We start from the raw sequence: 55,529 nt of genomic DNA, 5'->3' as shown, positions 1-55,529 counted from the left end.
GAATTACACCGCCACCGCATCGCCGGCCGCATCACGCCGGCGCGGTTTTCGACCGGACCGCACCGGCACCGGCCGTTTTCAGCAAGGAGGACTTCGCTGTGACACAAGTCGACCTGCTTCGTTACCTCGTGACGGGTCAGTTGGTCGCGCGCATCCAGAGCGGGCGCTGGCTGCCACCCGATCGCGTCGTCGCCACCACCCGCACCTGGCTTGCCAGCCATCGCGTCGAATGCGACTGGCTCGACCGGATCCGGATCGCGATGGCCGCGCGTGGCCTCGCCTGCGAAATCTACGACGTCGCGACCTCGGGCGACGGCTCCGGCCTCGCCGACGGCCTGCTCGCCGACGAGGGTTCGGCGCAGATGGAAGCGCTGCGCGCGCGCTGCGAACACTATCTGCAACGGCTGCAGCGCAGCCACTGACCGCTCGCGCGCGCCGCGCGCGGCCACACCGCCGTGCCGGTTGACGGCCGGTGATGGCGCCAGCCTACCGTCAGGCGGGCGCCTGGCCTGCCGCCTGCATCGAACCCCAGGGCCGGCCCCGCGCGTGAGCCGCGCATCATGCGGCCCGCCACGCGCTCGGCGCGAGCGGCTCGACCTGTCGCCATGCCGTGCGGAATGCCTGGACGCTCGCGAATCCACAGGCCTCGGCGACCCGCTCGACGCTCGCGTCGCTGTCGCGCAGCAGCTGCCGCGCACGGGCGATCCGCAACTGCTGGTGGTAGGCCTTCAGCGTGATCCCGCAGGCATCGCGAAAGCGCCGTGCGAGATGGCGGTAACTCAGCGCGAACCGCGCGGCCAGTTCCGTGTACGGCAGCGCGCAGCCCGGCTCGGCGACGAGGAAATCCTGCACCGCATGGATCACGTCCTGATCGTGATCGCGGTAGCGCAGCTGCGCGTCGAGCGCGGGGTCGCCGCTCATCCGCCGAAACGGCACCACGTTCTCGCGCGCCGCGGCGACCGCCGCGGCGGCGCCGAAGTGCCTCGCGATCAGGTGCAGCGCGAGATCGATCCCGGCCGACACGCCGGCCGAGGTGACGAGCGCGCCCTCGTCGACCAGCAGCCGGTTGGCCCGCACGCGCGCTTCCGGATGGCGCCGCTGCAGGCGTGCAAGATGGTTGTGATGGGTGGTGCAGTCGTGGCCGTCGAGCAGCCCCGCCGCGCCGAGCAGGTACGCGCCGGTGCAGACGCTCGCGATCACGATCCGCTCGCGCAGCGGCGCCACCACGCGCGCCAGCCAGCCCGCGATCGCCTCGTGCTCGGCCGACAGCGGCGCGCGAAAGTCGTAGCGTGAACCGATCACGATCACCCAGTCACCGGCCGCCACGCGCGCCGGCAACGGCGCGAGGCCGGCGAGCGCCACGCCCTGGAAGCTCGTCAGCGTGTCCGAGGCGGCCACGCAGCAGGCCGTCACCGGCGCGATGCCAAGCGGCGCGAGCGAGGCGATCACCTGCAGCGGGCCGCCCAGGTCGAGCATGTGGACGCGCGGCGGCAGCACGAGCCAGACACGTTTGGGCGGGCGCGCGGCGGGCGCGAACAGCGGGGACGGGCGAGGCATACGGGCTCCGGGCGGCGGCTTGCATCGATGGCAGGAATTTTTCCATTCCTGTCAGGAACCGGCATTGTCGCCGATCGAGGCGAAAACTACGATGGCACGAAATCGTTCATCGATGCCGATGTGACTTGCCCGGAGCCACCCATGCTGGAACTACGCCCGATCTGCGAACACTGCGCGAAGCCGCTGCCGCCCGAGGCGCCGGACGCGCGCATCTGCAGCTATGAATGCACGTTCTGCGCCGCCTGCGTCGAGCAGGTGCTGCTCGGCGTTTGCCCGAACTGCGGCGGCGGTTTCGCGCCGCGTCCGATCCGCCCCGCGTCGCGCCTGACCCGCCATCCGCCCGCCACGGAGGCCATCCATCACCCGGTGGACCCGGTCGCGCACTCGGCGTTCGCGGCCCGCTCCGCGGCGGGTACCGCCGAATGAGCGGTTTCGTACCAACAACCCGGAGCCCGTCATGCCCTGTCGAATCGCACTCCTGATGTTTCCCGGCGTCCAGGCCCTCGACCTGATCGGCCCGCACGACGTATTCGCGGCGTTGCCCGACACCACGCTCCATCGCGTCGCGAAAAGCACCGCGCCGCTCGCCGCTGCGCACGGCCTGGTGCTGACGCCCGACACCGATTTCGACGCCTGCCCCGAGGTCGACGTGCTGTGCGTGCCGGGCGGCGTCGGCATCGGCGAGCTGCTGCTCGACGAAGCCACGCTCGCGTTCGTGCGGCGCGCGGCGGCCTCGGCGCGCTACGTGACGTCGGTCTGCACCGGCGCGCTGGTGCTCGGCGCCGCGGGCCTGCTGCGCGGCCGTCGCGCGACCACTCACTGGGCCTCGCTGCCGCTGCTCGCGCCGTTCGGCGCGACGCCGGTGCGCGAACGCGTGGTGCGCGACGGACGGCTCGTCACGGGCGGCGGGGTCACGGCCGGCATCGACTTCGCGCTGACGATCGCCCACGAGCTGCACGGCGACGCCGTCGCGCAGGCCGCGCAACTGGCGATCGAATACGCGCCCGCGCCGCCGTTCGACGCGGGCCGGCCCGAGACGGCGCCAGTCGAGGTGGTCGATACCGTGCGGGCGCGCTACGCGCCGATCACCGCGGCGCGCGAGGCGCTGGTCGCGCAGGCAGCCGCGCGGCTCGCGGCCGGGCGGTGAAACCCGTGATTTATCCGGAAATCGGCGATGTACCCTGTAAATCAGCCAGTCAAGCAGATTAATTCGGTGCCCGCCGGTCTCCACGATTTACCCGTCGACAATCAATAATTTAATCCGGCACCGTATTAATTCCCGATTCACGATCCGCCCGTCCCGCCCCGCCCCACCCCACAAGGCCTCCCGCGCCGCAACAAAGCCGCTTCACAAAACTCCACACGATTTTTTTGCAATCCCGATTGACGGCGGCATTTTTCATTCTTACGCTGCTTTGCGACCCACGCGAGTCGTTTCGATAAAGCAGTTCAATAAATAAATGAGGGCAATCCGGATTCACCGCACCGGATTGTATTGCCGTTCTGATTGATTTAAATAAATCGAAAGGAAAAGGAACAACAATGAAAGCAAGCATACAGGGCCTGGGTTCCGGATCGCGCCACGCGATCCGGCAAATCGGAGGGGTCGTGCTGTCGTTGTCGGTGCTGGTGCTCAGCGCCTGCGGCGGCGACGGATCGAGCAGCGGCGTGGCGTCGATCGCCGCGTCGGCCGACCGCCCGCTCACCGACACGATCGCCTACTCGACCACCGCCAACGCGAGCCTGAGAGCCTCGCAGGCCGTCGAGTCGGCGGCCGTCATGCATCGCCAGTGGACGGGCGGCGGCACCACCGTCAACTACACGTCCACCACCGGCCACCTGATCGCGACCGATCCGAGCGGCAAGCAGGAGGCGACCATGTCCTACGTCGCCTACACCGCGCCGAGCCAGAACGGCGCGCCGCGCCCCGTGACGTTCTTCTACAACGGCGGGCCGGGTTCGTCGTCGGTCTGGCTGCGGCTCGGCTCGTTCGCGCCGACGCGCGTGGCCACGCCCGACCCGCTGCTGACGAACTGGCCGAACTTCCCGCTCGTGAGCAATGACGAGAGCCTGATCGGCACCACCGACATGGTGTTCATCGATCCGCCCGGCACCGGCCTCTCCGAGGCGATCGCGCCGAACACCAACAAGACGTTCTGGACCACCGATTCCGACGTGCGCGTGATGCGCGACTTCATCCGCCGCTACGTGGCGGCGAACGGCCGCTCGAACTCGCCGCTGTACCTCTACGGCGAATCGTATGGCACGCCGCGCACCGACATGCTGGCGCTGTCGCTCGAATCGGCCGGCGTGAACCTGACCGGGATCGTGCTGCAGTCCTCGATCCTCAACTACTTCGCGGACCCGGGCGAGACCTACGCGATCACCAACGGCAACTCGAGCAGCACCGCGCTCGAGCTGAAGTACACGACCGACGGGATGATCGGCTATTTCCTCGGCTACGCGGAGGTGGCGGCCTACTTCAACCAGGTGTCGCCCGCGCCGACCAACCTCGGCACGTTCGCGCTGCAGATCCAGAACTTCGTGACCGCGCAGTACTCGCAGCTGGCGCAGTACGCACCGACGTTCTTCTTCGCCGGCTCGTCGCTGGTGCCGAACCCGAAGTTCCCGGACAACACGACGCTCTCGAACTGGTCGACCCAGACCAACCTGTCGATCGCCTCGCTGAACGCCTACTTCGGCAACGACTACTACGGCACCTCGCTCGTGCCCGGCTCGACCATCGGCCGGTATGACGGCCGCGTGATCCTGCCGAGCAGCGATCCGCGACTCGCGCAGGATTCGGATCCGTCCGACATCCTGATCACGCAGCCGTTCACCAACACGCTGGCCACGCAGCTGCCCAACGAGCTCGGCTATTCGGCGCCGAACGCGACCTACGCGACGCTCAACGACAGCATCATCGGCGTGTGGGACTTCAGCCACGCAGGGCAGGTGGTGCCGGACACGATTCCGGACCTGCTCGCCGCGCTGCGCCTGAACCCGCAGCTGAAGGTGCTGTCGGCGAACGGCTATCACGATCTCGCCACGCCGTTCTTCCTGACCGAGAACCAGCTCGCGCGGCTGCAGACGGTGCCGGGCCTGCAGGTGAACCTGCAGATGACGTTCTACCAGGGCGGCCACATGATCTATCTGGACAACGTCGCGCGGCCGCAACTGCGCTCGGACCTCGTCTCGTTCTTCGCGAACCAGTCGATCCCGAACGCGCTGTCGCTCGCGCAGCTGCCGGCGCCGTGGCCTGACGAAACCCCGGCCGGCACGCCGACGCTGAACGCCGCGGCGATCGCCGCCCGCTGAACCCGGAACGCGCGGCGCCGCCCGCGGGCGGCCCGCGTTCGCGAACCCAACACGAGCCAAGCCATGATCCAATCGCCATCATCGATCTCGCGCCTCGCCGCGCTCCTCCTGTCGCTCGCGCTGCCGCTGCTGCCGGCCGCGCCGGCCTTCGCGGCGGCGCCGCAGGCCGTCTCCACGCCGGTGCCGCTCAAGGGCGGCGTGGACGGGCCGTTCTTCCCGCGTCAGCCGCTCGCCGCGCCGGCCGAGGCCACCACCGGCAACGACCTCTCGCAGCAGGCGCAGTCGCGCCTTGCCTCGAGCCTCGCCACCAACAGCGCGCTGGCCGACAATCAATCGATCACCAAGGCCCAGGCGCAGGCGAACGGGCTGCCGTTCATCGCGCAGCACTTCGACCAGATCGATACCGCGCACAGCGGCCGCGTGACGATGCAGGAAGTCCGGCAGTATCTGCAGCGGCAGCAGTAAGCCGTGCAGTAAGCCACGCGCGGCGGCGGCCGGCGCCGGCCCGGCTTTCGTGCGATGCGGGACGACACGGAACCGGGCGGACGCTGCGCCGCCGCCGCGTTTTCGTTATGATCGGTAAAAAAGCCGGGGCGCCCGCCACATCGCGGCTCCCGGAACCACGACATCCACCGATCATCGACGCATGAACGCCTACCTTCGCACCGCGGCCGGCCTCGCCTGCGCCGTGCTGACCGCCCTCCCGCCGGCCGCGTCCGCCTTCGCCGCCGAGCCGAAACCGCTCGACGCCGCCCTCGACTGCTCGTCGAACGGCCACGACTTCATCGCCCCGCTCGTCGAGGCGGGCGACCTGCAGCCGAAGCCGATGCGCGTCGAATCGAATTCGATGAACGCGTTCCGCACCGCCCACCCGCTGAGCGCCTACGGGTTCTCGGTGTTCGTGGTGGTCGGTTATCAGGAGAACGACCCGCTGTTCCAGCACGGCGACGGCAAGCCGATCGGCAAGTGGGGCTACGGCGTGGTGGTGCGCGGCAGCAAGAGTTCGGTGGAGGAGAAGGTGCGCGCGGCGGGCAGCGACGCGACCGTGCGCGAAGCGTTCCCGTTCCTGACCGCGATCGTCTGCACGCCCTAGCGGGCACCGCGGCACGGCCGCGCCGGGAGGGAGAGTGCCCGCACGCGATCGCGCACGCGGGCGAGGTGCCGCTCAGGCTTCGGTGTAGATGACGCGATACGGAATCCCGACCTTCTCCCACTCGGCCGCTTCCTGGCTCAGGCTGTAGTCGGTCAGCGGATTCTGCTCGACCCAGCTGCTCGGCAGCCGCACTTCGTAGCCGCCCTTCTTCACGTGCGACACCGACAGCTCGGGCAGCCCGGCATCGGTGCGCCGGCGGCACAGCAGCGCCGCGAGCCGAAGGCAGAACAGCAGCGGCCATTCCACGTCGCGCGACTGCGAGAGCTTGCCGAGCTTGCCCGCGTGGCCGAGCACGAGCGCGGCGAGCCGCGCCTGGTCGGTGCGCGAGAAGCCGGGCATGTCGGCGTTGCTGGTGATGTAGGCCGAGTGCTTGTGATAGGCGCTGTGCGAGATCGACAGACCGATCTCGTGCAGCGCGGCGGCCCAGCCCACGAACATGCGATCCTCGACGCGGCGCGCCTCGTCGGTGAATTCGAGCTGGTCGTAGAAGCTGGTGGCGAGCGAGGCGATCCGGTCGGCCTGCGGGCGGTCCACGCCGTAGCGGCGCATGAAGCCCTCCACCGTCACGGCGCGCATGTCCTCGTGCTGCGCGCGGCCGAGCAGGTCGTACAGCACGCCCAGGCGCAGCGCGCCGTCGGTGGTGTCGACGTAGTCGACGCCGAGTTCCTCGAACACCGCCAGCATGATCGACAGGCCGCCGGCCAGCACCGGGATGCGGTCGGGCTTCAGCGCCACGAGCTTGAGCCGGTTCACGTTCTCGGCCTTGATCAGCGCGCGCTTCAGGCGTTCGAGGCCGCCGCGCGAGATGCCGTGCGTGATGCCGGCGTCGTTGAAGCCGTTGCCCTCGACCAGTTCGGCCAGCGCGCGCGCCGTGCCCGACGAGCCGATCGCCTGGTCCCAGCCCGCCTTCTTGTATTCGCCCGAGATGATCTGGATCTCGCGCTTGGCCGCGAGCTCGGCCTGGCGCATCGTGTATTCGTCGACGTTGCCGGCCGGGAAGAACTGGCGGCTGTGGCTCACGCAGCCGATGTAGAGGCTCTCCATCACGATCGGCGTGTAGTGCTGGCCGATGATGAATTCGGTCGAGCCACCGCCGATGTCGACCACGAGCCGCTTGCCGGCGTTGGCGGGCACCGAGTGCGCCGCGCCCGCGTAGATCAGGCGCGCTTCCTCGCGGCCCGCGATCACCTCGATCGGAAAGCCGAGCGCGGCCTGCGCCTCGACCAGGAATTCGCCGGCGTTCTTCGCCACGCGCAGCGTGTTGGTGGCGACCGCGCGCACGTGGTCGGGATGGAAGTCGCGCAGCCGCTCGCCGAAGCGCTTCAGCGCTTCCCAGCCGCGCTCCTGCGACGCGCGATCGAGCATCTTGTCCCGCGACAGGCCCGCCGCGAGGCGCACCGGCTCGCGCAATGCATCGACCGGGTAGATCTGGCTGCCCGCGGGAGTTTCCTCGACGCGTCCGACGATCAGCCTGAAGCTGTTCGAGCCGAGGTCGACGGCGGCGAGTAGTTGCGGGGAAGTAACCATATCGGGTAAAGGCTCCGTTTCTCTTCGAGCCGGCGAGCCGGCGAGCCGCCGCCGTGCCGACTCATACCATTCAAACGCGACATTTTAAGCGCTGTTGCCGCCGCAGTGTCGGATCATCGCGCCAATCCGGCCAGGCCGATTGGCAATCATGCAAAAAGCCAATGTGGTTCAGGCATGGCGGACGTATTATTTGCAGACGAATCCTGATTGTCATCAAGAAGTCATCAAATCACGGAATGTCAGGCCGTATCATTCCGTAAGAGGTAAATATTCGTCATCAAGATGTCATCGAACCGTGAGAATTTCCGAAATTCCATTCCTGCCTGTCCCACCCGACTTCGAACCGCCATCCTCGCTGCCGATGTCCATCCGCTATCCGCTGCTCAACCGTGAACTAGGCATTCTCGGCTTCAACGAGCGCGTGCTCGCGCAGGCGGCCGACCCGCACGTGCCGCTGCTCGAACGGCTGCGCTTCATCTGCATCACCAGCAGCAATCTCGACGAATTCTTCGAGGTCCGCATGGCCGGTCTCCAGGAGCAGATGCGCGACAACCCCGGCGCGCTGTCGCCGGACGGCATGTCGCTGCAGCACGTCTACGACCTCGTGGTGGAGCGCGCGCAGCGGCTCGTCCACAAGCAGTACACGATGCTGCACGAAACCATCCTGCCCGCGCTCGAGACCGAAGGCATCTATTTCCACGGCACCGACACCTGGAGCGAGGCGCAGCTCGAATGGGCGCGCAACTATTTCCTCGACGAACTGCTGCCGGTACTCACGCCGATCGGGCTCGATCCCGCGCATCCGTTCCCGCGCGTGCTGAACAAGAGCCTGAACTTCGTGGTCGAGCTCGAAGGCCGCGACGCGTTCGGCCGTCAGGCGCTGCTCGGCATCGTGCAGGCGCCGCGCGCGCTGCCGCGCCTGGTGCGCATGCCGCAGGAGCTGTCGGGCTTCCGCCATGGCTTCGTGCTGCTCAGCTCGCTGATGCAGCGCTTCGTCGGCGAACTGTTCCCGAAGCTCGTCGTGAAGAGCTGCAACCAGTTTCGCATCACGCGCAACAGCGAGCTGTTCGTCGACGAGGACGAGATCACCAACCTGCGCGTGGCGCTGCAGGGCGAACTGCCGGCACGCCATCTCGGCAACGCGGTGCGCCTCGAGGTGTCGGCCGACACGCCCGCGCACATCGTGCGGCGCCTGCTCGACGAAAGCGCCCTCAACGACAAGGACTGCTATCGCGTCCACGGCGCCGTGAATCTGGTGCGCCTGATGCAACTGCCCGACCTGGTCGACCTGCCCGAGCTGAAGTTCGTGCCGCACACGCCGTCGACGCCGGCCGCGCTCGCCAACACCACCTCGATGTTCAGCGCGATCGATCGCGGCGACATCCTGCTGCATCACCCCTACGAGAGCTTCCAGCCCGTGCTGGAGCTGCTGCGCGAGGCCGCCAAGGATCCGCAGGTGGTCGCCATCAAGCAGACCATCTATCGCACCGGCACCGATTCGCCGCTGATGGACGCGCTGATGGAAGCCGCGCGCAACGGCAAGGAAGTGACGGTGGTGGTCGAGCTGCTGGCGCGCTTCGACGAGGAAACCAACATCAACTGGGCCTCGCGGCTCGAGGCGGTGGGCGCGCACGTGGTGTACGGCGTGGTCGGCCACAAGTGCCACGCCAAGATGATGTTGATCGTGCGCCGCGAGAAGCGCGGCGGCAGGACCGTGCTGCGCCGCTACACGCACCTCGGCACCGGCAACTACCATCCGCGTACCGCGCGCCTCTACACCGACTTCGGCTTCATGACGGCCGACCAGAAGATCTGCGAGGACGTCCACCACGTGTTCCAGCAGCTGACCGGCATCGGCGGCGAGCTGAAGCTGCACGCGCTGTGGCAGTCGCCGTTCACGCTGCATCCGCTGCTGATCGAGGGCATCCGCAACGAGGTCGCCAACGCGCGGGCCGGCAAGCGCGCGCGCATCGTCGCGAAGATGAACGCGCTGCTGGAGCCGTCGGTGATCGCCGAGCTCTACGAGGCCTCGCAGGCGGGCGTCAAGGTCGACCTGATCGTGCGCGGCGTGTGCGCGCTGCAGCCGGGCGTGCCGGGGCTCTCGGAGAACATCACGGTGCGCTCGGTGATCGGCCGCTTCCTCGAGCATCACCGGATCTTCTACTTCCACGCGAGCGGCGCCGAGCGCGTCTACCTGTCGAGCGCCGACTGGATGGACCGCAACCTGTTCCGCCGCGTCGAGGTCGCGTTCCCGATCCACGACCGCAAGCTCAAGCGCCGCGTGATCGCCGAGGGCCTCTCGGTGTTCCTCGGCGACAATCAATCGGCCTGGCTGATGCAGAGCGACGGGCACTACAAGCGCCGCCGCGCAGGCAAGACGCCGCGCAGCGCACAACTCGGGCTGCTGGAGAAGTTCGGCGGCTGAGGCGGCTGAGTTCAGCGCGCGGTCCCGATCGAAAGAAAGGCCGCCCGAGGCGAATCGGGCGGCCTTTTTCCTGTGGGCGCGCGGCCTCAGGCCACGTGCCGCCGGCGGATCGTGCGCTGCGCCGGGAAGCGCGCCGTGAACGTGCTGCCGCGCCCTTCCTCGCTCTGGATCAGCAGCTGGCCGTCGTGACGCTGCAGCACGTGCTTGACGATCGCGAGGCCCAGGCCCGTGCCGCCGGTGTCGCGCGAGCGGCTGCGGTCGACGCGGTAGAAGCGTTCGGTGAGCCGCGGCAGGTCCTCGGCCGGAATCCCGAAGCCGCTGTCCTTGACCGCGAACACGGCCTGCGAGCCGTCGCGGCGCCAGCTCACGCGGATCTTGCCGCCCTCGGGCGTGTAGCGCACCGCGTTCGTCACGAGATTGCCGAGCGCGCTGAAGATCTCGGTCTCGGCGCCCGTCACGGTCAGCGTCTCGTCGACCTCGAAGCTGATCTCGTGATGGCCGGCCGACAGCGTCTGCGCGACGTCCTCGAGGTGGCCGAGCACGTCGTCCATGTCGACCGGCTTGTCGGTCGGCGGCTTGCCCTCGCCTTCGAGCTTCGCGAGCACCAGCAGGTCGGTGACGATCTTGCGCATGCGCGAGGCCTGCTGCTCCATCATGTCGAGATATCGCGCGCGCTCGTCGTCGGACAGCGGCAGCTCGCGCAGCGTCTCCAGGAAGCCCGAGAGCACCGTGAGCGGCGTCTTCAGTTCGTGCGAGACGTTGGCCACGAAGTCGCGCCGCATCGCGTCGGTGCGCTCGACCTCGGTGATGTCCTGCGTGAGCAGCAGCTTGCGGTTGTCGCCGTAGGGGAACACCTGCACCGCGATCACGTGCTGGCGGCCCTCGCCCATGCCGCGCATCACCACCATCTCGTCGTAGTGCTGCGAGTTCAGGTAGCGCACGAAGTCGGGATGGCGGACCAGATGCGTGATGTGCTGGCGCAGGTCGCGCTTCGCGTCGAGCCCGAAGTGCAGTTCGGCGATCGCGTTGCACCACTCGATCTGGTCGTGGTCGTCGAGCATCGCCACGCCGTTCGGCGAGGCCTGGATCGCCTGGATGAAGCGTGAATGCTGCTGCTCGACCTGCCGCACCTGCGCGTGCCACTGCTTGGCGAGCTTGTGCAGCCGGTAGTAGATCTCGCCCCAGATGCCCGGCGCGCTCGGCACTTCGCCGTACACGGGCGCGTCGAGCAGGCGCCAGAGGCGCTGCGTGTGGAAGGTGGCGAAGAATGCCTGGGCGACCAGCAGCAGGACGCCGACCGCGAGGCCCGCGCGCACGCCGATCGTCACGCCGGTCAGGATCGCGACCAGCGCGAGCAGGACGAGCGACACCAGGAAGCGCACCCAGATGATGTTCATGGCTGGCGCTCGAAAGAAGACGGGAGAACGGTGAGAGACGGCGCGCGGCACGCGCGCCGTGCCAGGTTACGCGTGCTTGGCGAGGCGGTAGCCGCTGCCGCGCACGGTTTCGATCATAGCATCGCAGCCGGCGGGCTTGAGCGCCGCGCGCAGGCGCTTGATGTGGACGTCGACGGTGCGCTCCTCGACGAATACGTGGTCGCCCCACACCTGATCGAGCAGTTGCGTGCGGCTGTGGACGCGCTCCGGATGCGTCATGAAGAAATGCAGCAGGCGGAACTCGGTCGGGCCGAGATCGAGCTTGATCTCGCTGCCTTCGGCGCTGGCCGCCACGCGATGCGTGGCCGGGTCCAGCCGCAGGCCGTTGATCGACACCACGTCCTCGGTCAGCTGCGGCGCGCGGCGGCGCAGCACCGCCTTGATGCGCGCCATCAGTTCCTTCGGAGAGAACGGCTTGGTGACGTAGTCGTCCGCGCCGATCTCGAGGCCCAGCACCTTGTCCTGCTCGTCACCACGCGCCGTCAGCATGATGATCGGGATGTGCTTGGTGCGCTCGTTGTTGCGCAGTTCGCGCGCGAACGCGATCCCGGACTTGCCCGGCAGCATCCAGTCGAGCAGGACCAGATCAGGCAGCACGTCGCTGATCAGGTTCTGGGCCTGCTCCGCGTTGTACGCGCGAATCGCACAATGTCCCGCATGCTGAAGGTTCACCGAAATCAGTTCGGAAATCGCGGGCTCATCTTCGATGACGAGAATGTTGCTGGGCATCGGCACCTCTGTCCGTCCTTTCTGACGTGGGTTAGCTATTGGCTTCGCGGTCGAGCAGGTCGCGCGGCTGGTGCCGCACGTCGGTGCCCTTCACGATGTAGATGATGAATTCCGCGATGTTCTTCGCGTGGTCACCGATCCGCTCGATCGCCTTCGCGATGAACAGGAAGTCGAGGCCGACCGAGATCGTGCGCGGATCTTCCTGCATGTACGACACGAGCTTGCGCACGAACGCACGGAATTCCTGGTCGATTTCCTTGTCGTCCTTGACGATCTGCGCGGCGGCCACCGTGTCCAGGCGCGCGAACGCGTCGAGCGCGCGGCGCAGGATCGTCACGGCCATCTCGCCCGACACCTTGATCTCGGCGATGTTCACGCCGCGCGCGAGCGGCTCGTCGGCCAGACGGCGCACGCGCTTGGCGATCTTCTCGGCCTCGTCGCCGGCGCGCTCGAGGTTCGTGATCGTCTTCGAGATCGACATCAAGAGGCGCAGGTCGCGCGCGGCCGGCTGGCGGCGCGCGATGATGTTGCCGCACTCCTCGTCGATCTCGACTTCCATGTGGTTGAGCCGGTCTTCGTTGGTGATCACGCGCTCGGCCGCCTGGCGGTCGAACTCGTTCAACGCGAACATCGCCTCGGTGATCTGCGCCTCGACGAGGCCGCCCATTTCGAGAACCTTCGACGACACCGCGTTCAGATCGGCGTCGAACTGGCTCGACAGATGCTTATCGGTCATTGTGTGTACTCCGCCATCAACCGAAACGACCGGTGATGTAGTCTTCCGTTTCCTTGCGGGCCGGCTTGATGAAGATCTTCTCGGTATCGCCGAACTCGATCAGCTCGCCCAGGTACATGTAGGCGGTGTAATCGGAGCAGCGCGCCGCCTGCTGCATGTTGTGCGTGACGATCACGACCGTGTAGTCGCTCTTGAGCTCCGCGATCAGTTCCTCGATGCGGCCCGTGGAGATCGGGTCGAGCGCCGAGCACGGCTCGTCGAGCAGCAGCACTTCCGGACGGATCGCGATGCCGCGCGCGATGCACAGACGCTGCTGCTGGCCGCCCGACAGGCCGTAGCCGCTCTGGCTCAGCTTGTCCTTCACCTCGTTCCAGAGCGCGGCCTTGGTCAGCGCCCACTCGATGCGGTCGTCCATTTCCGAGCGCGTGAGCTTCTCGAACATCTTCACGCCGAACGCGATGTTGTCATAGATCGACATCGGGAACGGGGTCGGCTTCTGGAACACCATGCCGATGCGCGCGCGCAGCAGCGAGATGTCCTGCTTCGATTCGAGCAGGTTCTCGCCGTCCATCACGATCGCGCCTTCGGCGCGCTGCTCGGGATAGAGCGCGTACATCTTGTTGAAGGTGCGCAGCAGCGTCGACTTCCCGCAGCCCGACGGCCCGATGAACGCGGTCACCTTGCCTTCGGGAATGCGCATGTTGATGTTCTTCAGCGCATGGAACTTGTTGTAGAAGAAGTTCAGGTTGTTGACTTCGATCTTCGCTTCGACGGATGCGAGCGGGCGTTGCGCGGATGCGCTGCCGTTTTCGATCGGATTCAGGTGGCTTTCTGCCATGTTCATCGGATTGCTCCGCCGTTACTTTTTCGAGAAGATCGAGCGCGCGAGGATGTTCAGTCCCAGCACCCCGAGCGTGATCAGGAATACGCCTGCCCAGGCCAACGACTGCCACTGCGCGAACGGGCTCATCGCGAACTTGTAGATCGTGACCGGCAGGTTCGCGATCGGCTTGCTCATGTCGGCCGAGAAGAACTGGTTCGACAGCGCCGTGAACAGCAGCGGCGCCGTTTCGCCGGCGATCCGGGCGACCGCCAGCAGCACGCCGGTGGTGATGCCGCCGATCGACGCGCGCAGCGTGATCTTCAGGATCATGCGCCATTTCGGCGTGCCCAGCGCGAACGCGGCTTCACGCAGCGCGTTCGGCACCAGGTTCAGCATGTTCTCGGTGGTGCGGATCACGATCGGGATCTGCAGCAGCGCGAGCGAGATCACGCCGGCCCAGCCCGAGAAGCGGCCCGACGGCGCCACCACCACCGCGTAGACGAACAGGCCGATCACGATCGACGGCGCCGACAGCAGGATGTCGTTGATGAAGCGCATCAGGCTCGCGAGCCAGTTGCGCTGGCCGTACTCGGCGAGGTAGACGCCCGCCAGCACGCCCACCGGAGTGCCGACGCAGGTGCCGAGGCCGACCAGCAGCAGGCTGCCGACGATCGCGTTGGCGAGGCCGCCGCCATCGGAATCCGGCGCCGGCGTCGACTCGGTGAACAGTTGCAGCGACAGGCCGCCGATGCCGAGATGCAGCGTCGTGTAGAGGATCCAGACCAGCCAGACCAGGCCGAACAGCATCGCGGCGAGCGACAGCGTCAGCGCGACGGCATTGGTGCCCTTGCGGCGGCGCTGCAGGCGCTCGCGCATCGCCGCGAGCGCGGCGCCGGACTGACCGCCCGGCATGTTCAGGACGCGTTCGCTCATTTCTTGCCTTCTCCCTTCTGGAGGCGCAACAACATCAGTTTCGAGATCGCGAGCACGATGAACGTGATCACGAACAGGATCAGGCCGAGTTCCATCAGGGCCGACGTGTGCAGCCCCGGCGAGGCTTCCGCGAATTCGTTCGCGAGCGCCGAGGTGATGCTGTTGCCGGGCGAGAACAGCGACACGTTGTCGAGCAGGTTGGTGTTGCCGATCACGAACGTGACGGCCATCGTCTCGCCGAGCGCGCGGCCCAGGCCGAGCATCACGCCGCCGATCACGCCGCTCTTGGTGAAGGGCAGCACGATCTTCCACATCACTTCCCAGGTCGTGCAGCCGATGCCGTAGGCCGATTCCTTCAGCAGCACCGGGGTGACCTCGAACACGTCACGCATCACCGAGGCGATGTACGGGATGATCATGATCGCGAGGATCACGCCCGCGCAGAGCAGGCCGATGCCGATCGGCGGGCCCTGGAACAGCGCGCCGATCAGCGGGATCGGGCCGAGCACCTGGCCGAGCGGCTTCTGGAAGTAGCCGGCGAAGATCGGGGCGAACACGAGCAGGCCCCACATCCCGTAGACGATCGACGGGATCGCGGCGAGTAGCTCGATGGCGATGCCGAGCGGGCGTCGCAGCCAGACGGGCGACAGCTCGGTGAGGAACAGCGCGATGCCGAAGCTCACGGGCACCGCGATCACGAGCGCGATGACCGAGGTCGCGATCGTGCCGTAGATCGGCACGAGGGCGCCGTAGACATCGGCGTTGGGGTCCCATTCGGACCGCCAGAGGAAACTGAAGCCAAATTTTTCGATGGTCGGCAGCGACGCGACGATCAGCGACACGATGATGCCGCCCAGGACCAGCAGCGTCACGATGGCCGCAATGCGCGTAAGACTGCCGAAAATGACGTCGCCGAGCCGGCCGGGCGCACGCATCTGGCTTTCGGAGCGCGACGTGATAGGAAGATCGGACATGGAGGCCTGATTTTTCAGTGGCGGGGCGGCATCGATTGCCCCGCTTCATACCGCACGCGCCGCCCGGCACGATTGCCAGGCGGCGCGACCACGACTTGCTGCTACGAAGCGCTTACTGGGCGACCGGCTTGCCCGAAGCGTCCGTGACCTTCGTCTTCCACTGCTTGCGGATCTCGGCCGTGACCGACGCCGGCAGCGAGATGTAGTCCAGATCCGTTGCGGCCTTGCCGCCGTTCTTGAACGCCCAGTCGAAGAACTTCAGCGTTTCGGCGCCTTGCTCCGGCTTGTCCTGCTTGGCGTGCAGCAGCACGAACGTCGCGCCGACGACCGGCCATGCGTCCTTGCCCTGCTCGTTCGTCAGGATCTGGTAGAACGACTGCGACCAGTTCGCGCCGGCAGCGGCCGCGGCGAACGTTTCCGCCTTCGGCGACACGACCGCACCCGATGCGTTCTTCAGGTCCGTGTAGATCATTGCGTTCTTCTTCGCGTAGGCCGATTCGACGTAGCCGATCGCACCCGGCAGGCGCTGCACGAAAGCGGCGACGCCGTCGTTGCCCTTGCCGCCCGTACCCGTCGGCCAGTTGACCGTCGTGCCTTCACCGACCTTCGCCTTCCAGTCTGCGTTGACCTTCGACAGGTAGTTCGTCCAGATGAACGACGTGCCCGAGCCGTCAGCACGGCGGACCACGGCGATGTCCAGATCCGGCAGCTTGACCTTCGGGTTCAGCGCAACGATCTCCGGATCGTTCCACTTCTTGACCTTGCCGAGGTAGATGTCGCCGAGCACTTCGCCCGACAGCGTGATTTCACCAGCCTTGATGCCCGGGATGTTCACGACCGGAACGATGCCGCCAACCACCGTCGGGAACTGGAACAGGCCTTCCTTCGCGAGTTCGTCGTCCTTCAGCGGAGCGTCCGAGCCGGCGAAATCGACCGTCTTCGCGATGATCTGCTTCAGGCCGCCGGACGAACCGATGCCCTGATAGTTGACCTTCGCGCCGCCGGTTTGCTGGTATTCGGCTGCCCATTTCGTGTAGATCGGCATAGCGAACGTGCTGCCCGCGCCAGTGATGTCGGCTGCGTGAGCGGCGACAGCGAAGAGCGCGCCGGCCAGGCCAGCAAACGCGGTTTGCATCAATTTCATGAGACCTCCAGTGGGTGAGCGGATGACTACGGCACCGCGAAGATTAGGGGGTACTCATGACAGTCATGTGACAATTGATGAAGCTGGTGTGACAACAACATGACAGTCCGAAAGGTCTCGCGCGTACTCCCGCACGCCCCCAAATAGCTGTTTTCGCCACGCCGGACAAGGCTTTTCGGCCTGTCCCCGAAAATCGTCGGCGGCTCGCGGCACTTTCGGCACCGACGCTCGAACCAACGAAACCGCCATGACAGCGCCGCGTGGTCACCGTGTCCCGCCGCAGGCGGCGATGCTCATCCAGATTAGGAGAAATGTCACAAAATGGCAGGTTTTCCAGCACGCAAACGATTTCGCCCGGCGAATCGCAGGCATCGATACTTGAGCGCTCCAGTCGGAAAAGTGCGGCACGGCATGCGATCCGCTAAGGAAAATCGGGAAATCGCGATGCTCGCGGCGGCTTCGACGCGCCTGTTTGTGACAACACGGTACGCCGACATGCCGCGGAAGTGACAATGGCGGGCGCCGGCACGGAGCGCATCCCATCGCACCGGTTCACCGGCGGCGAAGCGGCTGGCGGGCGAGTCGAACGCGACCGGCGACCGGCGACCGGCGACCAGGGTAATCCTGCGCGCCGAATCGACGTAGCGAAAACGAGCGGCGAAGCGCCCCGAGACGGCAGGTTTCTGCGCGCCCTTCAGCGTCCGTTCAGCGCGGGCCGGCGATGCGCCGGCCTGAGCCGGTCCGCGACGCGCGGGCGCCAGGCGCTCCCGGCGCCTCGCCCCGAACCGGCTTGCCCTGCCCCGCCGCGGCGCCGTTCAGGCCGTCGCCAGCCGCACCGCGCCGGCGATCGCCTCGGCGTGACGCTGCGCGTCGGCCGCGTCGCGCGCCTCCACCATCACGCGCAGCACCGGCTCGGTGCCCGAGGCACGGATCAGCACGCGCCCGCTCTCACCGAGTTCGCGCTCGGCCGCGCCGATCGCGGTCTGGATCGTGGTGTCGTCCTTCCAGTTCGCGCCGGCCTTCATGCGCACGTTGATCAGCGTCTGCGGGAACAGCGCCACGCCCTCGAGCATCTGCGCGAGCGTCTTGCCGCTGCGCTTCATCGCCGCCAGCACGAGCAGCGCCGAGACGATGCCGTCGCCGGTCGAATGCCGGTCGAGCGAGAGAATGTGGCCCGAGCCCTCCGCGCCGAGCAGCCAGCCGCGCTCGCGCAGCTGTTCCAGCACGTAGCGGTCGCCGACCGCCGCGCGCACGAACGGCACGCCGAGCTTCTGCAGCGCCACTTCGACCGCGAGGTTCGTCATCAGCGTGCCGACCGCGCCGTGAACCTTGCCGCTGGTTTCGAGCCGATCCTTCACGAGCACGTAGAGCAGCTCGTCGCCGTTGTAGAGCCGCCCGTCGCCGTCGACCACGAGCAGCCGGTCCGCGTCGCCGTCGAGCGCGATGCCGAGGTCGCCGCCCTGCTCCTTGACCGCCGCGATCAGCGCCTCGGGCGCCGTCGCGCCGACCTTGTCGTTGATGTTGAAGCCGTTAGGCTTCACGCCGATCGGCACGACGTCGGCCCCGAGTTCATGGAACACGTGCGGCGCGATCTGGTAGGCCGCGCCGTGCGCGCAGTCGATCACGAGCTTGAGCCCGCGCAGGTCGAACGCGGCCGGGAACGTGCTCTTGCAGAACTCGATGTAGCGGCCGTTCGCGTCGTCGAGCCGGCGCGCCTTGCCGAGGCCGTCGGACGCCTCGCAGGCGAGCGGCTTGTCGAGCCACGCCTCGATCTCCTCCTCGGTCTCGTCGGGCAGCTTGTTGCCGTCGGCCGAGAAGAACTTGATGCCGTTGTCGTGATAGGGATTGTGCGATGCGCTGATCACCACGCCGGCCGCGAGCCGCAGCGCGCGCGTCAGGTAGGCCACGCCCGGCGTCGGCATCGGGCCAGCCAGCATCACGTCGACGCCGGCCGCCGAGAAGCCGGCCTCGAGCGCGGCCTCGAGCATGTAGCCCGAGACGCGCGTGTCCTTGCCGATCAGTACCGTCGGGCGTCCCGACGTGCCGCGCACGTTCGCGTGCGCGAGCACCTTGCCGGCCGCGTAGCCGAGCCGCAATACGAAATCGGGGGTGATCGGCGCCACGCCGACCTCGCCGCGAATCCCGTCCGTACCGAAATAACGACGTCCCATGGATCGATTCCTCCTTGTCTGTCCGTCCGTTGCTATGCGTGTTGCGCCGCGGCCCGCACGGCGCCCCAGATCTTCAGCGCGTCGACCGTCGGCGCCACGTCGTGGACGCGAATGATGGCCGCGCCGCGTTCGGCCGCGCAGACCGCCGCCGCCACGCTCGCGGCGACGCGTTCGGCCGCCGGCCGGTCGATCAGCGCGCCGAGCATCGACTTGCGCGACATGCCGGCGAGAATCGGGTAGCGCGCGCCGTCCGGGCGCGCCGGCGCGGTGTCGTGCAGCCTCGCGAGCAGCGCGTAGTTGTGTTCGACCGTGGCCTTGCCGAAACCGAAACCGGGATCGACGCTGATCCGCTGCGGCGCGATGCCGGCCGACACGAGCGCGGCCGCGCGGTCCGCGAGAAAGTCGCGCACCTCGGCCACCACGTCACGGTAAGCGGGCTCACCAAGCTGCATCGTCTGCGGCTCGCCGAGCATGTGCATCGCGCAAAGCCCGCAGTTCGCGCCGCTCACCGCTTCGATCGCGCCGGGCTGGCGAAAGCCCCGGATGTCGTTGATCAGGTCGGCGCCGGCCGCGAGCGTGGCGCGCATCACGTCGGGCTTGTAGGTGTCGATCGACAGCGGCACGTTCATCGCCTGCAGCGCCTCGACGATCGGAACCACGCGCGCGAGTTCCTCGTCGAGCGGCACGGGCGGCGCGCCGGGCCGCGTCGACTCGCCGCCGATGTCGATCAGGTCGGCGCCGTCGGCGAGCATGCGCTCGGCCTGACGCAGCGCGGCGTCGCGGGCCACGTAGCGGCCACCGTCGGAAAACGAGTCGGGAGTGACGTTGAGGATGCCCATCACGAGCGGGCGCTCGAACGTCAGCGTGAAGCGGCCGCATTGCAGCGGCGCGGGAATACAATGATCGGGGAAAATCGACACGTCAGCGAAAATCTGGGGCAAGCCGGAAACAAAACGGGCTGGTGTGATTCACACCAGCCCGTCAACTCGATCTCGTTACAAGACTACATCAAGCCGGCGCCGTCGCGTTGCCCGGCTTGACCTCGGCGCCTGCACCGCCCGACGGATCGCTCGCCGGCGGCACGTTGCCGCTGCTCTTCGGCGAACGCGGCGGCCGGCCGGCCATGATGTCGTTGATCTGGTCGGCGTCGATCGTTTCCCACTCCATCAGCGCGGCGGTCATCGCCTCGACCTTGTCGCGGTTCTCGTCGAGCAGGCGGCGAGCGAGGCGGTATTGATCGTCGATCACGCGGCGGATTTCCGCATCGACCTTCTGCTGCGTCGCTTCCGAGATCGCGCGCGTGAAGCCCTTGCCAAACGGGCCGCCGTCGTTCTCGTCGTCGGCGTAGACCATCGGCCCGAGCGCGTCGGTCATGCCAAAGCGCGTCACCATCGCGCGCGCCGTCTGCGTCGCCTTGTTGAAGTCGTCCGAGGCGCCGGTGCTCACCAGGTTCATGAACAGTTCCTCGGCCACGCGGCCACCGAACAGGATCGCGAGGCGATCGAGCAGGTAGTCCTTCGAGTACGTCTCGTTGTCATGCTCCGGCAGCTGCCAGGTCACGCCGAGCGCGCGACCGCGCGGGATGATCGTGACCTTGTGGACCGGATCGGCCTTCGGCAGCAGCTTCGCAATCACGGCGTGGCCGGCTTCGTGGTACGCCGTGGCGCGCTTCGCCTCTTCGCGGATCACGGCCGACTTGCGCTCCGGACCCATGAAGATCTTGTCCTTGGCGTCCTCGAAATCCTGCATCTCGACGATGCGCTTGCCACGGCGTGCCGCGAACAGCGCCGCCTCGTTGACGAGGTTCGCGAGATCGGCGCCCGAGAAGCCCGGCGTACCGCGGGCGAGCACCGCCGCGTCGACGTCGTTCGAGATCGGCACCTTGCGCAGGTGGACGCGCATGATCTGCTCGCGGCCACGGATGTCGGGCAGGCCGACGTAGACCTGGCGGTCGAAACGGCCCGGACGCAGCAGCGCCTTGTCGAGCACGTCGGAACGGTTCGTCGCGGCGATCACGATCACACCCGAGTTCGCCTCGAAGCCGTCCATCTCGACGAGCATCTGGTTCAGCGTCTGCTCGCGCTCGTCGTTGCCGCCGCCCATGCCGGCGCCGCGATGGCGGCCGACCGCGTCGATTTCGTCGATGAACACGATGCAGGGCGCATGCTTCTTGGCCTGTTCGAACATGTCGCGCACGCGGGCCGCGCCCACGCCGACGAACATTTCGACGAAGTCCGAACCCGAAATGCTGAAGAACGGCACCTTCGCCTCGCCGGCGATCGCGCGGGCGAGCAGCGTCTTGCCGGTCCCCGGCGGGCCGACCAGCAGCACACCGCGCGGAATGCGCCCGCCGAGCTTCTGGAATTTCTGGGGATCACGCAGGAAATCGACGAGTTCGGAGACTTCTTCCTTGGCTTCGTCGCAGCCGGCGACGTCCGCGAAGTTCACCGCGTTGTTGTTCTCGTCGATGAGCCGCGCGCGCGATTTCCCGAACGAGAACGCGCCGCCTTTGCCGCCGCCCTGCATCTGTCTCATCATGTAGAACCAGAACACGATGATGAGCAGCGTCGGCCCGAGGTAGTACAGCGCGGAGACCAGCGCGTTCGGTTCGTCGTCGGCCTTGCCGCTCACCTGGACGCCGTACTTCATCAGGTCACCGACCATCCAGATGTCGCCGGGAGACACGATCTGGTATTTCTGGCCTTCGGCGGGAGTGACGGTGAGGTTACGCCCCTGCACGATGACGTTCTTGACCTTGCCGTTCTTCGCGTCGTCCATGAACTGCGAATACGACACACCTTCCTGGACGCGGGGCTTGTCGAACTGCTTGAACACTGTAAACAGCACCAGTGCGATCACGAGCCACACTGCCGCCTTCGAGAACATATTGTTGTTCAAAGCACCACTCCTTCACTCATAGACGAGCGCCTACATTCTACTTGCAGCGCTCCTGAGGCATTCTAATCCAGTCCGAAGCCCGTCGCCATAAGGTTCGCCAAACGCTGCGATAGTCAAACCCTACGGCCGGCAAGGCTCCGGCCGGTCTGCGGCGGCCGCCGCATCCGCTTCAGCGCGGATGCTTCAGGTGCCGGCCCAAAATAAACGTCTCCGACGACTTGTCGCGCGAGGCCTTCGGCTTGCGCGGGGCGACCGTACGGAACTGATGCTTGAACTTTTCGACAATCTGGCTGTAACCGCTGCCGTGAAAGCACTTTACTAAAAGGGCGCCATCCGGTTTCAGATGGTTTTGCGAGAATTCGAGCGCCAGATCGCAAACATGCTCGATCCGCGCCGCATCCGCCGACGCCACGCCCGACAGGTTGGGTGCCATGTCGGAAATTACAAGGTCGACCACGCGGCCATCGAGCAACGCTTCGAGCTGGTGCAGCACCGCGTCCTCGCGGAAGTCGCCCTGGATGAAGTGGACGTCGGCCACCGGCTCCATCGGCAGCATGTCGAGCGCAACGATCATGCCGTCGATCCCGCCCTCGCGCTGTGCGTCGCGATTCTTGCCCAGCGCGAGCTTGTTGCGTGCGTACTGGCTCCAGCTGCCAGGCGCCGCGCCGAGGTCGACGATCACCTGGCCCGGCCGGATCAGCTTGTCCTGCTCGTCGATTTCCTTCAGCTTGTACGCCGCGCGAGCGCGGTAGCCTTCCCGCTGCGCCATTTTGACGTAGGGGTCGTTGATATGGTCGTGCAGCCACGACTGGTTGAAGCGATTCTTTGCCATGCGGAAGGAAAAATTCAGCCAAAAGGCCACAAAACGGGCCGTGAAAACGGGCGATTCCTGCGCCGGTTGCGCAATGGCTTCGTCAGCCCGGGCTTTTGGCGGATAATACGCGTCTTATTCGCGCGGCGGACGCCTCGACAGCGTGCCAGCCGCGATTTTACGTGGTTTTCGCGCGCGCCCGTCCGGCGCGCGCCGTCCTAGAGATTCCAGAGTTCCGATGCCTGCCCTTTCGCTTTCCCCCGCCGAGCGCTCTGCACTGCGTTCGCAAGCCCATGCGCTGAAGCCCGTCGTGCTCATCGGCGCCGAAGGCCTGACCGACGCCGTGCTGGCCGAGATCAAGGTCCACCTGGCCGCCCACCAGCTGATCAAGATCCGCGTGTTCGGCGACGAGCGCGACGCCCGCATCGCGATCTACGAGGAAATCTGCGAGCGCCTCGGCGCGGCGCCGATCCAGCACATCGGCAAGCTGCTCGTGATCTGGCGCCCCGAGCAGGTCGAGCCGGCCCCGAAGCGTGGCGCGCGCGGCGTGCCGAGCGCGCGCGAGGCCGCGAAGCGCCTGCCCGCCGGCGAACCGGAAACCGCCAAGGGTCGCGCGCCGCGCGTGGTCAAGGTGGTCAAGCATTCGCCCGACGCGAGCCCGGTGCGCAAGCCGCGGGCCACCAAGGTCGTCGTGCGCGGCAACGAGCGCGTGACGGCGGGCGGCACCGTGAAGCGCGCGAAAAAGCGTCAGCAGAGCGCGAAGCGCCCGTTCCAGAACGACAAATAAGGGAACCCGGCCGGCTTCGGCGCCCGATGAGCGCCCGCCGGCTCCGCCGCGGGCGCTCAGACGCGCGCGGCGCGCACCTCGCCCGCCCCGGGCAGGATCCAGACGAGCCAGAGCCCGAACAGGCTTTCGATCAGATAGAACAGGCTCGACACGCCGTGCAGCATGCCGAAGCGGCCCGCGTAGGCGGAATGGCCGACGTCGGTACCCGCCTCCTGCGCGGCCACGCGCAGTGCGTTCATGAACGGCTCGATCGCGAAATATCCCACGATCACGCACGCCAGCATCACGGCCACGATTAAGCGAAGGCGGCGATATGCCGCATCGCCGTCGCGGACGCGCGCGTTCGCCGCGACCAGCATCAACACGCCACACACCACACCGATCCAGCCCTCGATCCGGAACAGGCGCGCCGCCACTTCACCCGCGGCGGCCCGATCGAGCGCCGTGAACAGCACCGGTGCGACCGCGTAACCGATCGTCAGCAGGCTGCCGACCCAGACGGTCGCGAGAAAACGGAACAACCGGAGGGAACTGCGCATCGGCGTCACTCCCGGCTTCAGACGTAGCTGACCGAGATGATCTCGTACTCGCGCACGCCGCTCGGCGCCTGGACGGCCGCGACGTCGCCTTCCGATTTGCCGATCAGCGCGCGCGCGATCGGCGAGCTGACTGAAATCAGACCGTGGTCGATATCGGCTTCGTCGTCGCCGACGATCTGGTATTTGACGGTGTCGCCCGAGGCGAGATCCTCGAGTTCGACGGTGGCCGCGAACACGACGCGGCCTTCGGCGTCGAGTGCGGACGGGTCGATGATCTGGGCCGCCGACAGCTTCGATTCGAGCTCGGCGATCCGCCCCTCGATGAAGCCCTGCTTTTCCTTGGCGGCGTCGTACTCGGCGTTTTCGGAAAGATCGCCCTGCGCACGCGCTTCGGCGATCGCATTGATCACGGCCGGACGCTCGATCGACTTCAGGCGCTGCAACTCTTCGCGCAGCTGTTCGGCGCCGCGCTTGGTCAATGGAATGGTGCTCATAAACGGCTCAATAACAAAAATGCGGCATAAAAAAAATCACCGCGATTAAGCGCATTTCCGGCGAACCGGAAACGCCGCTTAATCGCGGCCTGTGTTGCCCGGGACTGAACCCGACGGCTTAGTTTAGGCGACCGTGAAGACCTTGTAAATCATAGACTTCGAGGTCCTTCAGGTAGCGCAGGCCCTCGACCGCCGCGCGCGCGCCCGACATGGTCGTGTAGTACGTGACCTTCTGCGCCTGCGCACTCATGCGGATCGAACGCGAGTCGGCGATCGCCGTGCGCGTCTCGTCGACCGTCGTGAACACCAGCGCGATCTCGCCGTTCTTGATCATGTCGACGATGTGCGGGCGGCCGTCCTTGACCTTGTTGACGACCTTCACCGGCACGCCGGCCGCCTCGATCGCGGCGGCCGTGCCGCGCGTGGCGACGATCGGATAACCGAGCTCGTGCAGCATGCGCGCGACCTCGACCGCCTTCGGCTTGTCGGCGTCCATCACGGTCAGCAGCACCGTGCCCGACTCCGGCAGGCGCGAGCCGGCCGCGAGCTGCGACTTGAACAGCGCCTCGCCGAACGTGCGGCCCACGCCCATCACCTCGCCCGTCGAACGCATCTCCGGTCCGAGCACCGGATCGACGGTCGGGAACTTCACGAACGGGAACACCGCTTCCTTGACGCTGTAGTACGGCGGATCGATTTCCTTCGTCACGCCCTGCCCGGCCAGCTTCTGGCCGACCATCGCGCGCGCGGCGATCTTCGCCAGCGGCAGGCTGGTGGCCTTCGACACGTAGGGCACCGTGCGCGAGGCGCGCGGGTTCACTTCGAGCACGTAGATCACGTCCTGCTTCGAACCGTCGTCCTGCGGCACCTGCTGGATCGCGAACTGCACGTTCATCAGGCCGACCACGTTCAGCGCGCGCGCCATCGCGCCGGTCTGGCGCTTGAGCTCGGCGACGGTTTCCTTCGACAGCGAGTACGGCGGCAGCGAACAGGCCGAATCGCCCGAGTGGACGCCCGCCTGCTCGATGTGCTCCATCACGCCGCCGATGAACACGGCCTCGCCGTCGCAGATGCAGTCCACGTCGCATTCGATCGCGTCGTTGAGGAAGCGGTCGAGCAGCACCGGCGAGTCGTTCGACACCTTCACGGCCTCGCGCATGTAGCGTTCGAGGTCGCGCGGCTCGTGGACGATCTCCATCGCGCGTCCGCCCAGCACGTAGGACGGACGCACCACCAGCGGATAGCCGATCTCGTCGGCCAGCGCCAGCGCCTCGCTCTCGGCGCGCGCGGTGCGGTTCGGCGGCTGGCGCAGGCCCAGCTCCTGCAGCAGCTTCTGGAAGCGCTCGCGATCCTCCGCGGCGTCGATCATGTCCGGCGAGGTGCCGACGATCGGCACGCCCGCGGCTTCCAGGTCGAGCGCGAGCTTGAGCGGCGTCTGGCCGCCGTACTGCACGATCACGCCGACCGGCTTTTCCTTGTCGACCACTTCAAGCACGTCCTCGAGCGTGAGCGGCTCGAAGTAGAGGCGGTCGGACGTGTCGTAGTCGGTCGAGACCGTTTCCGGGTTGCAGTTGACCATGATGGTTTCATAGCCGTCCTCGCGCATCGCGAGCGCGGCATGCACGCAGCAGTAGTCGAACTCGATGCCCTGGCCGATCCGGTTCGGGCCGCCGCCCAGCACCATGATCTTCTTGTTGGTGGTCGGCTGCGCCTCGCACTCTTCCTCGTAGGTCGAGTACATGTAGGCGGTCTTGGTGGCGAACTCGGCCGCGCAGGTGTCCACGCGCTTGTAGACCGGGCGCACGTTCAGTTCCAGACGGCGCGCACGCACTTCGGCCGCGCTCGCGCCGACCAGCTTCGCCAGACGCCGGTCCGAGAAGCCGCTCTGCTTCAGGAAGTAGAGCTCGTCCTTCGACAGGCTCGCCAGCGTGCGGCCGCCGAGCGCCTTCTCCTTCAGGATGATCTGCTCGATCTGCGCGAGGAACCACGGGTCGATCGAGGTTTCCTCGAAGATCTGTTCGGCGCTCAGGCCGACGCGGAACGCGTCGCCGACGTACCAGATTCGGTCCGGGCCCGGTTCGCCGATCTCGCGGACGATCTCGTCGCGGTCGGTGGTCTTCTCGTCGAGGCCGTCCACGCCGACTTCGAGGCCGCGCAGCGCCTTCTGGAACGACTCCTGGAAGGTACGGCCGATCGCCATCACCTCGCCGACCGACTTCATCTGCGTGGTCAGGCGCGAATCGGCCTCGCGGAATTTCTCGAACGCGAAGCGCGGGATCTTCGTGACGACGTAGTCGATGGTCGGCTCGAACGAGGCCGGCGTCTGGCCGCCCGTGATCTCGTTCTTCAGTTCGTCGAGCGTGTAGCCGACGGCCAGCTTCGCCGCGACCTTCGCGATCGGGAAGCCGGTGGCCTTCGAGGCCAGCGCCGACGAACGCGACACGCGCGGGTTCATCTCGATCACGACCATCCGGCCGTCCTTCGGGTTGATCGAGAACTGCACGTTCGAGCCGCCGGTGTCGACGCCGATCTCGCGCAGCACCGCGAGCGACGCGTTACGCAGGATCTGGTATTCCTTGTCGGTCAGCGTCTGGGCCGGCGCGACCGTGATCGAGTCGCCGGTGTGGACGCCCATCGGGTCGAGGTTCTCGATCGAGCAGACGATGATGCAGTTGTCCGCGCGGTCGCGAACCACTTCCATCTCGTACTCCTTCCAGCCGAGCAGCGATTCCTCGATCAGCAGCTCGCGGGTGGGCGAGAGATCGAGACCGCGCTTGCAGATTTCCTCGAACTCCTCGCGGTTGTAGGCGATGCCGCCGCCCGAACCGCCCAGCGTGAACGACGGGCGGATCACCGTCGGGTAGCCGCTGCCGCCCGTGGCCGCCGCGATCTCGGCCTGCACCTTGAGCGCCTCTTCCATCGAGTGCGCGATGCCGGACTTGGCCGAGCCGAGACCGATCTTGGTCATCGCTTCCTTGAACTTCTGGCGGTCCTCGGCCTTGTCGATCGCCTCGGGCGAAGCGCCGATCAGCTCGACCTGATACTTCTCCAGCACGCCATGGTGGTGCAGGTCGAGCGCGCAGTTCAGCGCGGTCTGGCCGCCCATCGTCGGCAGGATCGCGTCCGGGCGCTCCTTGGCGATGATGCGCTCGACGACTTCCCAGGTGATCGGCTCGATGTAGGTGACGTCGGCCGTGTTCGGATCGGTCATGATCGTCGCCGGATTGCTGTTGACGAGGATGACCTTGTAACCCTCCTCACGCAGCGCCTTGCATGCCTGCGCGCCCGAGTAGTCGAACTCGCACGCCTGGCCGATGATGATCGGGCCGGCGCCGATGATGAGGATGCTGTTGATGTCTGTGCGTTTTGGCATGGCTCTGTCAATCAATAAATAAACGTTAATGCTGCATGTCGCGTACCGGCTCGCCGGCCGCCGACTTGACAGCGACAGGCGTGTACGCCTGCCGCTGCTCTGCCTGCTGCAAATCTTCCTGCAAGAGCTGGAGCGTCACCTCGAGTCCCGCCAGGTCACTCTCCACCGTCTGGTTATGCACCTTCTCGAATTGCGTGAACAATCCCTGAAGGCTCGTTTCGATCTCGAGCATGCGCGGCGCCCGGGTCGGATCCGATTCGGTCAATTTACCGAGCGTGACGAAGTACCCGCCGAGCTTGATCGCGTTCGGCAGTTGCGACGCGAGAAAGTGGTTCAGCGAGCTGTACTTGTCCGGCTCGTTACCCGCCATCTCGTAAATGCGCTCGCTGACCTCGATCAGCCTGCTCCATTCGTCCTCCACCATCGTGCCGGCGAGCCGCGGCAGCATCGCGCGCATCTCGGACAGGTAGCCGTCGAAGAGGCTCGACGCGAGTGCCGGCTTGCCCGCCGGCGCGGCTGCCCGCTTCGACGCGGGCTGTCGCGACGGCTGCGGCCCGGCCGCCGACACCCACGTGGCCACGATGGCATTGCCGATCCAGTCCTGCAGCACCGGAAAGCCGTGGTAATACTTGTACAACAGCCACTCGATCCGGACTGGATCGGGGCGCGCCAACGCGCGCCGCATCCACCAGGCCAGCAGCGCGCCCGGCAATACGATCCATCCCACGTTCAGCCGCACCGTCGGCAGAAAATACGCAAACGCAGTCAACACCCCGACCGAAACGTGCAGGCGCGGCAACAGGTACAACTGGCGCAACGCCAATCCCGTCACCGCCAGCACCAGAAAGAGCGAGATCCCCATTCCGGCCGTCACGAGCAGGATGACCCACGGACCGAAGTCCGCGAATCGCGCGTGGCTGTCAAACTCCTGCAACCTGCCGACCAGGCCCGTGTGAGCGAGCAGCGACGCCACGCCCATCCCGAGCGCCGTTCCTCCGAACGCAGCGGCATATCCCGCGCAGCACTGCCACAGGCTCATCCACGACGCTCGCGCGAACAGCCTGAGGCCGCCTTTCGGCCGTGCCTCGGGCAATCGCAGGCGGCCGCCCCGGCGCGCCATCAGCCGGCCTCCGCCTGGCGCGCGAGCGACGTCCGCAGATCGGTCTCGAGCTTCTTCAGCTCGACCTCGACCGCCGCGCGATTCTTGCGGCCCTCCGCCTGGATCTCCATCACGTCGCCGACCGTGCGCAACAACAGCTCGTTCGCCTGGCGCACCGACTCGATGTCGATCACGCTGCGCTGGCTGGCCTGCTCGATCGAGGTCGCGCTCTGGTGCAACTGCTCGGCATTCTTGCGCAGCAGTTCGTTGGTCATGTCGACCACGGCCTGCTGCGTCTCGTACGCCTGCTTCTGCCGCTCGAGCGCGAGTGCGGTGACGAACTGCGACTTCCACGCGGGGATCGCCGTATTGATCGCCGTGTGGATCTTGTCCATCAGCAGCGCATCGCCGTTCTGCACGATGCGGATCTGCGGCAGGCGCTGCAGCCCCACCATCCGCGCGAGCTTCAGGTCATGCACCTTGCGCTCGAGCCGATCGATGTTGCGCACCAGATCCTGAATCCGCTCCTGCTGCAGCGCGAGCTGGTCCTCCGACAGGCCGGCCAGCGCCGCCTGCAACTCCGGCAGCCGGCTTTGCCGGAAATCGGCGACGTACTGCTCGCCCGCCGCGATGTAGGTGTCCAGATTCTTCACGTACTGGACGCCGTTCGCATGCATGTCGTCCAGCATCGCGATGTCGCGGCGCATCGCCTCGCGCCACATCTCGAGCTTCAGCGCCACTTCGTTGATCTGGCCGGCCACGTCCTCGTAGCGGCGCACGAAACGTTCGACCGCCCGTTGCGCCGTGCCCAGCATCCGCGCGACGAAACCCTGCTTCTGCAGCGATTCCGGATCGAGCGAGCGAATCTGCTCCTGGAGATTCGACAGCAGCGCCCCCGCCTCGCCGATGTCCTTGCCCTTCACGTCGGCCAGAATCCGATCCGAATACGCACCGAGCTCGCGCATCGCATCGTCGCCGAACGACAGCACGGCAGTGGACGACTCGATGTCGATCGACGTCCGGATGCGTGCCACCGCACCGTCCGCCTCGCCCTGCGGCGCGACCTCCGGCGCCGGATGCGAAACGACGGCCGCCGACGCGGCAGTCAGATCAATCGACGCGGCGCTGTCATTCACTGGCTGGGTTCCTAACGGTTCAGTCAAAATGCTTCCCTCGTATGTCTGGTCGACTCTTGTTATGGGCTCGCCGACGAGCCTCGCACGCCGGATGCCGTCACGCTCAACTCATGGTCGCGAGCGCCAGCTTCACCGAGAAACCGATGAACAGGCCGCCCACGCCGCCCGCCGCGCCCGCCGCGAGCCTGCGGCGGCGGCGAAACTGTTCGGCGAGACGCGCGCCAGCCAAGATCAGCGTGCTCAGGTACAGGAAGCTCGCGCACTGAGAAATCGTGCCCAGCACGACGAACGACACCGCCGGATAACGATAGGTCGGATCGACGAACTGGATGAAGAACGAAATGAAGAACAGGATCGCCTTCGGGTTCAGCAGGCTGACGACGAGCGCCTTGCGAAACGGCCGCTCGCCGTCGGCGCGCGGCGCTGCCGCCGCCGCCCCGCCGCGCAGCCCGCGCGAGCCGCGGCGCAGCAGCGTGAGCCCGAGGTAGAGCAGATAGGCGGCGCCGCCATACTTGACGACGGCAAACAGCAGCGGGTTCGCCTTCAGCAGCGAGGCGACACCGGCCGCCGACAGCAGCATCAGCACCGCGTCGCCGACGAACACGCCGCAGGCCGCGCGATAGCCGGCCTTGACCCCGCGCTGCGCCGCGAGCGACAGCACGTACATCGAATTCGGACCGGGCAGCAGGACGATGAACACCGCGCCGACGACGTAGGTCCAGAAGTCCGTGATTCCGAGTGCATGGCCGAACATGAGGTGCCGTCTCCCGTCAGCCTCAGGCGCGTGCCTTGGCCGTGTCCATCAGCGCGGTGAAGCGGTCGAACAGGTAGCCGATGTCGTGCGGGCCGGGCGAGGCTTCCGGGTGGCCCTGGAAGCAGAACGCCGGCTTGTCGGTCAGCTCGAAGCCCTGCAGCGTGCCGTCGAACAACGAGACGTGGGTCGCGCGCGCGTTGGCCGGCAGCGAATCGGCGTCGACCGCGAAACCGTGGTTCTGCGAGGTGATCACGACGCGGCCGTCGGCCAGGTCCTTGACCGGATGGTTCGCGCCGTGGTGGCCGGTCTTCATCTTCAGCGTCTTCGCACCGACCGCGAGGCCCATGATCTGGTGGCCGAGGCAGATGCCGAAGGTCGGCACGCCGCGTTCGATGAATTCGCGCGTCGCGGCGATCGCGTAGTCGCACGGCTCCGGGTCGCCGGGGCCGTTCGACAGGAAGATGCCGTCCGGATTCAGCGCCAGCGCGTCGGCCGCGCTGGCCTGGGCCGGCAGCACCGTGACGTCGCAGCCGCGCTCGGCCAGCATGCGCAGGATGTTGTACTTGACGCCGAAATCGTAGGCGACGACCTTGTAGCGCGGCGCGGTCTGCTCGCCGTAGCCGCCCTCGAGGCGCCATTCGGTCTGCTTCCAGGCGAACGGCTTGTCGGTCGAGACGACCTTCGCGAGATCCATGCCGGCGAGGCCCGGGAACGAGCGCGCGAGTTCGATCGCCTTCGCCTCGTCGTCGGAACCGGTCAGGATGCAGCCGTTCTGGGCGCCCTTGTCGCGCAGCACGCGGGTCAGCTTGCGGGTGTCGATGCCAGCGATCGCGACCACGCCTTCGTCGCGCAGGTAGTCGCCGAGCGTGCGGTCCATGCGGAAGTTCGAGGCCAGCACCGGCAGGTCGCGGATGATCAGGCCGGCCGCGTGGACCTTGGTCGCTTCGACGTCTTCGCGGTTCACGCCGACGTTACCGATGTGCGGATAGGTGAGCGTCACGATCTGTCGTGCATAGCTCGGGTCGGTGAGGATTTCCTGATAGCCGGTAATCGCGGTGTTGAACACGACTTCGCCGATCGTATGGCCGGTCGCGCCGATCGAATAACCGCGAAAGACCGTGCCGTCGGCAAGTGCGAGCAAGGCGGGAGAAAAAGACGGCAACACGGGAGGCTCCTTGGGGGACACCCTTGCTGCCGACCTGTCGACCTGTCGCGGCCGGTTCGCCCCATCAAGGGGCGTTCGCCGGCGCTCGCCCGGCTGGCCCGGAGGAGGCGCACGATGCGCGCGCGGGCTGGCCGCGGGCTGCATTCGACGCGTCACGTGCCGGGAGGCAGGCGGCGGAAGACGGGGAATTGGAGGTAGGCGCTAGGGTGCGGGGTTGAATTGCGCAAACCTTCAAATTATAGCGCGAAACCGGACCTATCTCAAAGCCTGCCGTGCCATCTCCCTATGACAGAGATGGGTCCGGAAACAATCGCGATATCGAAAACGCCACGCGAAACGGCCGGGGCGGCCGATATTCAGGGGCAAATCCCCTGCCCTCGCGCCGGAGCGCGCGCGGCGCGTCAACCCGGGTGGCGTTCGGCACCGATCGTCGCGCGCCCCGGCAGCACGTACCAGATCGCGCCCGCAACCTGCAGCACGACCAGTATCGTCCAGGCGGTCAGGTGTGCGGCGCGTGGATAATGGCCGCCCTGCGTCGGCCATTGCGACAGCACCGCGCCGACGCCGACCTGGAAGCCGAAGATCAGCACGAAGATCACCAGCGTGATGGTGGTGTTGGCGCGGCCGATCAGGTGCGACGGGAAATGCTCGGCGAGGATCGCGTAGCTGAGGATGCCGATCCCGCCGAACGCGCCGTAGCAGGCCCACAGCACGGCGGCCGGCAGCGGCGCGCGCAGCATGATCGCCAGTTGCGTGGCGACGAAGCAGCCCATGCCGATTCCGCAGAACGCATAGACCGACAGGCCACGCCGTTCGAACAGCCGTGCCAGCGCGCCGGTGGCGAAGCTGCCCGCCATCATCGCGAGCCCGATCACCGAGACCAGCGCGGCCGCCTGATGCGGCGCGAAGCCCATCACGTCGCGCAGGTAGGGGCCGACCCACAGCGACTGCATCGCGAAGAACACGCCCTGCGTGACCACCGAGAACGAAGCGATCTTCCAGAACGCGGCGCTCTGCAGGATGTGCCAGGTGCCCTTGAACTGGCTGACGAGGCTGGCCTGGCGGTGCGTGCGCGCGGCATCGGGCGCGCCGCTCCAGAGCAGCGCGGCGACCAGGATGGTGAACACGCAGAGCCCGGCGCAGACCATCCGCCAGCTGACCATGCCGAGCGTCCAGGCGAGCGGCGAGCCGACCGCAACGCCGCCCATGCCGCCGACCGCCATCACGCAGCCGTTCACGAGCGGCAGCCGCGCGACAGGGAAGAACTCGGCGATCGCCTTGAACGCGGCGCCGAGGCACACCGATACGCCGATCCCGATCAGCAGGCGGCCGACCATCATCGCGCCGATGCCGTGCGCGAAACCGAACACGGCGATGCCGGTCGCCGCGAACAGCAGCATCGCGGCCGTCACGCGCCGCGGGCCGTAGTGGTCGAGCAGCACGCCTGCCGGAATCTGCGCGCCGGCGAAGCCGAGAAAATAGAGGCTCGTCAGCAGCCCCAGGTCCGCGGCGGACAGCCCGAGGTCGTGCGTGATCAGCGGCGCGAAGCCGAGATTGACGCCGCGAAACACGTACGACACGAAATAGCCCATCGAAAACAGCGCGAACACGCGCCACTGCACGGAAGACATGCGTCCCCTCCGAATCCGCCGCCTGCGTTGCGAGCGGCCTGCCCAAATGAAAACGCCGTCACCTCGGTGACGGCGTGCGCGCGAATCATAAGCGACGCGCGGCGCATCGGGCACAAAGCCCCCACGCGCGCGGCGACCGAATCGCGTTACTTCTTCTTCGTGTTGTGCGACGCAGTCTTGGCGGCCGGCTTCGCGCTCCTGGCGGCCGGCTTCGCGGCCAGTTTCGCGGCCGGTTTGGCCGCCGCCTTCGAAGGCGCCGCGCGGCGCCCGTGCGCCGCGACCTTGCCGCCCGTGTGCAGGCTCGCGCGTTCGATGCGCGCGCCGCCGACCGAGGTGGCGATCCGCTCGGGACCGGGCTCGGCCGGCACGGCACGGCCCACCGGCACGTGCAGCACGATGGTCTGGCCCGGCATCACCAGGTCGCGACGGGTGCGGTTCCAGCCCTTCAGCTGGCCGACCGACACGCCATAGCGGCTCGCCAGCGAGGCCATCGACTGCTTGCGGCGCACGCGGATCAACATCTTGCGCGTGTCGGGCACGTCGGGTTCCATCGCGAGCATGGCGTTTTCGGCCACGTCGGCGCTGATGTCCTCGTCGTCGTCGTCGCCGCGCGGCACGACAATCGTCGAGCCCGGCTTCAGCCGCATCCCGGCCGGAATCTTGTTCACCTGCATCAGCGTGTCGGCGTCCACCCCGATCTTCTCGGCGATCGCCGCCGGCCGCGCGCGCTCGGTGACCGTGTAGGTGGTCCAGCTGGACAGCTGGCCGTCATACGACTTCAGGCCCTTCTCGAACTGCGAGGCGTTGTCGAACGGCAGCAGGATCTGCGGCTGGGTCGCGCCGAGGATCACCGGCTTCGAGAACGACGGGTTCAGCGCCTTGAACTCCTCGAGCGAGAGGCCGGCGAGCTGCGCCGCCATCTTCACGTCGATGTCGTGCGAGGTCGTGACCGTCACGAAATACGGGTGGTTCGGAATCTCGGGCAGCGTCAGGCCGTACTGCTGCGGATTGGCGATGATGTTCTTCACCGCCTGCAGCTTCGGCACGTAGTTGCGCGTCTCGTTCGGCATGCGCAGGCTTTGATAGTCGGTCGGCAGGCCGGCCGCCTGGTTGCGCGCGATCGCGCGCTGCACGTTGCCTTCACCCCAGTTGTAGGCGGCCAGCGCCAGGTACCAGTCGCCGAACATGTCATGCAGGCGCGACAGGTAGTCGAGCGCGGCGCTGGTCGAGGCCAGCACGTCGCGGCGCTCGTCCTGCCACATGTTCTGCTTCAGGTTGTAGGTGCGGCCCGTGCCGGGAATGAACTGCCACATGCCGGCGGCCTTCGCGACCGACAGCGCCTGCGGGTTGTAGGCCGATTCGATGAACGGCAGCAGCGCGAGCTCGGTCGGCATGTTGCGCGCCTCGAGCTCCTCGACGATGTGATAGAGATACTTCTGCGAGCGCTCCGTCATGCGCTGCACGTAGTCGGGACGCTCGGTGTACCAGGTCGTCTGCATGTCGACCTGGTCGCTCTGCAGATCGGGGATCTGGAAGCCGCGGCGGATGCGCGCCCAGAGATCGGAATCCTTGGTGGTCAGATCGCCGACCGACTGCTTGTCGACGTCGACGGTGTCTTTGGAGGTCGCGGTCTTGCGAAGGAAATCGGCAGCGGCTTGCGGGTCGGAAGCGGCGGATGGGGCGGTCGGTCCGGGGCTCGCGCACGCGGCGAGCAGCAAAACCAATAGCGCACTGATCAGGAATCGCATGTAAATCTCGGCTTCCAACGGCTGGAAATTGCAGGCGATAGTAAGGGAGGCGCGTGCATCGCGTCAATAAAAAGCCCAAAAATGCCGATAAATCCGGTATTTGGGGCCGATTCTCCAGATTCCGGATGAGCATCGGACTACTCTGGATAGGGGCTTTCCCGCGACTCGGGAAAGCCCCGGTGCCGCCCCGTCGCGACGTGGCCGGTCAGCCTGTCACCGGAATCAGGGCAAAAGGCAAGGGGCGATTCAGCGGAAGCGGTTCTTCCACTCGCGCATCAGCGTGAACGCGGCGAGCCGGCTCGCCGGCGCCTCGTGCAGTTCGGCCTCGAGCGTCGCCGCGATCGACGCGCTGTCGGCGCGCAGGAACGGATTGACCGCGCGCTCGTGCGCGATGGTGGTGGGCAGGGTCGGCTCGCCGCGCGCGCGACGCGCCTCGGCGCTGTCGCGCCACGCGGCGAGCGCCGCGTTGTCGGGCTCGCAGGCGAGCGCGAAGCGGATGTTCGAGAGCGTGTATTCGTGGGCGCAATGCACCTGCGTGTCGCCGGGCAGCGCGGCCAGCGCGTCGAGCGAGGCCAGCATCTGCGCCGGCGTGCCTTCGAACAGGCGCCCGCAGCCGCACGAGAACAGCGTGTCGCCACAGAACAGATGGGGCGCCGGATGGCCCGCGCCGGCCGCCTGGAAATAGGCGATGTGGCCGCGCGTGTGGCCCGGCACGTCCAGCACCTCGAATTCGAGCGCCGGCTTGCCGATCCGCACGCGCGCGCCGCCCGCGAGCGGCTGCGTGACCTGGGCGATCGCCTCGCCGGCGGGACCGTAAACGGGCACGGGCGTGATCTGCTTCGGGTCAGCGACGAGCGCCGACACGCCGCCGACATGGTCGGCATGATGGTGCGTGAGTAGAATAGCGGCTAGCCGCCAGCCCCGCGCGTCGAGATATCGGCGCACCGGGGCGGCGTCGCCCGGATCGACGGCGACCGCGTCGCTGCCATCCGACACGAGCCAGATATAGTTGTCTTCAAATGCCGGCACCGGCACGTATTCCAGCTCGTTCATGGGCGCGCACTCATCGATATGTCAGACCGTCCGATTATAGACTGGCCCGCCTGGAGCGCTTCGCCGCCCGGCCGCTACGTGCTCGAGTGGGAACAGGCCCAGCTCGACCGCGTGGTGTCCGACGTGTTCGGCTTCCACGCCCTGCAGCTCGGCCTGCCCCAGCTCGATTCGCTGCGCGAGAACCGCATGCCGGGCCGCGGGCTCGTGCTCGATCCCGCCAGCGGCGCGAGCGAGCCGTTCCGCTACCCGTGGGCGGGCGACCCGCCCGGCCCGCACCACGCCCCGGCCGGGCGCAGCACCGTCTGGTGCGACCTGCTCGACCTGCCGTTCGAATCGCAGAGCGTGGACCTGATCGTGATGCCGCACACGCTCGAATTCACCACCGATCCGCACCGCCTGCTGCGCGAGGCCGAACGCGTGCTGATGCCGGAGGGCCGGCTCGTCATCACCGGCTTCAACTCGTTGAGCCTGTGGGGCGCGCGCCAGTCGGTCGGGCGCATCGCGAACCGGCCGTTCGTGCCGGCCGCGCGCGACCCGATCGCGTTCATCCGCCTGAAGGACTGGATGAAGCTGCTTGGCTTCGACATCGAGCGCGGCCGCTTCGGCTGCTATCGGCCGCCGCTCGCCACCGACAAATGGATGACGCGCTACGCCTTCATGGAGGCCGCCGGCGACCGCTGGTGGCCGATCTTCGGCGCGGTCTACATGGTGACCGCCGTCAAGCGCGTGCGCAAGATGCGGCTGGTCGGTCCGATCCGCGTCCGGAAACCCGTTCGCGCGCCCGGCCTCGCGCCCGCCGCGACTCCTACCACTCATCAAGAACACTCATGACGTTGCAACTGATCGACATCTACACCGACGGCGCCTGCAAGGGCAATCCCGGCCCGGGCGGCTGGGGAGCGCTGCTGCGCTTCGGCGACCAGGAAAAGGAACTGTTCGGCGGCGAGCCCGGCACCACCAACAACCGGATGGAACTGCTCGCCGTGATCAAGGCGCTCGAGGCGCTCAAGCGCCCTTGCCGCGTGATCGTCCACACCGATTCGCAGTACGTGCAGAAAGGCATCAGCGAATGGATCCACGGCTGGAAGAAAAAGGGCTGGGTGACCGCCGCGAAGACGCCGGTGAAGAACGCCGACCTCTGGAAGCAGCTCGACGCGCTGGTCGGCCAGCACGAGATCGAATGGCGCTGGGTCAAGGGCCACGCCGGGCACGCCGAGAACGAGCGCGCCGACGGGCTCGCCAACCGCGGCGTCGAATCGCTGTCGCAGCGGGCATGAGCGGGCATCCCGCCGCAAGCCACGCGCGCCGCCCGCGCTCCCAAAGCTCCCCACGCGGCGCGCGTGCGCGTCGCGCCGCGCCGGGTCAATCGCCCGGCGCCGCCCTGCCCGGCCCGCGCGCCGGCACTTTTTGAAGAATCGTCATGCGTCAGATCATCCTCGATACCGAAACCACCGGCCTCAACGCCCGCAACGGCGACCGCATCATCGAAATCGGCTGCGTCGAAATGCTGAACCGCCGGCTGACCGGCAACAATCTCCACTTCTACGTGAATCCCGAGCGCGACAGTGATCCGGGCGCGCTCGCCGTCCACGGCCTCACCACCGCGTTCCTCAGCGACAAGCCCAAGTTCGCCGAGATCGCCGAGGCGCTGCGCGATTTCGTGCGCGGCGGCGAGCTGATCATCCACAACGCGCCGTTCGACATCGGCTTCATCGACGCCGAATTCGAGCGGCTCGGCATGCCGCCGCTGCTCGAGCACTGCGACGGCGTGATCGACACGCTGGTGCAGGCCAAGTCGATGTTCCCCGGCAAGCGCAACTCGCTCGACGCGCTGTGCGACCGGTTCGGCATCAGCAACGCGCACCGCACGCTGCACGGCGCGCTGCTCGACTCGGAACTGCTCGCCGAGGTCTATCTGGCGATGACGCGCGGCCAGGAAAGCCTCGTGATCGACATGCTCGGCGACAGCGCCGGCCACGGCGGCGAGGCGGGCGGCTCGCGCGTGTCGTTTGCGTCGCTCGACCTGCCGGTGCTCGCGGCGAGCGAGCAGGAGCTGGCCGCGCATCAGGCGCAGCTCGACGATCTCGACAAGTCGGTCAAGGGCGCCTGCGTCTGGCGCCAGGAAACGGCGCCGGCCGCCTGAGCGGGCCGGCGGCCTCGCGGGCGCCGCCTGCCCGGCTTTGCCCGGCTTTTGCCCCGCGGCCGCTCCGGCGCGGGGCCCCTCTCTCCTTGCTCAGCCGCGCGGCTGCAGCGCGATCACGGCCATCCCGGCCAGCGCCAGCATTGCGCCGGCCCAATCCCAGCGCGACAGCGCGATCCCGTCCACCACGCGCAGCCAGACCAGCGCCACCGCGATATAGACGCCGCCATAGGCCGCGTAGGTGCGGCCGGCCGCGCTCGGATGCAGCGTCAGCAGCCAGGCGAACAGCGCGAGCGAGACGGCGGCCGGCACCAGCAGCCAGGCGCTGCGCCCGCCCTTGAGCACCAGCCAGGGCAGATAGCAGCCGACGAGTTCGGCCAGTGCGGTCAGAACGAACAATCCGGCGATCCTGATCAGGTCGGGCATGGGAAGCGAAAACGGTAATCGTGAATCGGACGGGAACCGGGTAGCAAGCCGGCGCCAGCGGGAATGCCGCCTGCGAAGCAGGCTTGCCCGCAATCCGCCGGCCCGCGATGATCTCGCGGTGGAGCCCCGCCGGGCGGGGCTTGGCAGGCAATTTGCACGAACTTCTGTCATCGTGCTATCATAGCGACTCTTTCATTATCTATTTCGTTCATTTAGGTTGTCGCTACGAGCGTCCGCGGTTTCCGCCATCGCTTCGTCGCACGAAATATCGATCACAGGCAGGGCGTCCCGTTTCGGCGCGTCCGCTTCGTTTCAACGCCCTTCACAGGGTTTCGTCACCGGTCACGCAGGCGCCATGCCGCGCACCGGTCGCCGTCGGTCCCCCTAGTCAGGCCAGCCCGGCGGCAATCTCATGAGCGCATCGACGCGGCGGCCAATGGCGCGCCGCACGCGGCCCCCTTTCCGACCGGCGTCACCGTGCGCCGACGTTCCGTGCCGCCACGCCGCTGCGCTCCCCGGCAAACCGTGGCGAAACGCGTGCCGCCAGGCCCGTGCTTCGTCCGCTGTCAAAGGAGCCCAAATCTTGACCGCCTCACACGTCAGCCCCGCCGCTGCTTGCGCGTCGTCCACCGACGCCCCCGTCACCGTCAGCGACATCACCGTCGTCGATCAAAGCCTGCTCAAGCGCGCGGTCCGCGCGATGGCCATCGGCAATGCCATGGAATGGTTCGACTTCGGCGTCTACAGCTACATCGCCGTCACGCTCGGCCAAGTGTTCTTCCCGTCCAGCAATCCGTCCGCGCAGCTGCTCGCCACCTTCGGCACGTTCGCGGCGGCGTTCCTGGTGCGCCCGCTCGGCGGCATGGTGTTCGGCCCGCTCGGCGACCGCATCGGCCGTCAGCGCGTGCTCGCCATGACCATGATCATGATGGCGCTCGGCACCTTCTCGATCGGCCTGATCCCGAGCTATCACTCGATCGGCATCCTCGCGCCGGTGCTGCTGCTGGTCGCCCGCCTCGTGCAGGGCTTCTCGACGGGCGGCGAGTACGGCGGCGCGGCCACCTTCATCGCCGAATTCTCGACCGACAAGCGCCGCGGCTTCATGGGCAGCTTCCTCGAGTTCGGCACGCTGATCGGCTACGTGCTCGGCGCCGGCACGGTTGCGGTGCTGGCGGCGCTGCTGCCGCACGACGCGCTGCTGTCGTGGGGCTGGCGCGTGCCCTTCCTGGTGGCCGGCCCGCTCGGCCTGATCGGGCTCTACATCCGGATGAAGCTCGAGGAAACGCCGGCTTTCAAGCGTCAGGCCGAATTGCGCGAGGCGCAGGACAAGTCGCTGCCGAAGATCAAGTTCACCGAGACGCTCGGCCGCCACTGGCGCGCGATGCTGCTCTGCGTGGGCCTCGTGCTGATCTTCAACGTGACCGACTACATGGCGCTGTCGTACCTGCCGAGCTATCTGTCGTCGACGCTGCATTTCAACGAGACGCACGGCCTGCTGCTGGTGCTGCTCGTGATGGTGCTGATGATGCCGATGACGCTGGCCGCCGGCCGCCTGTCCGACGCGGTCGGCCGCAAGCCGGTGATGCTGGCCGGCTGTATCGGCCTGATCGCGCTGTCGATCCCGGCGCTGATGCTGATCCGCACGGGCGAGATGCTGCCGGTGTTCGGCGGCCTGATGATCCTCGGCGTGCTGCTGTCGTGCTTCTGCGGCGTGATGCCGTCGGCGCTGCCGGCGCTGTTTCCGACCGAGATCCGCTACGGCGCGCTCGCGATCGGCTTCAACATCTCGGTGTCGCTGTTCGGCGGCACGACGCCGCTCGTCACGGCGTGGCTGGTCGATCGTACCGGCAACCTGATGATGCCCGCCTATTACCTGATGGCGGCCGCCGTGATCGGCGCGGTGTCGGTGCTCACGCTGCGCGAAACGGCACGCCAGCCGCTGGAGGGCTCGCCGCCCGCCGTCGCCTCGCGCCGCGAAGCGCATGCGCTGGTGCGCGAGCTGCGTGAGCAGGCCTCGAACGACGACAGCCCCAACAACTATCCGAACGTGTCGGCCGCGCGGGCGTAAGCCGCGGCTGCCCCATCCCGTCGCGCCGCTTCATGACACCGCGCCGGCCGTTCCTGGTCGGCGCGGTGTTTTTTATCGAGCGCCGCGCCGCCGCGGCAGCCTCCCGCCCTAAAAACGAACACCCCCGCGCAGGCGGGGGTGTCGTGTCGATCGGTCCGGGACACGCCGGCGGTCGATCCGCCGGCGCGGTACTGCGCGGCGCTCAATGCAGGGTGCAGCCGCGGCAGGCCTGCCGGCAGGCGAGGCAGCTGACGAACGAGCGCGAGCGCTCGACCATCGTGCGCACGCCGCGCCCCGCCACCACGAAACCGACCTGCCCGAGATTGAAGTCGAGCGTCACCATCAGTTGCATCAGCGAGACCATCGGCAGCACGACGGACGGGTGATACAGGCGGTTTTCGATCAGGGTTCTCATGGCGGGCTCCGGCGGCAGGCAACGATTCGACGTAGTGGATTCTACGGATTGCCCTGTCGTCGATAAATGCGCAAACGCCGAAGTCACTTGTTGGCCCGCCTGAACAATCGCCGCTGCGGTCGCCGGGCATCCGCCCGGCTCGGGTGGTCCGCACCGCTTCCGTGGCGGCGCGGCCCGCCAGCGCGTCAGTCGAGCGGCGTGCCGGCGAACTCCGGCAGCGCCTCGGCGCGTTCGGACAGCGCCGCGATGGTCGGATAGCGTGCCGCGTCGACGCCATCCAGGATCGGATGGTCGCCGCGCACGTATTGCGTGAAGCGCCAGACCACGGCCGTCGTGACATCGGCCTGGGTGATCCGCTCGCCGAGCAGCCAGCCGGTGGTGCCGAGGATGCGCGCCTCGAGCGCGCCATAGGCGCCGTCGAGCTGCCCGAGAATCCGCTCGAGCCACGGCTGGTGCTGCTTGTCGTCGGGACGCAGGCCGTATTCGTAGACGATCTGCACCGTCTTCTCGGCCGCCGCCAGCGCGAGCCCGATCAGTTCCAGCGAACGCAGCCGCCCGGCGGCATCGACCGGCAGCAGGCGCCGCTCCGGCTCGACCAGGTGATCGAGGTAATCGACGATCAGCGACGAGTCGAGCACCATGGTGCCGTCGTCGGTCAGCAGCGTCGGCGCCTTCACGACCGGGTTCACCGCCTTGAACGCGTCGAAATGACGAAACACCGACAGCGGCTCGTGCTCGAACGAGAAGCCGAGCAGCTTGGCCGACACCGCGGCGCGGCGTACGTAGGGCGAATCCAGCATTCCGATCAGCTTCATCTGAATCTTTCTCCTGTCAACGGGGATCGGTCAATGTAACAGCGTTGCACCGGCGTATGAGACCGGCCGCCGGGAACTGTCGCGTGCTCAGGCCGCGATGAGCCACGCCACGGCTGATGGCCAGAGCGCGCGGTTGTCGTCGCGGAAATAGCCGTCGCGGCCGATCGGCCGCTGGCCCGCGTGTGGTGCGATCTCACGCAGCTCGACACGAGCGCCCGTGAAGCGGCGATGCAGCGCCGCGACGGCGGCGCGCGGCGAGAACGGATCGTCCTCGACCGCGTAGGCGAGCAGCGGGCCGCGATAGGTCTCGAAGCCGGCGCGCCCCGCCGCGTCGTTGCCGGCCGCCGCGTGCCGGCAGCCGCGCGCCCAGTCGAGCGCGACGCCGGCCGGCACCTCGGCGCCGGCGCCGACGAGACGCCCCGGCACGCGCGAGGTGAAACGGCCCGCGAGCGGCAGCACGCCGTAGGCGAGCAGCGCGAGCACGATGCGCGCCGCGCCGCGCGCATCGGCCCAGCGGCCGGTGCCGGTCGCGATCGTGACGATACCCTCCAGCTGCGCCAGATTCGGCGCGCCGCCGAGCAGCCGGCCGCCCGCGCCGTGGCCGATCGCGAAGTAGCGCGCGCCGGGCGTGCGCGAAACGAGGCAATCGAGCGCGGCCGGCAGATCCGCCTCGCCCCACTGCCGCAGCGTCGCGCGCTCGGGCCGGTCGCCCGGTGCGCGCGAGCCGCCGATGCCGCGATAGTCGAAAGTCAGGACCGGGAAGCCGGCCTCGGCGAGGAACCGCGCGTAGCCGTCGTAACGCGCGCGCGGCACGCCGAGCGCGCCGCTCAGCAGCACCGCGCGTCCGTTCGATCTGCCGGGAATGTGGAGCGAGCCCATCAACGGTCTTCCGTCGCGAGCCGCGAACTGGAGAGTCTCGACCGTGGTCGCCATCATCTGCCTCGTCGTGGGAGCGGCTATTGTGCAAGCGAATCAGGCGCTGCGCCACCGGCACCGCCTGCGCCGGGCCGCGGTCGGCAGGCTGTCGGGCTCGCCGCGAGGGCGCGCCGCGGTGCCTTGGCAAGGCCGGTTCGGCACGTATGGGGCCAGAGCGGCGTGACGGCCGGATGACAGCGGTATCGCCAAATCCACAGGCCACGCGCAACCAGCGCGTCGAGCCGTCCGGATCGCCGTCGGCGCGGTCGCCCGGAATTCCGCGGCCCGGCTCGATTTCAGGTTCGTCGGTGCGGCTCGGCGGCTCCGCTCATCGGCCGCCGGCCAGGCGATAGAGGCGCCAGAACGCATGCGTATAGGTCTGCGCAAACTGCGGCACGCCGCGAAACACGTTCAGCCCGCGCATCGGGCCGCCGGCACGCGCTGCGTCCGCGTTGCCGGTCAACCCGGCCGGCGCGCCGATCGCGACCGCGTCGTCGACGACCACGAACGGCTGGCGCATCAAACCGGGCCGGCTCGTGGACGCAAAACCGATGCCCGCCTCCGCGAGGAATGCTGTGCCGCTGTAGCGCATGCGCATCTGGCGCCCCGAACGGTCGAGCACGACGCGCACCGCCACGCCGCGCGAGCAGGCGTCGCGCAGCGCTGCCGCCAGCGCCGGCGGCACTGAATCGTAGCCGGCCACCAGCACGCGCTGACGCGCGGTGCGCACGAGTTCGACGGCGGGATCGGCGGGCGCGACGTCGGCCGCGAAATAAGTGCTCGTGGCGGTGCCGACGAACGGCGCCGGCAGCGCGAGAACACCGGGGGAAGCGAGGGCGAGGATCGCGACGACGAGCGCGACGAGGCAGGCATGCGGTTTCATCGGGCGCGTATTGTAGTCACGCCGGATCGGGCCGCAAGCGGTTTGCACCGAGCGTGGCGCCGCGACGACGAACCCGCGCGCGCCACTCGACAAAACGGGCCGGCGAAGCGTTGGCTTCGGCGGTGTTGTGATCCCGTGGTGTGCAGCGGCGGCGCCGGCAGGTACCGCGAAGTGGCGAGCGACCGGATCGACGCCCGCGCCGGGCCGACCGGTCAGGCGCCGGTCACCCGCTCCAGCCACGCCCGCACGCCGTCCCACGAGCGAAAATCGGCGAGGCTGCGCGCGGGAATCGACGGATACGCGCCGGACGCCATCTCGGCCAGCGCGCGCCCCGGCCCGAGTTCGACGAACGCGCTCGCGCCGGCCTCCACGCAGGCGGCGAGGCAGGCCGCCCAATCGACGGGCTCGGCAATCTGCCGCGCGAGCTTGTCGAGGCCGCTGCCGTCATCGATCACAACCGCGCCGTCGATGCCGCTGACGAGCCGCGTGCCCGCCGCGCCGCGGCTCAGGCTCACGGCGCCGAGCGCGGCGCGGAACACCGGCACCGCCGAGGCCAGCCGGCGCGTATGCGAGGCGATCCGCACCGGCACCGGCACCACGCGGGCGGCGCCCCGCGCGTGCGCCGCGTCGGCCAGTTCGGCCAGCGCGTCGGCCGCGCCGGCCAGCACCCACGCATCGCCGGGATTGACGATCGCGATCGCGGCGTCGCGCCCGGCGCAAAGCGCCTCCACGGCGGCGCGCCCCAGCCCGCGCACGAACAGCATGCCCTCGTCGCCGGTGCTGGCCGCGTCCATCGCGTCGGCGCGCGCGGCGATCAGGTCGAGCGTGTCGCTCGCGCCGATTCGTCCGGCCACATGCCACGCGGCGATCTCCCCGACGCTGTAGCCGGCCACGCAGCGCCGCCTCGGCAGCAGCGGCGCGAGCCGCGCATGGGCACCAAGTGCATGGAGCGTACAGAGCCGCTGCGCAGCGCCGTTGCCGCGCAACGCGTCGTCATCGGCCGTGCGCACCCAGTCGCGCGGATCGGCGCCGAACCAGCCGGCCGCCTGCGCGAACAGCGGTTCGAGCGAGGCCGGCATGCCGCCCTCGCCGAGCAGTTCGAACATGTCGGGCCCTTGCTGCCCCTGCCCGGAGCACAGCAGCGCGATCGTCATGGCGCCTCGCTGGCGGCCGCGAACAGGCTCATCGCGAGCAGGTCGGCCGCGCCGCCGGGGCTCAGCCGGCGCACGACGAACGCGCGATGGACAGCCTCGGCGCGCGCGAGCCAGTCCGGCGCGCCGATGCCGCCGCGCGCGAGGAAATCGCGCGCGCGGCGCTGCGCGAATGCGAGGCCGCCGGCACCGCCGCGATGCAGCAGGTTCGTATCGGCGACGGATGCGATCAGCGCAAAGCAGGCCTGCACGCGCGCGGCGGGCGCATCACCGGGACGCAGCGCCTGCGCCTCGCACAAGGCCGGCAGCCCGATCCGGTAGACGCTCGGAAATCCGCTCGCGGCCTCCTGGCGCGCGCCGCCGACGCCGTGGCGGCGCACCGCGATCTCGCCATGGCTGTCCGAGGCGCGCGGCCCGACGACGATCTCGGCTCCCCATTGCCGCGCGACGATTTCGCCGAGCGTCGGAACCGCGCCGGAAGGGGAGCCGCCGGGAGCAGATCCCCAGACAGGGGACGCGCCCGAGGCGAATGCGCCGGGAACGGATGCACCGCAGAAGGATCCGCCGGCAGTGGACGCGCTCGAAGTGGATGCGGCGAGGCCGTATGTACCCGGAGCGGACGCACCCGACACCGATGCGTTCAAAGCCGGCGCGCCCGTGCCTGATGCTCCCGGGGCCGGCGCCCTCGACGCCGGCATCCCCGACGCGCGCAGACCCGCTGCCGCACACAGCAGACCGAGCCCGAAGATCGCCCCGCGATGCGTATTCACGCCGCCCGTCGCCGCGAGCATCGCATGCTCGGCGCGCAGGCCGATGCGCCGCAGCACGGCCATCTCCGCGCGCGCGGCGCCGGCCGCCGCGAGCTCGGCCAGATACGGCCGGATCGCGGCCGCGCTGCGCACGAACGTGCCGGCATCCATGTCGTCGTGGCTGCCGGTATCCACCGCGCTGACGAGCCCCGGCTTCGGCCAGGTCTCGACCTCGAGGCGCAGGCAGGTCGCGCCAAGCTCGGCGATCGCCTCGGGCGAAACCGGCGAGGCGGCGGCCCCTGCTCCGACCGGCGCCCATGCCACACGCAGCCCTTGCGTCATACAGCGCCCTCCAGGAACGCGCGCGGCGTCATCAGCACGACCTCGGCCGCCGTCTTCACGACGATCTCGTCGTGCTCGCCGCGCGCCGCATGCCATTCGCGCCAGTTCGCGCCAGCGCCGTCGGCGCGGATCAGCTCACCGTCGATCCGCATCGGCGCAGCCGCGTCGCAGGCGGCAATGCCATCGAGCAGTGCGGCCAGCGCCTCGCGCCCACCGGCCGACCCAGGCGATCCAGCATCCGGCCGACCAGCCGGCAGCTCGAACAGCACATCGAGATCCGAACCCGCCGACAGATAAGTCAGCCCCGTCAACGCCTGCCAGGCGAGACTGCCGAACGCACGGCAACCGACCCGATGGCGGCGCGCCAGCGCGTCGAGCGCGTCGAGCGTCACGCGCCAAGCCTCGGGCGCGGCATCCCGCAACGCGGCGAGCGCGGGCGGCGCCTCACTCGACACGATCGCCTCGACGGGCGCCACCACGCCGATGCGCCGCTTGCCCATCGACGGCGGCAGCGGCAGGCCGAGCGGCACGCCCGGGCTGCCCGCGTCGCACGGTCCGGCGCGCCGCACCATCAACGGCCGGCCACGCGCGGCCCATTCGCGGACCACGGCCGCGTCGTCAGCCGGCAGCGCCAGACGCGCGACGAGCGGCTCGGCGAGCGCCGCCCACGCGTCGGGCGCGACGCGTACGACGCGATGCCGAACCCGTGCGGCCTCAGCCGCCTGAGCGGGCGAGCGCATGGACCCGTTGCGCGATGCGCGCCGCCGCCGGCCTGCCGCCGCGCGCCTCGCCGAGCCGGTCGCGTCCGTCGGCGCGCGCGGCCGGTTCGGCGAGCCAGCGAGCGAGCTGCGCCGCGAGCGGCTGCGCGGGATCGAGCACCGCGTCCACGGCGCCCGTCCGCTCCAGATTGGCGAGGCCCGGTGCGAACACCGCCGTCGATTTCGCCTTCTCTTCGAGCACCTCGAGCGGCAGCTTGGTCACGCGCGCCATCGACGGCAGGTCCATCACGGCCGGCTCGGCCCCCGGCAGCGCGAGCAGCACGCGCGTGGCGAGCGCGGTCGCGATGAACGCGCCGGCCGCCGTGCCGCCGTACAGCAGCCCGATGGTCGGATGGCCGCGCCCGCTCGCGAGCATCAGGCTCTTGGCCAGATGCGACAGGCATTCGTTGAGGCCCAGCAGTTCGTCGCGCCTGCTCATGCGCTGGCTGCCGCTGTCGAGCAGCACGAGGATCGGCGTCGCGCCGCCGCGCCGCACGGTGTCGAGCACGCGCGCCGACAGCCACAGCGCCTCGTCGACACCGACGAACGCGCGGCCGGACACGCCGATCACGTCCACCTGCCGGCCGTCGAGCGTGGCGCGGCCGGCCAGCAGGCCGTCGTCACGGCGGGTCAGGTCGTGATCGAACGAAGCGAGAATCTCATCGAGCGTCATCGCGCCCCTCCTGAAGACGGTCGGCGAGCGCGGCGAAGGTCTCGCCGGGCATCGCGGGAATGGCCTCGGCCTCGGCGTCGGTCGCGCCGAGCCGGCGCCAGACGTCGCGCGCGTCGCCGCAATCGCCGAACGCGGCGAGCCGCGCCTCGAGCCGTGCCTGTTCGGCTTCCAGCACGTCGAGCTCGAAAGCGTGGCGCGCCGCGAGCAGCGCGAGCGCGGCGGCGCGGAACGCGGGCAGCGTGTCGTCGACGAAGCGCTCGACGCCGCCGATCAGCCGGCGATGCTTGCCGCCCATGGTGCGCCAGACCAGCGCGCGGTCCTTCGAATCGAATTCCTCGACGCCGCGGTTGGTCTCGATCACCTCCGGACCCGACACGCTGATGCGCCCGGGCTCCGACACCGCCAGCGCCGAGCAGCACGCGGCCAGCAGGCCGCCGCCGCCGTAGCAGCCGGCGCGACCGCCGACCAGCCCGATCACTGGCACGCCGGCCGCGCGCGCGTCGATCAGCGCGCGCATGATCTCGGCGATCGCGAGCTCGCCGGCGTTGGCCTCCTGCAGCCGCACGCCGCCGGTGTCGAACAGGATCAGCACCGGCGTGCCGAGCTCGCGCGCCGCGCGCAGCAGCCCGGTGAGCTTGGCGCCATGCACCTCGCCGAACGCGCCGCCCATGAAGCGCCCTTCCTGCGCGGCCACCAGCACCGCGCGGCCGTCGAGCGCGGCGCGCCCGACGATCATGCCGTCGTCGAACTGGCGCGGCAGGTCGAACAGCGGCAGGTGCGGGCTCATCTCGCGCTCGGCCGGGCCGATGAACTCGGCGAACGAGTCGGCATCGACCAGCCCGTCGATGCGCTGGCGCGCCGACGCCTCATACCAGCTCGCGCCGGCCGCGATCGGATCGAAACCGTTCATCGCGCGCCTCCCTCGATCGCGCGCACCGCCTGCGCGAGCCGCAGCGCGACCGTGTCGGGCCGCGCACCGCCGTCGTTGATCGACAGCCGCAGGCCGCCCGGCGAGCGCCGCTCGACGAAATCGGCGACCACCGCCTGCCAGACCTCGCCGAAGCCGGTGGCGGCGGTCTGGATGTCGATCTCGCACGCGTTGCCGGGCAACACGCGCTCGACCAGCACCTCGAGATTGCCCGACGCGACCACGCCGACCAGCGCCGAGGCCGCGTCACCCGCCGCGCGCTCGCGCGCGACGTGACGATAATTGAGCTGTTCCATTCGATCCCTCCGTCCTCGGCCGTCCGCGCAGGCGCGCGGGGCCGCGGGTTGTCACGCGACGCGGCGCTTCCCGCCAGCCGCGTCGCGCGGTTCCGTTACCAGTTCCGAAAGCGCGACGGCGGCGCGTAGAGCCCGCCCGACCAATGCACGAGATCCTTCACCGAGCGCGCGGCCAGCAGCCGTCGGTCGGCGTCGAGCGGATCGATGCCGAGATCCTCGGGGCGACGGATCACGCCGCGCTCGCGCAGCCGCTCGACGAGCCGCCGGTCGCGGCCGCGGCCGATCGCGGTGTAGCCCGCCACGCCGCGGATCGCGTGCTCGCGTTCGTCGGCGTCGCGGCACAGCAGCAGGTTCGCGATGCCTTCCTCGGTGACCACGTGCGTGACGTCGTCGCCGTACACCATGATCGGCGCGAGATCGAGCGAGAGCCTGTCGGCCAGGCGCAGCGCATCGAGCTGCTCGACGAACATCGGCACGTTCTTCTCGCCGAAGGTCTCGCCGATCTGCACCACCAGCTTGCGACCGCGCCGCAGCGCCGCCGGGGTGGCCGGATCGGCCTGCTCGCCCGCCTTCAGCCACGGCTCGCTCGGATGGCGCCGGCCGCGCGCGTCGCTGCCCATGTTCGGCGCGCCGCCGAAGCCGGCGATGCGGTTCTCGGTGACGGTCGAGGAATGGCCGGCCAGGTCGATCTGCAGCGTCGAGCCGATGAACATGTCGCAGCCGTACAGGCCGGCCGTCTGGCAGAACGCGCGGTTCGAGCGCAGCGAGCCGTCGGCGCCCGTGAAGAACACGTCGGAGCGCGCGCGGATGTACTCGTCCATGCCGACCTCGGAGCCGAAGCAGTGGACCTGCTCGACCCAGCCCGACTCGATGGCCGGGATCAGCGTGGGGTGCGGGTTCAGCGCCCAGTGCGTGCAGACCTTGCCCTTCAGGCCGAGGCGCTCGCCGTAGGTGGGCAGCAGCAGCTCGATGGCGGCCGTGTTGAAGCCGATGCCGTGGTTCAGCCGGCGCACGCCGTAGGGCTCGTAGATGCCCTTGATCGCGAGCATCGCGGTGAGGATCTGGGTCTCGGTGATCGCGGCCGGGTCGCGCGTGAACAGCGGCTCGACGAAGAACGGCCGGCCCGCCTCGACCACGAAATGCACGCGGTCGCCGGGGATGTCCACGCGCGGCACACGATCGACGATGCGGTCGACCTGCGCGATCACGATGCCGTCCTTGAACGCGGTGGCCTCGACCACGGTGGGCGTGTCCTCGGTGTTCGGGCCGGTGTAGAGGTTGCCGTCGGCGTCGGCGCTGACCGCCGCGATCAGCGCGACCTGCGGCGTCAGGTCGATGAAGTAGCGCGCGAACAGTTCCAGGTAGGTGTGGACGGCGCCCAGCTCGATGCGCCCGCCGAACAGCAGCTTCGCGATGCGCTGCGACTGCGGGCCGGAATAGGCGTAGTCGAGGCGCTTCGCGATGCCGCGCTCGAACACGTCGAGATGCTCGGGCAGCACGATGCCCGACTGCACCATGTGCAGGTCGTGGATCCTGGTGCTGTCGACCTCGGCGAGCGCCGTGGCGAGCAGGTCCGCCTGCTTCTGGTTGTCGCCTTCCAGGCAGACACGATCCCCGGGGCGCAGCACCGCCTCGAGCAAGGCCGTCGCGTCGTCGGCCGCCACCCGCTTGCCGCGCGCGAAGTGCGCGCCCGCCGCGAGGCGTGCGTCGCGCGCTTGCCGCGCGTGATTCCATCCCGTCATTGCGTCTCTCCTGCGATGCGTATCAGGTATCAGGTCGTGACGACGATTCTAAGCCCCGCCGCGCGCGCCATTGATGATGTTGCCCAATGTCACTCAGAGGCCGCGCCGATCGATCCCGCGCCGCCCGCGGCCGTCTTGCCGTAGACTGCTGCGACGGCGCCCGAGCGGGCCGGCCGCCGCGCCCTCCGGCCAACCGGGCGCGGTCCGCCGGCCGCGCGCGCCCTCCGCCGCCGGCCGTCGCCGGCGTCGCTCCACTGGATTCCGCCATGCGTCCGTTACCGCCCGAACTGCTGCGCAGCTTCGTCGCCGTCGCCCAGACCGGCAGCTTCACCGCCGCGTCGGAGCGCGTCAACCTTTCGCAATCCACCGTCAGCCAGCACATCCGCCGGCTCGAGGAACTGCTCGACCGGCCGCTGTTCGAGCGCGACACGCGCAACGTGCGGCTGTCGGCCAACGGCGAGGCGCTGCACCGCTACGCGGGCCGCATCCTGGAGCTGATGGACGAGGCGGTGCTGTCGGTGTGCGGGCCGCCGCTGTCGGGCAAGGTGCGGCTCGGCATGTCGGAGGATTTCGCCTCGACGCACCTGGCCGCCGCGCTCGCCAGCTTCATCCAGCGCAATCCCGAGATCGAGCTGGAAATCGCCACGGGGCTCTCCGGCGACCTGTTCGCCGCGCTCGACGAGGGCCGCCACGACCTGGTGTTCGCCAAGCGCATCGCCGGCAGCCGGCGCGGCCGCGTGATCCGCACCGAGCCGCTCTACTGGTGTACCGGGCCGGGTTCGCCGATCACGGGGCGCGAGCCGGTGCTGCCGCTCGCGCTGCATCCGGAGCCGAGCGTGTCGCGGCGGCGCGTGCTGGAGACGCTCGACGCGATCGGCCGGCCCTACCGGATCGCCGTGTCGAGCAGCAGCATCGCGGCGCTGCGGGCCGCGGCGGCGGCCGGGCTCGGGGTGTCGGCGTTCGCCGGCTATGTGATTCCGCAGGGGCTGGCCCGGCTCGAGGCCGATTTGCCCGCGCTCGGCGACCTCGAATACGTGATCGATCGGCCCGCCTCGGCCTCGCGCTCGGCGCTCGCGCTGGAAGCCACGCTGGTGGCGGCGGCCGCGGAGTTTTGAAGCGGCGTGCCGGGGTTCGCCGGCTGTGTGATTCCGTGCGGGCCGGCCCGGATCGACGCCGATCCGCCCAGGCTCGGCGATCTCGAATACGTGATCGGTCTGCCTGCGTCGGCCTCGTGCCCGAAGCCGCGCCGGTGGCCGCGGTCGCGGAGTTTCGAGCTCGGCGTGCCGGCGTTCGCCGGCCGGTGATTTTGCCGGGGCTGGCCCGGCTCGAGGCCGATTTGCCCGCGCTCGGTGATCTCGAATAGGTGATCGATCGACCTGCGTCGGCGCTCGCGCTCGAAGCCATGCCGGTGGCCGAGGCCGCCGCGCTCCGACACGGCGCGGGGCGCGGCGGCTCGTGCCCGGGGGCGAACGCGCCCGGGCCTGCGGGCGCCCGCTTGACCGGCAATGCGCGTCAATCCGTTCCGCCTCGATGCCGGTGCCGGCTCCGGACGGCGATGCCGGCCTGATACGTCATGCAGCGCAGCACCGCTGCCGGCGGGCCGCCGATGGCGATGCCGCCGGTTCTCCGCGTCCCGCCGTCGGGCGATCGTCGGCATCGCAACGGCGATTCGTCAGCCTCGCTGGCCGATTTTTGGACCGCCATCCCGCAGGATCCCGAAGCGAATCGACAGCTGACGCGCGCGCCATCGTCCGGTCACGGTCCGGGCAGTGTCGGCCGACCAGAATGCGTCGCACCGGCCGCCGCGCAACCCGCGCGGGCGTGCTGGAACGCATTCGAAGGAGCCCCTCATGCGAATTCCGTCCTGTTTGCCGCTGCTATTGGCGGCCGCCGCGCCGTTCGCGCAGGCCCAGACCGCCGCCCCCCGGCCGGCGCCCGAAAAGACCCACGCGCAGGTGGTGGCCGAACTCGTGCAGGCCTATCGCGACGGCACGATCCCGACCAACGACGGCGACTATCCGGCCGGCGACCAGACCGTGCAGATGAACCGCGCGCGCTTCCAGGCCGCGCCGCCGGCCTGGGCGCAAGGCCGCTGAGCGGCGTTGGGCGTTGGGCGTTGGGCGTTGGGCGTTGGGCGTTGGGCGCTGGGCGTTGGGCGCTGGGCGCTGGGCGCTGGGCGCTGGGCGCTGGGCGCTGGGCGCTGGGCGGCGATGATGCGCGACGAGTGACAGCCGCGGCGTGCCTGAAACGCGTCGTCCCGGATCGCATCATGGCGGCCGTCGGCCGTCGCGAGCCGCCGCTCGCAGCCAACGCGGCGGCCGCCCTCGAGCCCGCCGCGAGTCCCCACCGGGCAAGCGGCCCCGACCGCGCGCCGCCCGGACAATCGCCGATTGGCGAACGCGCCGAAACCTCCTACGATTGGCGCGTCCCGCTCGCGGCATCGTGTCGCGCGCTCGTCGCCCGCTCCGTCGCCATGTCCCCGTTCGCCGTTTCCCGCTCGGCCGCGCAGCCGCCCGTCGATCATCTGCCGTTCGAAAACACGCCGCGCCCGGTCGCCGCGATGGCCGCGCGCTATCCGCACGGCACGCTGATCGCGCCGCACCGCCACCGCCGCGCGCAGCTGCTGTACGCGATCGAGGGCGTGATGCAGATCACCGCCGAGACCGGCGCGTGGGTGGTGCCGCCCACGCGCGGCGTCTGGCTCGAGGCCGGCCTCGACCATGCCGTGCGGATGAGCGGCGACGTGCAGATGCGCACGGTATTCGTGGAGCCTTCGGTGGCGCAGCCGCTGCGCGCCCGCACCGGCGTGGTGGACGTGCCGCCGCTGCTGCGCGAGCTGATCGTGGCGGCGATCGACGTGCCGCTCGACTACCAGCCCGGCTCGCGCGACGACCATCTGATGCAGCTGATCCTGGCCGAACTGATCTCGGTGCCGCAGTTGCCGCTGCATCTGCCGTGGCCGCGCGACGCCCGGCTGCGCGCGGTCTGCGACGCGCTGCTCGCGTCGCCGCACGACGACCGCACGGTGGCCGAATGGGCCGGCGACCTCGGCATGTCGGAGAAGACGCTGTACCGCTGGTTCAACCGCGAAACCGGGCTCACGTTCGGGCGCTGGCGCCAGCAGGCGCGGCTGCTGCTCGCGCTGCAGCGGCTCGCGCATGGCGAGAAGATCCTCAGCGTCGCGCTCGATCACGGCTATCGCAGCCAGAGCGCGTTCACGGCGATGTTCAAGCGCCACTTCGGCGTGGCGCCCTCGGCGTTCTACGACTGAGCGCGCGGCCGGCCGCGGCCGGCGCGGCGTTCAGGGCAGGAAGCTGCGGCGGCGCGCCTCGATCAGTTCGACCAGCAGCCGGTCGCGCTCGGCGCCCCACTCGGCGATCGAGCGCCCGCCCTGGATCGCGCGCAGTTCGTCGCCGAGCTGGCGATCGACGCGCGGGTCGAACGACGGCGTGCCGAGATCGTCCCACCAGCTCGTGATCGGCCCGGAGAGATGGTCGAGGAAATGCTCGATGCCGCCGTCGCCGCCGCCGAGGTGATAGGTCAGCGCCTGCCCCATCAGCCCCCAGCGCAGCCCCGGCCCCCACGACACGGCCTTGTCCACGTCGGCGACGCTGACCACGCCCTCGCCCACCAGGTGATAGACCTCGCGGAACAACGCCGCAGCGAGCCGGTTCGCGACGTGGCCGGCCATCTCGCGGTTCAGCACGATGGTGACCTTGCCGAGGCCGTCGTAGAAGCGCTTCGCGCGCTCGATCGTGTCGCGCGAGGTGGCCTCGCCGCCCACCAGCTCGACGAGCGGAATCAGATGCGGCGGGTTGAACGGATGCGCGATCAGGCAGCGCTCGGGGTGCCGCTCGCAGGCGGTCTGGATCGCCGACATCTTGAGCCCCGACGAACTCGAGGCGATGATCGCGTCGGCGCCGAGCCGGGCGTCCATCGCGCGATACAGCTCGCGCTTGACGTCGAGCCGCTCGGGGCCGTTCTCCTGCACGAACCCGACGCCGTCGAGCGCCGCGTCGAGGTCGGCCGAGAAACGCAGCCGCGGCGCGAGCTCGGGCAGGCGCGCCGCGCCGAGCAAGCGCGTGAGCATGGCCTGCAGCCGCTCGTGCGCGTCGGGCGCCGGGTCGCTCACCACGACCTCGAAGCCCTGATCGAGATAGAACGCGGCCCAGCTGGCGCCGATCACGCCTGCGCCGACCACGGCGATCCGTTGGATGTCCATGAACCCGTCTCCGATATCGATGAATGGCGACGATTGTCGCATCGAATCGGGCCGTCGCGTGCGGTCGTTCGTGAGCGATGCGGAGCACCGCGTGCGGCCGGCGATCTGGTTGCATTCACAACGAATCCGCAATGAAAGACGCCGCACGGTTCGAAGCCCGTGCGGCGTCACTTCCAGCGCCCATATGGGCGTGGGCGCGGTTCGTCAGTCGGCCAGGCGCGCCTCGAGCTTCGCGCGCGTGTCGGTCAGCGCCTCGGGCAGGCGCGCCTTCAGCCTGTCGAACAGCTCGTCGTGCAGCGCGAGCTCGTCGCGCCACGCGTCGCGATCGACCGACGCCACCTGCTCGTACTGCTCGGGCGTGAACGCGAGCCCGTCCCAGTGCAGGTCGCCGTAGCGCGGCGTCACGCCGAGCGCATGCTCGACGCCCTCGCCGCGCCCGTCGAGGCGTTCGAGCATCCACTTCAGCACGCGCATGTTCTCGCCGAAGCCCGGCCAGGCGAAGCGGCCCTGCGCGTCCTTGCGGAACCAGTTCACGCAGTAGATCTTCGGCAGCGTCGCGCCGGCCGCCTCGAGCCGCGCGCCGAGCGCGAGC

The 55,529-nt window shown here is 68.7% G+C and carries 53 protein-coding genes (1 of these 53 only partly in view); 15 read left to right on the top strand and 38 right to left on the bottom strand.

Annotated features, from left to right (window positions below):
- The first annotated feature begins 98 nt into the window (after positions 1-98).
- Positions 99-422, top strand: coding sequence for a hypothetical protein (locus bpln_RS06175; protein WP_055138330.1), 324 nt, complete (start codon positions 99-101; stop codon positions 420-422).
- Positions 423-558: 136 nt separating this feature from the next.
- Here the strand turns inward: bpln_RS06175 and bpln_RS06170 are convergent, their stop codons facing one another.
- Positions 559-1,557, bottom strand: a complete 999-nt coding sequence (locus tag bpln_RS06170) for a GlxA family transcriptional regulator (RefSeq protein ID WP_244132103.1) — start codon at positions 1,555-1,557, stop codon at positions 559-561.
- Positions 1,558-1,584: 27 nt separating this feature from the next.
- Between bpln_RS06170 and bpln_RS06165 the strand changes: the two genes are divergently transcribed.
- Both bpln_RS06165 and bpln_RS06160 read left to right on the top strand, forming a co-directional pair.
- Positions 1,585-1,983: a DUF1272 domain-containing protein gene (locus tag bpln_RS06165; RefSeq protein ID WP_420807354.1), complete on the top strand. Its 399-nt coding sequence runs from the start codon at positions 1,585-1,587 to the stop codon at positions 1,981-1,983.
- A gap of 31 nt (positions 1,984-2,014) precedes the next feature.
- The gene (locus bpln_RS06160) at positions 2,015-2,704 is read left to right on the top strand and encodes a DJ-1/PfpI family protein (protein ID WP_055138328.1); all 690 of its coding nucleotides are present in this window, start codon (positions 2,015-2,017) and stop codon (positions 2,702-2,704) included.
- Positions 2,705-2,813: 109 nt separating this feature from the next.
- On the opposite strand, the gene bpln_RS35115 is transcribed toward bpln_RS06160, so the two are convergent.
- Positions 2,814-3,113: a hypothetical protein gene (locus bpln_RS35115; protein WP_148653939.1), complete on the bottom strand. Its 300-nt coding sequence runs from the start codon at positions 3,111-3,113 to the stop codon at positions 2,814-2,816.
- On the opposite strand from bpln_RS35115, the gene bpln_RS06155 reads away from it, so the two are divergent.
- The 3 genes from bpln_RS06155 (at position 3,100) to bpln_RS06145 (ending at position 5,968) form a co-directional block, all read left to right on the top strand.
- Positions 3,100-4,875, top strand: coding sequence for a S10 family serine carboxypeptidase-like protein (locus bpln_RS06155; RefSeq protein WP_055138327.1), 1,776 nt, complete (start codon positions 3,100-3,102; stop codon positions 4,873-4,875). The two genes, bpln_RS35115 and bpln_RS06155, sit on opposite strands and share 14 nt — an antisense overlap.
- Positions 4,876-4,938: 63 nt before the next feature.
- Positions 4,939-5,340 (top strand): hypothetical protein, encoded by a 402-nt coding sequence (locus bpln_RS06150; protein ID WP_042624440.1) that lies wholly within the window; start codon positions 4,939-4,941, stop codon positions 5,338-5,340.
- A 181-nt stretch (positions 5,341-5,521) separates the two neighbouring features.
- A complete protein-coding gene (locus bpln_RS06145; protein ID WP_042624439.1) occupies positions 5,522-5,968 on the top strand; it encodes a hypothetical protein in 447 nt (148 codons plus the stop codon).
- Positions 5,969-6,040: 72 nt separating this feature from the next.
- Here the strand turns inward: bpln_RS06145 and ppx are convergent, their stop codons facing one another.
- Positions 6,041-7,555, bottom strand: a complete 1,515-nt coding sequence (gene ppx / locus bpln_RS06140) for an exopolyphosphatase (RefSeq protein WP_042624438.1) — start codon at positions 7,553-7,555, stop codon at positions 6,041-6,043.
- A 361-nt stretch (positions 7,556-7,916) separates the two neighbouring features.
- Between ppx and ppk1 the strand changes: the two genes are divergently transcribed.
- Entirely contained in the window at positions 7,917-9,980 is a 2,064-nt protein-coding gene (gene ppk1 / locus bpln_RS06135) for a polyphosphate kinase 1 (RefSeq protein WP_055138326.1), read from the top strand.
- Between the two features lie 86 nt (positions 9,981-10,066).
- Here the strand turns inward: ppk1 and phoR are convergent, their stop codons facing one another.
- From phoR to bpln_RS06080, 11 genes are all read right to left on the bottom strand, one after another.
- The gene (gene phoR / locus bpln_RS06130) at positions 10,067-11,377 is read right to left on the bottom strand and encodes a phosphate regulon sensor histidine kinase PhoR (protein ID WP_042624436.1); all 1,311 of its coding nucleotides are present in this window, start codon (positions 11,375-11,377) and stop codon (positions 10,067-10,069) included.
- Positions 11,378-11,443: 66 nt separating this feature from the next.
- Complete coding sequence (gene phoB / locus bpln_RS06125; RefSeq protein WP_026051494.1) at positions 11,444-12,145, bottom strand: phosphate regulon transcriptional regulator PhoB; 702 nt, start codon at positions 12,143-12,145, stop codon at positions 11,444-11,446.
- A 31-nt stretch (positions 12,146-12,176) separates the two neighbouring features.
- The gene (gene phoU, locus bpln_RS06120; protein ID WP_042624435.1) at positions 12,177-12,881 is read right to left on the bottom strand and encodes a phosphate signaling complex protein PhoU; all 705 of its coding nucleotides are present in this window, start codon (positions 12,879-12,881) and stop codon (positions 12,177-12,179) included.
- Between the two features lie 16 nt (positions 12,882-12,897).
- Positions 12,898-13,725, bottom strand: coding sequence for a phosphate ABC transporter ATP-binding protein PstB (gene pstB / locus bpln_RS06115; RefSeq protein ID WP_042624434.1), 828 nt, complete (start codon positions 13,723-13,725; stop codon positions 12,898-12,900).
- Between the two features lie 15 nt (positions 13,726-13,740).
- Positions 13,741-14,637, bottom strand: a complete 897-nt coding sequence (pstA, locus tag bpln_RS06110; RefSeq protein WP_055138325.1) for a phosphate ABC transporter permease PstA — start codon at positions 14,635-14,637, stop codon at positions 13,741-13,743.
- Positions 14,634-15,572, bottom strand: coding sequence for a phosphate ABC transporter permease PstC (gene pstC, locus bpln_RS06105; RefSeq protein ID WP_404990970.1), 939 nt, complete (start codon positions 15,570-15,572; stop codon positions 14,634-14,636). The genes pstA and pstC overlap by 4 nt, the downstream gene beginning before the upstream one ends.
- A gap of 151 nt (positions 15,573-15,723) precedes the next feature.
- On the bottom strand, positions 15,724-16,755 hold the full coding sequence (pstS, locus tag bpln_RS06100; protein WP_042624431.1) for a phosphate ABC transporter substrate-binding protein PstS: 1,032 nt from the start codon (positions 16,753-16,755) through the stop codon (positions 15,724-15,726).
- Between the two features lie 815 nt (positions 16,756-17,570).
- Positions 17,571-18,926 (bottom strand): phosphoglucosamine mutase, encoded by a 1,356-nt coding sequence (glmM, locus tag bpln_RS06095; RefSeq protein WP_055138324.1) that lies wholly within the window; start codon positions 18,924-18,926, stop codon positions 17,571-17,573.
- 32 nt (positions 18,927-18,958) lie between these two features.
- Positions 18,959-19,765, bottom strand: coding sequence for a dihydropteroate synthase (gene folP, locus bpln_RS06090; protein WP_420807359.1), 807 nt, complete (start codon positions 19,763-19,765; stop codon positions 18,959-18,961).
- A gap of 169 nt (positions 19,766-19,934) precedes the next feature.
- Positions 19,935-21,824 carry an ATP-dependent zinc metalloprotease FtsH gene (ftsH, locus tag bpln_RS06085; protein WP_042624429.1) on the bottom strand — a complete coding sequence of 630 codons (1,890 nt, stop codon included), beginning with the start codon at positions 21,822-21,824 and terminating at the stop codon, positions 19,935-19,937.
- Positions 21,825-21,993: 169 nt separating this feature from the next.
- Complete coding sequence (locus bpln_RS06080) at positions 21,994-22,656, bottom strand: RlmE family RNA methyltransferase (RefSeq protein ID WP_012735198.1); 663 nt, start codon at positions 22,654-22,656, stop codon at positions 21,994-21,996.
- Positions 22,657-22,873: 217 nt separating this feature from the next.
- Between bpln_RS06080 and bpln_RS06075 the strand changes: the two genes are divergently transcribed.
- Positions 22,874-23,422 carry a YhbY family RNA-binding protein gene (locus tag bpln_RS06075; RefSeq protein WP_055138323.1) on the top strand — a complete coding sequence of 183 codons (549 nt, stop codon included), beginning with the start codon at positions 22,874-22,876 and terminating at the stop codon, positions 23,420-23,422.
- A gap of 56 nt (positions 23,423-23,478) precedes the next feature.
- Here bpln_RS06075 and bpln_RS06070 read toward each other — a convergent pair whose 3' ends face one another.
- From bpln_RS06070 to gloB, 10 genes are all read right to left on the bottom strand, one after another.
- Positions 23,479-23,961 carry a DUF4149 domain-containing protein gene (locus bpln_RS06070; protein ID WP_042626481.1) on the bottom strand — a complete coding sequence of 161 codons (483 nt, stop codon included), beginning with the start codon at positions 23,959-23,961 and terminating at the stop codon, positions 23,479-23,481.
- 17 nt (positions 23,962-23,978) lie between these two features.
- Positions 23,979-24,455 carry a transcription elongation factor GreA gene (gene greA, locus bpln_RS06065; RefSeq protein ID WP_042624427.1) on the bottom strand — a complete coding sequence of 159 codons (477 nt, stop codon included), beginning with the start codon at positions 24,453-24,455 and terminating at the stop codon, positions 23,979-23,981.
- 118 nt (positions 24,456-24,573) lie between these two features.
- Positions 24,574-27,828: a carbamoyl-phosphate synthase large subunit gene (gene carB, locus bpln_RS06060; RefSeq protein ID WP_042624426.1), complete on the bottom strand. Its 3,255-nt coding sequence runs from the start codon at positions 27,826-27,828 to the stop codon at positions 24,574-24,576.
- A gap of 25 nt (positions 27,829-27,853) precedes the next feature.
- Positions 27,854-28,867, bottom strand: a complete 1,014-nt coding sequence (locus bpln_RS06055) for a 5-bromo-4-chloroindolyl phosphate hydrolysis family protein (protein ID WP_055138322.1) — start codon at positions 28,865-28,867, stop codon at positions 27,854-27,856.
- Between the two features lie 80 nt (positions 28,868-28,947).
- Positions 28,948-30,063 (bottom strand): toxic anion resistance protein, encoded by a 1,116-nt coding sequence (locus bpln_RS06050; protein WP_052498270.1) that lies wholly within the window; start codon positions 30,061-30,063, stop codon positions 28,948-28,950.
- Between the two features lie 103 nt (positions 30,064-30,166).
- The gene (gene leuE / locus bpln_RS06045; protein WP_055138321.1) at positions 30,167-30,817 is read right to left on the bottom strand and encodes a leucine efflux protein LeuE; all 651 of its coding nucleotides are present in this window, start codon (positions 30,815-30,817) and stop codon (positions 30,167-30,169) included.
- Between the two features lie 22 nt (positions 30,818-30,839).
- The gene (carA, locus tag bpln_RS06040; protein ID WP_042624423.1) at positions 30,840-31,982 is read right to left on the bottom strand and encodes a glutamine-hydrolyzing carbamoyl-phosphate synthase small subunit; all 1,143 of its coding nucleotides are present in this window, start codon (positions 31,980-31,982) and stop codon (positions 30,840-30,842) included.
- A gap of 401 nt (positions 31,983-32,383) precedes the next feature.
- Entirely contained in the window at positions 32,384-33,613 is a 1,230-nt protein-coding gene (locus bpln_RS06035; protein ID WP_042624422.1) for an MFS transporter, read from the bottom strand.
- 146 nt (positions 33,614-33,759) lie between these two features.
- On the bottom strand, positions 33,760-35,361 hold the full coding sequence (locus bpln_RS06030) for a transglycosylase SLT domain-containing protein (RefSeq protein ID WP_080937268.1): 1,602 nt from the start codon (positions 35,359-35,361) through the stop codon (positions 33,760-33,762).
- Positions 35,362-35,607: 246 nt separating this feature from the next.
- Complete coding sequence (gloB, locus tag bpln_RS06025) at positions 35,608-36,414, bottom strand: hydroxyacylglutathione hydrolase (protein ID WP_042624420.1); 807 nt, start codon at positions 36,412-36,414, stop codon at positions 35,608-35,610.
- A gap of 18 nt (positions 36,415-36,432) precedes the next feature.
- Here gloB and bpln_RS06020 point away from each other — a divergent pair, with 18 nt between their 5' ends.
- The 3 genes from bpln_RS06020 to dnaQ all read left to right on the top strand — a co-directional run bounded on the left by bpln_RS06020 (position 36,433) and on the right by dnaQ (position 38,557).
- Positions 36,433-37,245 carry a class I SAM-dependent methyltransferase gene (locus bpln_RS06020; protein WP_042624419.1) on the top strand — a complete coding sequence of 271 codons (813 nt, stop codon included), beginning with the start codon at positions 36,433-36,435 and terminating at the stop codon, positions 37,243-37,245.
- Positions 37,242-37,691, top strand: a complete 450-nt coding sequence (rnhA, locus tag bpln_RS06015) for a ribonuclease HI (RefSeq protein ID WP_042624418.1) — start codon at positions 37,242-37,244, stop codon at positions 37,689-37,691. The genes bpln_RS06020 and rnhA overlap by 4 nt, the downstream gene beginning before the upstream one ends.
- 143 nt (positions 37,692-37,834) lie before the next feature.
- A complete protein-coding gene (gene dnaQ / locus bpln_RS06010) occupies positions 37,835-38,557 on the top strand; it encodes a DNA polymerase III subunit epsilon (RefSeq protein WP_042624417.1) in 723 nt (240 codons plus the stop codon).
- A gap of 90 nt (positions 38,558-38,647) precedes the next feature.
- Here the strand turns inward: dnaQ and bpln_RS06005 are convergent, their stop codons facing one another.
- A complete protein-coding gene (locus bpln_RS06005) occupies positions 38,648-38,980 on the bottom strand; it encodes a YnfA family protein (protein WP_042624416.1) in 333 nt (110 codons plus the stop codon).
- 583 nt (positions 38,981-39,563) lie between these two features.
- Between bpln_RS06005 and proP the strand changes: the two genes are divergently transcribed.
- On the top strand, positions 39,564-41,048 hold the full coding sequence (gene proP, locus bpln_RS06000) for a glycine betaine/L-proline transporter ProP (RefSeq protein WP_042624415.1): 1,485 nt from the start codon (positions 39,564-39,566) through the stop codon (positions 41,046-41,048).
- A 202-nt stretch (positions 41,049-41,250) separates the two neighbouring features.
- On the opposite strand, the gene bpln_RS05995 is transcribed toward proP, so the two are convergent.
- From bpln_RS05995 to mdcA, 11 genes are all read right to left on the bottom strand, one after another.
- A complete protein-coding gene (locus bpln_RS05995) occupies positions 41,251-41,463 on the bottom strand; it encodes a hypothetical protein (RefSeq protein WP_042624414.1) in 213 nt (70 codons plus the stop codon).
- Between the two features lie 185 nt (positions 41,464-41,648).
- Complete coding sequence (locus bpln_RS05990; protein WP_042624413.1) at positions 41,649-42,278, bottom strand: glutathione S-transferase family protein; 630 nt, start codon at positions 42,276-42,278, stop codon at positions 41,649-41,651.
- 87 nt (positions 42,279-42,365) lie between these two features.
- Entirely contained in the window at positions 42,366-43,211 is an 846-nt protein-coding gene (locus bpln_RS05985) for an alpha/beta hydrolase family protein (protein WP_042626479.1), read from the bottom strand.
- 310 nt (positions 43,212-43,521) lie between these two features.
- Entirely contained in the window at positions 43,522-44,076 is a 555-nt protein-coding gene (locus bpln_RS05980; protein ID WP_055139459.1) for a phospholipase D-like domain-containing protein, read from the bottom strand.
- A gap of 212 nt (positions 44,077-44,288) precedes the next feature.
- Positions 44,289-45,230, bottom strand: a complete 942-nt coding sequence (locus bpln_RS05975; RefSeq protein ID WP_055138320.1) for an acyltransferase domain-containing protein — start codon at positions 45,228-45,230, stop codon at positions 44,289-44,291.
- On the bottom strand, positions 45,227-46,318 hold the full coding sequence (locus bpln_RS05970) for a triphosphoribosyl-dephospho-CoA synthase (protein ID WP_055138319.1): 1,092 nt from the start codon (positions 46,316-46,318) through the stop codon (positions 45,227-45,229). The genes bpln_RS05975 and bpln_RS05970 overlap by 4 nt, the downstream gene beginning before the upstream one ends.
- Positions 46,315-47,058 (bottom strand): malonate decarboxylase holo-[acyl-carrier-protein] synthase, encoded by a 744-nt coding sequence (gene mdcG / locus bpln_RS05965; RefSeq protein ID WP_055138318.1) that lies wholly within the window; start codon positions 47,056-47,058, stop codon positions 46,315-46,317. The genes bpln_RS05970 and mdcG overlap by 4 nt, the downstream gene beginning before the upstream one ends.
- Positions 47,033-47,749 (bottom strand): biotin-independent malonate decarboxylase subunit gamma, encoded by a 717-nt coding sequence (gene mdcE, locus bpln_RS05960; protein WP_055138317.1) that lies wholly within the window; start codon positions 47,747-47,749, stop codon positions 47,033-47,035. The genes mdcG and mdcE overlap by 26 nt, the downstream gene beginning before the upstream one ends.
- A complete protein-coding gene (locus tag bpln_RS05955; RefSeq protein ID WP_055138316.1) occupies positions 47,736-48,659 on the bottom strand; it encodes a biotin-independent malonate decarboxylase subunit beta in 924 nt (307 codons plus the stop codon). The genes mdcE and bpln_RS05955 overlap by 14 nt, the downstream gene beginning before the upstream one ends.
- Positions 48,656-48,973, bottom strand: a complete 318-nt coding sequence (gene mdcC / locus bpln_RS05950; protein WP_042624407.1) for a malonate decarboxylase acyl carrier protein — start codon at positions 48,971-48,973, stop codon at positions 48,656-48,658. Before mdcC ends, bpln_RS05955 begins: the two co-directional genes overlap by 4 nt.
- Before the next feature lie 95 nt (positions 48,974-49,068).
- Complete coding sequence (mdcA, locus tag bpln_RS05945; RefSeq protein WP_042624406.1) at positions 49,069-50,715, bottom strand: malonate decarboxylase subunit alpha; 1,647 nt, start codon at positions 50,713-50,715, stop codon at positions 49,069-49,071.
- Positions 50,716-50,981: 266 nt separating this feature from the next.
- Here mdcA and bpln_RS05940 point away from each other — a divergent pair, with 266 nt between their 5' ends.
- From bpln_RS05940 to bpln_RS05930, 3 genes are all read left to right on the top strand, one after another.
- Positions 50,982-51,830 (top strand): LysR family transcriptional regulator, encoded by an 849-nt coding sequence (locus bpln_RS05940; protein ID WP_042624405.1) that lies wholly within the window; start codon positions 50,982-50,984, stop codon positions 51,828-51,830.
- 735 nt (positions 51,831-52,565) lie between these two features.
- Positions 52,566-52,811 carry a DUF4148 domain-containing protein gene (locus tag bpln_RS05935; protein ID WP_042624404.1) on the top strand — a complete coding sequence of 82 codons (246 nt, stop codon included), beginning with the start codon at positions 52,566-52,568 and terminating at the stop codon, positions 52,809-52,811.
- A gap of 377 nt (positions 52,812-53,188) precedes the next feature.
- A complete protein-coding gene (locus bpln_RS05930) occupies positions 53,189-53,986 on the top strand; it encodes an AraC family transcriptional regulator (protein ID WP_055139458.1) in 798 nt (265 codons plus the stop codon).
- Positions 53,987-54,016: 30 nt separating this feature from the next.
- On the opposite strand, the gene bpln_RS05925 is transcribed toward bpln_RS05930, so the two are convergent.
- Positions 54,017-54,937 carry a 3-hydroxyacyl-CoA dehydrogenase NAD-binding domain-containing protein gene (locus tag bpln_RS05925; RefSeq protein WP_055138315.1) on the bottom strand — a complete coding sequence of 307 codons (921 nt, stop codon included), beginning with the start codon at positions 54,935-54,937 and terminating at the stop codon, positions 54,017-54,019.
- A gap of 204 nt (positions 54,938-55,141) precedes the next feature.
- Positions 55,142-55,529, bottom strand: partial view of a phosphoenolpyruvate carboxykinase (GTP) gene (locus tag bpln_RS05920; RefSeq protein WP_055138314.1) — the end only. The gene runs 1,478 nt beyond the window's last position; only the last 388 of its 1,866 coding nucleotides appear in the window; the start codon falls outside the window, past its right edge — the gene reads right to left on this strand; its stop codon occupies positions 55,142-55,144.

Origin of the sequence: Burkholderia plantarii, from assembly GCF_001411805.1 — a bacterium.
Lineage (GTDB): Bacteria > Pseudomonadota > Gammaproteobacteria > Burkholderiales > Burkholderiaceae > Burkholderia > Burkholderia plantarii.
This window is presented reverse-complemented; position numbering and strand designations above follow the sequence as displayed.

Excerpts from the sequence above, each read along its gene's own strand:
- dnaQ (WP_042624417.1), top strand. The coding sequence starts at position 37,835 with ATGCGTCAGATCATCCTCGATACCGAAACCACCGGCCTCAACGCCCGC.
- pstB (WP_042624434.1), bottom strand. The coding sequence starts at position 13,725 with ATGAACATGGCAGAAAGCCACCTGAATCCGATCGAAAACGGCAGCGCA.
- bpln_RS06155 (WP_055138327.1), top strand. The coding sequence starts at position 3,100 with ATGAAAGCAAGCATACAGGGCCTGGGTTCCGGATCGCGCCACGCGATC.
- bpln_RS05925 (WP_055138315.1), bottom strand. The coding sequence starts at position 54,937 with ATGGACATCCAACGGATCGCCGTGGTCGGCGCAGGCGTGATCGGCGCC.
- ppk1 (WP_055138326.1), top strand. The coding sequence starts at position 7,917 with ATGTCCATCCGCTATCCGCTGCTCAACCGTGAACTAGGCATTCTCGGC.
- bpln_RS06160 (WP_055138328.1), top strand. The coding sequence starts at position 2,015 with ATGCCCTGTCGAATCGCACTCCTGATGTTTCCCGGCGTCCAGGCCCTC.
- mdcG (WP_055138318.1), bottom strand. The coding sequence starts at position 47,058 with ATGCGCTCGCCCGCTCAGGCGGCTGAGGCCGCACGGGTTCGGCATCGC.
- bpln_RS05970 (WP_055138319.1), bottom strand. The coding sequence starts at position 46,318 with ATGACGCAAGGGCTGCGTGTGGCATGGGCGCCGGTCGGAGCAGGGGCC.
- bpln_RS06170 (WP_244132103.1), bottom strand. The coding sequence starts at position 1,557 with ATGCCTCGCCCGTCCCCGCTGTTCGCGCCCGCCGCGCGCCCGCCCAAA.
- greA (WP_042624427.1), bottom strand. The coding sequence starts at position 24,455 with ATGAGCACCATTCCATTGACCAAGCGCGGCGCCGAACAGCTGCGCGAA.
- bpln_RS05930 (WP_055139458.1), top strand. The coding sequence starts at position 53,189 with ATGTCCCCGTTCGCCGTTTCCCGCTCGGCCGCGCAGCCGCCCGTCGAT.
- bpln_RS35115 (WP_148653939.1), bottom strand. The coding sequence starts at position 3,113 with ATGCTTGCTTTCATTGTTGTTCCTTTTCCTTTCGATTTATTTAAATCA.
- ppx (WP_042624438.1), bottom strand. The coding sequence starts at position 7,555 with ATGGTTACTTCCCCGCAACTACTCGCCGCCGTCGACCTCGGCTCGAAC.
- pstS (WP_042624431.1), bottom strand. The coding sequence starts at position 16,755 with ATGAAATTGATGCAAACCGCGTTTGCTGGCCTGGCCGGCGCGCTCTTC.
- pstA (WP_055138325.1), bottom strand. The coding sequence starts at position 14,637 with ATGAGCGAACGCGTCCTGAACATGCCGGGCGGTCAGTCCGGCGCCGCG.
- bpln_RS06150 (WP_042624440.1), top strand. The coding sequence starts at position 4,939 with ATGATCCAATCGCCATCATCGATCTCGCGCCTCGCCGCGCTCCTCCTG.
- bpln_RS05990 (WP_042624413.1), bottom strand. The coding sequence starts at position 42,278 with ATGAAGCTGATCGGAATGCTGGATTCGCCCTACGTACGCCGCGCCGCG.
- rnhA (WP_042624418.1), top strand. The coding sequence starts at position 37,242 with ATGACGTTGCAACTGATCGACATCTACACCGACGGCGCCTGCAAGGGC.
- leuE (WP_055138321.1), bottom strand. The coding sequence starts at position 30,817 with ATGTTCGGCCATGCACTCGGAATCACGGACTTCTGGACCTACGTCGTC.
- mdcC (WP_042624407.1), bottom strand. The coding sequence starts at position 48,973 with ATGGAACAGCTCAATTATCGTCACGTCGCGCGCGAGCGCGCGGCGGGT.
- bpln_RS05940 (WP_042624405.1), top strand. The coding sequence starts at position 50,982 with ATGCGTCCGTTACCGCCCGAACTGCTGCGCAGCTTCGTCGCCGTCGCC.
- bpln_RS06070 (WP_042626481.1), bottom strand. The coding sequence starts at position 23,961 with ATGCGCAGTTCCCTCCGGTTGTTCCGTTTTCTCGCGACCGTCTGGGTC.
- folP (WP_420807359.1), bottom strand. The coding sequence starts at position 19,765 with ATGGGCATCCTCAACGTCACTCCCGACTCGTTTTCCGACGGTGGCCGC.
- bpln_RS05955 (WP_055138316.1), bottom strand. The coding sequence starts at position 48,659 with ATGAACGGTTTCGATCCGATCGCGGCCGGCGCGAGCTGGTATGAGGCG.
- bpln_RS06080 (WP_012735198.1), bottom strand. The coding sequence starts at position 22,656 with ATGGCAAAGAATCGCTTCAACCAGTCGTGGCTGCACGACCATATCAAC.
- phoR (WP_042624436.1), bottom strand. The coding sequence starts at position 11,377 with ATGAACATCATCTGGGTGCGCTTCCTGGTGTCGCTCGTCCTGCTCGCG.
- bpln_RS06005 (WP_042624416.1), bottom strand. The coding sequence starts at position 38,980 with ATGCCCGACCTGATCAGGATCGCCGGATTGTTCGTTCTGACCGCACTG.
- bpln_RS06165 (WP_420807354.1), top strand. The coding sequence starts at position 1,585 with ATGGCAGGAATTTTTCCATTCCTGTCAGGAACCGGCATTGTCGCCGAT.
- pstC (WP_404990970.1), bottom strand. The coding sequence starts at position 15,572 with ATGCGTGCGCCCGGCCGGCTCGGCGACGTCATTTTCGGCAGTCTTACG.
- phoU (WP_042624435.1), bottom strand. The coding sequence starts at position 12,881 with ATGACCGATAAGCATCTGTCGAGCCAGTTCGACGCCGATCTGAACGCG.
- bpln_RS06030 (WP_080937268.1), bottom strand. The coding sequence starts at position 35,361 with ATGCGATTCCTGATCAGTGCGCTATTGGTTTTGCTGCTCGCCGCGTGC.
- bpln_RS05980 (WP_055139459.1), bottom strand. The coding sequence starts at position 44,076 with ATGAAACCGCATGCCTGCCTCGTCGCGCTCGTCGTCGCGATCCTCGCC.
- bpln_RS05935 (WP_042624404.1), top strand. The coding sequence starts at position 52,566 with ATGCGAATTCCGTCCTGTTTGCCGCTGCTATTGGCGGCCGCCGCGCCG.
- phoB (WP_026051494.1), bottom strand. The coding sequence starts at position 12,145 with ATGCCCAGCAACATTCTCGTCATCGAAGATGAGCCCGCGATTTCCGAA.
- mdcA (WP_042624406.1), bottom strand. The coding sequence starts at position 50,715 with ATGACGGGATGGAATCACGCGCGGCAAGCGCGCGACGCACGCCTCGCG.
- bpln_RS06145 (WP_042624439.1), top strand. The coding sequence starts at position 5,522 with ATGAACGCCTACCTTCGCACCGCGGCCGGCCTCGCCTGCGCCGTGCTG.
- gloB (WP_042624420.1), bottom strand. The coding sequence starts at position 36,414 with ATGAACGAGCTGGAATACGTGCCGGTGCCGGCATTTGAAGACAACTAT.
- glmM (WP_055138324.1), bottom strand. The coding sequence starts at position 18,926 with ATGGGACGTCGTTATTTCGGTACGGACGGGATTCGCGGCGAGGTCGGC.
- bpln_RS05975 (WP_055138320.1), bottom strand. The coding sequence starts at position 45,230 with ATGACGATCGCGCTGCTGTGCTCCGGGCAGGGGCAGCAAGGGCCCGAC.
- bpln_RS06055 (WP_055138322.1), bottom strand. The coding sequence starts at position 28,867 with ATGAGCCTGTGGCAGTGCTGCGCGGGATATGCCGCTGCGTTCGGAGGA.
- mdcE (WP_055138317.1), bottom strand. The coding sequence starts at position 47,749 with ATGACGCTCGATGAGATTCTCGCTTCGTTCGATCACGACCTGACCCGC.
- bpln_RS06020 (WP_042624419.1), top strand. The coding sequence starts at position 36,433 with ATGTCAGACCGTCCGATTATAGACTGGCCCGCCTGGAGCGCTTCGCCG.
- carB (WP_042624426.1), bottom strand. The coding sequence starts at position 27,828 with ATGCCAAAACGCACAGACATCAACAGCATCCTCATCATCGGCGCCGGC.
- bpln_RS05985 (WP_042626479.1), bottom strand. The coding sequence starts at position 43,211 with ATGGCGACCACGGTCGAGACTCTCCAGTTCGCGGCTCGCGACGGAAGA.
- bpln_RS06075 (WP_055138323.1), top strand. The coding sequence starts at position 22,874 with ATGCCTGCCCTTTCGCTTTCCCCCGCCGAGCGCTCTGCACTGCGTTCG.
- bpln_RS06035 (WP_042624422.1), bottom strand. The coding sequence starts at position 33,613 with ATGTCTTCCGTGCAGTGGCGCGTGTTCGCGCTGTTTTCGATGGGCTAT.
- bpln_RS05995 (WP_042624414.1), bottom strand. The coding sequence starts at position 41,463 with ATGAGAACCCTGATCGAAAACCGCCTGTATCACCCGTCCGTCGTGCTG.